Below are 57,671 nucleotides of genomic sequence, written 5' to 3' on the forward strand. Positions count from 1 at the left end.
GATACTTTTGTTAGTTCAAGCCAGCCTACCACAAATTATTATAACAATCAGTATTTAGAAACAGGCTATGGTTCTATAACAGGGAAAACAAGAACTTATATGCAATTTGATCTTCCAGTACTTACAAGTGCAGATATGGTAACAAGTGCACAATTAGGTTTAACTTTAGCAACTAATAATACAAATTTACGACAAGTTAATGCCTATAGGGCATCTGGAAATTGGGATTCAAAAACTTTAACATGGAATAATCAACCGGGATATGATTGGACGGTAATTCAAGATTTTCAGATGGTTCAAAATGTAAACCAAAATGGTTATTTGTGGGATGTAACAGCATCAGTTAAAGATTGGTACAATACAGGGAATAACTATGGTATAGTGCTTCAACATGAAAATGAAGGCCCAGACTGTGGATACAACGAGTTTGTTTCTTCGGATACCGCAGTTGTAGAGGGTAGGCCAAGAATAACTATTCAATATACTAACAATTCGGGAATTGAAGATAACTTGACGTACCATTCACAAAGAGTTGGTAGAGCAGGAACAGGATATGTCAATGATTACAATGGTAACTTAGTATTTAAGCATGATGACTTAAGTATGAACGGAAATAAAATGCCCGTTTCTTTAAATCATGTATTCAATAGTAATGAAAAAGACATCAGCAAAGGCTACGGTTTAGGCTGGAGATTAAATTTAAGTCAAAGAGTCGTGATAGAAACCATAGGAATAGATAAGTATTATGTATATACCGATGAAGATGGAACAAAGAATTATTTCAAAGATGATGGAGCAACTACGTTAAAGGATGAATCGGGAATAGATTTAACGTTAACAGTAAACCCCGATAAATCATATATTATAAAAGATAAAGGTGGTAATGAGTTAGGTTTTGTACCTGGAGGATATTTATACACCATTAAAGATAATAATAAAAATACTCTAACATTAAATTATAATGGTACAACCTTAGCGTATGTTACAGATGGTGCGGGAAGAGTAAGCAAATTAGAATCTACTGCAGAGGGTTACTTAACAGGAATAGTTGATCCAAGTGGTAGAAGAACAAGCTTTTCATATGATGGTATAAAGCTTTCAAGAATTACATATCCAGACGGAAAATATACCTTGTATACATATGATAGCAATAATAATTTAAATAGTGCTATAAACTTCGATGGATATAAGATGCAGTATATATACTATCCTTCAAGTCCATATCGTGTGCAACAAATTCACGAAAGCAATGTAAGTCCAGCCACTGATGGACAAGGTATAAATATAGTATATGGGCTAAATACAACAATATATAATGATTTTAGAGGAAAGAAGAATATATACCAATTTAATAATACAGGTAATACAATTAGTGTAAGAGATGATGAAGGAAATGCTAAGTATTATAACTATAATGAAGGACCAACGAATAAAAACAAGCTTCAATTAGAATCTAAGCTTCAAAAGTCAATAATGAATTTATTAAAGAACCATAATGCAGAGGGAAGTAGTGATTGGACTTCAACTTATTGGACTACATCTACTGGCCTAGGAAGTTATGATACCACTAATAAGTATTTAGGAAATCAATCTTTAAAAATATCAAAAACTAACTCAGATAGCAGACAATTTTACAATCAACAGTTAACGCTTGAAAAAGGAAAAATCTATACCTTATCGGGGTACGTAAAAGCGGATAATATTTCTAATAGTAATGGAAAAGGTGCTTCAATCTTCGTTAACTACTATAATGAGAGTGGAGTGCTTCAAACAGTAGATTCATCTTTTGTACGTGGTACAAAGGATTGGGACCGAAATGAAGTAACCTTTACGCTGCCAGCTAATGCATCATCTACTACAGTATATGCAAGAGCAGGGATAGCAGAAGAAACAGGAACAGCATATTTTGACTGCATGCAACTTGAGGATGGAAGCGCAGCAAATAGATATAATCTTATAGAAAATCCTAACTTAATTTACGGTTCAGACACACCAGACTTTTGGACTAAAAATAATGAATGTACTACTAGTGATACTTTAATAGCATCAACAGATACTACTTATCCAACAAAACTCGATAATACTAAAAAAGTGTTTAGACTTACAGGATCGGCTGATAAAAATAAAAGTCTATATCAAAAAATTAACGTATCGTCCGACACTGAAGATACCTTTGTTGTTTCAGGTTGGGCAAATGGAAATTCTGTAGCATTAAGTGGTACTAGATACTTTGCATTAGATGTGGCTATAGAAAAAATGGATGGTAGTTATAGTTATCAAGTAGTGCCTTTTAATGAAGACTCTACAGACTGGCAGTATGTATCAGCACAAGTTAAAACAGGAGGTGCATATAAAAGCATAAATGTATATGCTTTATATTATGGCAATGAGAACTCAGCTGAATTTGATGGTGTTCAGCTTTTTAAGGAACAATTCGGTACAAGCTATCAATATGATGGGAATGGAAATCCTACTACAACCACTGACGTTAATGGTGTAAACTCAGCAGCGGAATATGATGCAAATAATGACCTTGTAAAAACAACAAGTGCAAACGGTAATATATCTACTAATGCGTATGACGCCGATCACAATATAGATGATGCAACATCGCCAGAGAATGTTACTGATACATTTACTTATGATGGGTCTGGAAATCCACTCACTACTACCACAAAAGGTAGTAATGCTACTGATCCAGTTATAAAATCAAGCTCTACATATACACCAAGTGGAAATTATTTAAAATCTGAGACGGATCCATCAGGAAACACTGTGAATTCTAATTACAATGAAACAAAAGGAACCTTAGACAGTGTAACGGATAGTAAAAGCAATACTGTTTTTAACTCCTATGATGAAATGGATAAATTAACAGGAACAAATTCTATAGCTTCATCAAGTAGTTCAGAAATATTTCCACTAAGCGGTACTACAAATGGAACAAAAGGCACGAAACCAATATCAGATAGCGCGGTTTATGCAAAGGATGAAAATGGAAAAACTGTACTTTCAGCAAATGGTGGAACAAAAACCTTATATAATCTAGGTTTAAGTAAAACTGCCGGAACTATGAGTGCATGGACAAAATCTACAGGAAGTAGTACTACAAGATATTTATTTACATCCCAGGGAAGTAACAGTGAACTACTCTGTGCATATATAGATACTAGCAACAAGGTAAATGTGGCTGTTAGAGACACTTTAGGAGCTTGGGAAACAGTAGTAACATCAACAGCAGCAATTAACACAACTGATTGGAACTTTATTGCTCTTGAGTGGAAGGTAATTGCAGGAGGATTACAATGTACTCTATACTTAAATGGGGCAAGTTATGTAAACACTGCTGCAAGCTATAAAGATTTCACAGGAGTACAGACATCTGTAGGAAGTTATATAGATGGAAATTATGCAGTAAATGGATTAGTTGATGAATATATTTATTCAAATATAGCTTTAGGGTCTACATCAATATTAAACATTTATAACACTCAAAGGGGAAAATATTTAGATGCAAGTACTGTAAACAATAAATACAGTTACGAGAATGATAGAATAAAATCCGTATCTAACAATGGTTCCAATTATACTTTTAATTATGATGGGTTAGGAAATAACACAAAAGTAAATGTAGGAACCCAAAATCTAATAACAAATAACTATGAAGCAAGAACAGGAAAGCTTTTAGACTCAACCTATGGAAATGGCCAAATAGTAGGATCAAGCTATGACAGTGCTGATAGAGTAATCAGTAGTACATATAATGGGTTAGATAGGTTTAAATACGGCTATGATGCTAGTGGGAATGTAGCTAGCAATGATGACCTAGTTAATGGGGTAAACTACAAATATATTTATGATATGTCTAATAGGCTAGTGAAAATAGTGGATTCAAAGGGTAACACTGTTAAAAATATTTATGATGTGGAAGATAATTTAAGCAGTGTTGCAGAGAATTTAAATGGAGTAGACTACACTACAAGTTATACTTATGATAAAGAAAACAAGCCTAAAACTACAACTTATAAAGGTAATGTAATAACTAATAATTACGATTCATTAGGAAGATTACAGGGTAAGGTAACAAACACAGGAACTGCTCAGATTAATACAAGTTATGAATTTGAAGCGGGAAAAGACGCAAATACTACCACCAATAGAGTAAGCAAAATAACTAATAACGGAAATGGAATAGTTTATAGTTATGATAAGAATGGAAATATCGAAACTATAACTGAAAATGGAAAATTAATAAAATACTACTATAATGAGCTAAATGAGCTTATACGTGAAGATAACCAAGTATTAAATAAAACTATAAGTTACTCCTACGATAATGGAGGAAATATACTAAACAAAGTAGAGTATGCATATACCACAGGAACTCCGGGCATTGCAACGAAAACTTCTACCTATACTTATGGTGATGCAAACTGGAAGGATAAATTAACCTCCTTCAATGATGGAACAGCAAAACCAATAACCTATGATGCCATAGGAAATCCACTAACTTATAATGGATATATCTATACTTGGGAAGAGGGACGTCAGCTTGCTGCTTTATCAGGAAATGGGGACACTATAGCTTACAAATACAATGATTCAGGCATCAGAACCCAGAAAATAGTAAACGGAGTTACAACAACTTTTCATTTAGCAGGAGATAAAGTAACCTATGAAACAAATGGAACAGATAATATTTACTATACTTATGACAGTTCAGAACAACTTGTTTCTATGAGCTTAAATGGAGGAGAATACTACTATATAAGAAATACTCAAGGTGACATAATTGGCTTACATGATAGTAAAGGAGCAGAAATAGTAAGCTATAGCTACGATTCATGGGGCAAGTTAATATCAACTACAGGAACGCTTGCATCAACTGTTGGCGTTAAGAATCCTTATAGATACCGTGGTTACCGTTATGATACTGAAACGTCTTTATATTATCTGCAATCAAGATATTATAATGCGGAGTGGGGAAGGTTTGTTAATGGGGATGCTACTGCTGCATTGCAGTTAGCACAAGGAAAACTGTTAGGAGCTAACTTATTTTCTTATTGTATTAATAATCCTGTGATGAATAGTGATCCAACGGGGCATTGGAGTTGGAACTATCTTAGATCAAAAGATTTTTTAGTGCCTTTATTTAATCTTATAATTTTTTCAGCACTTGGAATAGGAACGGTGAAAATCGCCTCGCTTTATAGAAATCAAATAAATAAAATTGGTAAACAGTTAGCAGAAAAAACTCTTAAACGTGCGGTGAGATCAGCTTTAAAACAAGCATCATTTAAGGCTAGTGCCATTACCAAAATAACAGGACTTCTAAGTGGTGTATTCTCAATTGCATCTTACTTTACAAATCCTGGAGGTGTAATTTTTAATCTCTTAAATTCAAAAGATAAAATACCAAATAACAAATATCTCGACTTCTAAAATATTGTTAAAAAATAAGTTAGTAACACTTAATATACATTGACTAAAAATATTTTATAATAAAATATACTTAGATGTTGTTACTATATACATTTCATTTTAAAACTACATTTAAATTGCTGATAAAGATTTTTTAAAAAAGTAAAATAATTATTGTAATATATATAATATAAAAGTTAATATTAAAAAACAACCATAACTTTAATGTATAAAGGAGATATTATGAAAAAATCAGATAATCAATTATTAAATTTCATTTTAGAATCTGTGGTTTATTCAGTAATAATTTTATTAATAGCCATTGTTATCTCTATTTGCTCACATAAACCTATAATAAGTTTAATACCAGCTTTAATGGCTTGTTTTGTAAGTACATTAATAGGGAAACTTTTATATAATAAATCAAATAAAAAAAATTAGCAAACAGAAATAATCTGCTAATGTACCCGATTTCTGTTAGGTTCTCGGGTATGTTGGATCAAAAAACAACAAATAGGTCTCTTCGCACCCAACTAAAGCAACTGCTACTTAGAAAAAACAGTGAATTAATTAGAATTTAGAATGAGCATCAGTGGCTGGAGTAGCAGCTATTGCTGCTTATTGGGTTGTAGCAAACAATAAGTAGAAGACAATATTACATCAACGACTACAATTAACACAGCGTATGGAACTTCATTGCTCTTGAGTGGAAGGGGGTAGCAGGAGGATTACAATATACTCTATATCTAAATGGATTAGTTGATGAATATATCTATTCAAATACGGATTTAGGGTCTACAGCAATATTAAATATCTATAACACTCAAAGGGGAAAATATTTAGATTCAAATACTGTAAACAATAAATACAGTTACGAGAATGATAGAATAAAATCCGTATCTAACAATGGTTCCAATTATACTTTTAATTATGATGGGTTAGGAAATAACACAAAAGTAAATGTAGGAACCCAAAATCTAATAACAAATAACTATGAAGCAAGAACAGGAAAGCTTTTAGACTCAACCTATGGAAATGGCCAAATAGTAGGATCAAGCTATGACAGTGCTGATAGACTAGTGAAAATAGTAGATTCAAAAGGTAACATTGTAAAGAATGTTTATGATGCAGATAGTAATTTAAGCAGTGTTTCAGAAAATCTAAATGGTGTAGATTACACTACAAGTTATACTTACGATAGTGAAAATAAGCCCAAAACTACAACTTATAAAGGTAATGTAATAACTAATAATTATGACTCATTAGGAAGACTACAAGGTAAGGTAACAAACACAGGAACTGCTCAGATTAATACAAGTTATGAATTTGAAGCAGGAAAAGAAGCGAATACTACCACTAATAGAGTAAGCAAACTAATTAACAATGGAAATGGAATAGTTTATACTTATGACACTAATGGAAATATTGAAACTATAACTCAAAATGGGAAAGTAATAAAATACTACTATAATGAGCTAAATGAGCTTATACGTGAAGATAACCAAGTATTAAACAAAACTATAACTAATTCCTACGATAATGGAGGAAATATATTAAACAAAGTTGAATATGCATATACCACAGCAACACCTGGTACTGCAACGAAAACATCTACTTATACTTATGGTGATGCAAACTGGAAGGATAAATTAACCTCCTTTAATGATGGAACAGAAAAACCAGTAACCTATGATGCCATAGGAAATCCATTAACTTATAATGGATATACCTATACGTGGGAAGAAGGACGTCAGCTTGCAACAATGTCTGGGAATGGAAACACTATAGCATACAAGTACAATGACTCAGGTATAAGAACTCAGAAAACAGTAAACGGAGTTACAACAACTTACCATTTAGTAGGCGATAAAGTAACATTTGAAACAAACGGTACAGATAATATTTACTATACTTATGACAGTAATGATAAACTTGTAAGTATGAACCTAAATGGCGTAGAATACTACTACGTAAGAAATGCTCAAGAGGATATAATAGGTTTAAATAATAGTACTGGGGCAGAGGTGGTAGGTTATAGCTACGATTCATGGGGTAAATTAATTTCAACTACAGGAACCCTTGCATCAACTGTTGGAGTTAAGAATCCTTATAGATATCGTGGTTATCGCTATGACACTGAAACGTCTTTGTATTATCTGCAATCAAGATATTATAATGCGGATTGGGGAAGGTTTATTAATGGAGATAATATTGCTGTATTGCAGTTAATACAAGGACAACTGTTAGGAGCTAACTTATTTGCTTATTGCGTTAGTAATCCTATTATGAATAGTGATCTGAGTGGATATTGGTCAGTAAATATTATTTCAGTAAGATTGGCAGCAGCTCTATTTAATTATGCAATTAGCTATGCTATAGGTGGAGTTGGGTTAGGAGCTATAAAGATGTATATAAGAAGAGCTGGTGTAGAAGCAGCTAAAAGATTATTTACTCGTACTCTTGTAAGCGAATTAGTTAAATGGGGAGCTAGAAGACTTGCATGGGGGGGAGGAGCTGCTGTAGATATTTTTATTAACTATCTTGATATAGGTACAGCAGTTGCTAAGTGGTTAGATTCAAAAGATCCAAGGCCTAATAATAAATGGTTAACTATTTAGATATTTATAATTTATTAATTGTAGGTAAAAATGCTCTAGAGAGCGAGCCTAGTGTGGGTGTAGAGTTTTCATCGCATCCATATTTATTGGTAAATGATTTTTATGATACCTTATAAAACAAAAAAATATTAGTGCACTTAGTGCAACAATTAATAATGAAAGGCTAGGCTAGTAATGGAGAAAAAATTAAAATTCATACGGATATTAAAGTTTATAACTATTTCTATATATATTATTTCAGTAAATTATTACGCTAGTGATATGATAGACCATGGAATTATAAAAAAGAATTATATTTATATAATTGGGTTTTCAATTGTAATAATGGGGGGGGTAATATTTTTAATAAGGTTTTTTGATAAATTACTAAGAAAAAATACTTAAAAGATGTAATTACATTTAGTGTGATTTTTTCATATTACCAATAGATTTATAAATGAAGATTCTAATAGCTTTATGAATTTAGAAACTAAAGGAAAGGAGAAAGTCTGAATAAGAGGACTTTCTTCTTTCTTTCATTTACATGGGAAGAAGGACGTCAGCTTGCAACAATGTCTGGAAATGGAAACACTATAGCATACAAGTACAATGACTCAGGTATAAGAACTCAGAAAACAGTAAACGGAGTTACAACAAATTATAATTTAGTAGGAGATAAAGTAACCTTTGAAACAAATGGAACAGACAATATTTACTGTACTTATGATAGTAATGATACACTTGCAAGTATGAACCTAAATGGCGTAGAATACTACTATGTGAGAGATGCCGAAGGGGATATAATAGCATTGAATAATAGTGATGGAGCAGAGGTGGTAAGTTACAGCTACGACTCATGGGGCAAATTAATATCAACTACAGGAACCGATTCATCAACTGTTGGAGTTAAAAATCCTTATAGATACCGTGGTTATAGATATGACACTGAAACGGCATTATATTATCTGCAATCAAGATATTATAATGCGGATTGGGGAAGGTTTGTTAATGGGGATCAAGCATCACTATTACAAGATATGGTAGGTGTATTATTAGGGAGCAATTTATTTGCTTATTGCTATAATAACCCCGTAAACAATAGCGATCCTACAGGCAAATGGGCTCAAAATTATTCGGGTTTTGGATGGACAAAAGATAGATATGGTCATATTAATGGATTTCATGTTAAGAATAACCCAGCTTTCTTATCAAGATCTTTTTGCCTCGCTTATGCATGGGATATTATACATATAGCAGGAAAGTGGAGCTGGAGATTTGGATATAATTTTATTGGTTTGCCTCCTGTAAATATGGCAGCTGAGTTTTTCACACATGCTGTATTTTTTATTATTCTACCAATGTGACCATAAAATATCTTAAAAGAGGATACAACTGGAATAGAAGCGGCAAAACAATTGATATTGCATATGGAGATCCCAGAGAATATCAATTTTTAGCAGTTTGGTACTTGTTGTAATATATACTAAAAATATACAATTTAGAGGGTAGGTGTTTAAAATTAAAAAAATAATTATGTTAATACTTATAAGCTTTATATTAGTTGGCCTTACAGGTTGTAATAGCCTTATACTTAATGAATATGATCATATTAAATATAATGGGGCTGATTATATCCATAATGAAACAGAAGTCTGGCAACCGAATGGGGCAAAGTTAAATGAAAAAATTTCCGTATATTTGGTTGATTATACTTCTCATACGAATTACAAAAATGTCTATAATGCATATGGTTTTAAGGGGGATAAAGAACATATATTTTTGTTCTTTAACGGAGTACTTTATACAAAAAAGGGCTATTCTTTTCCTGATGCAACGAATGAAAGTCTAATAGTTGATAGAATTAAGTTGACGACTAGCGATGATAATTCGCGTTCGTATATTTTTGAAAACAAGGATTTTATAGATTTGTTTATGAAAGAATTCAGACACAGAAGCAGTGAAACAGGCGAACTTAAAAGAATACCTTATGAGGGCTATAATATATCCTTATATGTCAAAAATTATTTTGCATTTTCAAACGGTGGATTCATCGCATTTAGCAAAAAAGGACAGCTTGGGTTTGAAAATGATTTAATAAGTGACACAAATGACGTTAATGAGGTTGTAGAATTATTATCACCGGATTTAAACAAACAAATTTTAGCAAAACTTCATCGTTGAAATAAAGCGAGTATTATCCCTTTGAGCTTAGATCTTAATAATAGTTTGAGGTCATATAAGTAAAGGTAGCCAGCACCATAGTATTAGCAATACTATATTCCATTGAACGGTACTGGCTATCATTATATGTAAAGTACATAGTGTGATTCGAAAACAGGCGAATGGGTTATTCCGTTCCGGTGGTTCGAACCCCCCTCTCTCCGCTAAAATAAAGAACTCGCTGGAAGGCGAGTTCTCAGATTGTTTACAAAACCAGTATAATTTTTTATTATACTGGTTTTTTTACATGCAATTATGCGATAGCGTTCTGAAATATGTATAAATTTAAAAAAGCCACTAAATGTTTTGTTATAAGATTAAAAAGCAGTGAAGATAGTAGTCTAGCTATCTTCTTCATATTTTGCATTAAGTGGGACTAGATACTTTGCATTAGATGTGGCTATAGAAAAAACGGATGGTAGTTATAGTTACCAAGTGGTGCCGTTTAATTAAGATTCTACAGATTGGCAGTATGTATCAGCACAAGTTAATACAGGAGGTGCATATAAAAGCATAAATGTATATGCTTTATATTATGGCAATGAGAACTCAGCCGAATTTGATGGGCTTCAGCTTTATAAGGAACAATTTGGTACAAGCTATCAATATGATGGGAATGGAAATCCTACAACAACCACTGACGTTAATGGAGTAACCTCAGCAGCGGAATATGATGCAAATAATGACCTTGTAAAAACAACAAGTGCAAACGGTAATATATCTACTAGTACGTATGATAACGATCATAATATGGATGACGCAACATCGCCAGAAAATGTTACGGATACATTTACTTATGATAGTTCTGGAAATCCACTCACTAATACCACAAAAAGTAGTAATGCTACTGATCCAGTTATAAAATCAAGCTCGACATATACATCAAGTGGAAATTATTTAAAATCTGAGACGGATCCATCTGGAAACACTGTGAATGCTAATTACAATGAAACAAAAGGAACCTTAGACAGTGTAACGGATAGTAAGAGCAATACTGTTTTTAACTCTTATGATGAAATGGATAAATTAACAGGAATAAATTCCATAGCTTCATCAAGCAGCTTAGAAATATTCCCACTAAGTGGTACTACAAATGGTACAAAAGGTACGAAACCAATATCAGATAGCGCAGTTTATGCAAAAGATGAAAATGGAAAAACTGTACTTTCTTCAAATGGTGGAACAAAAACCTTATATGATCTTGGCCTAAGTAAAAATGCAGGAACTATGAGTGCATGGACAAAATCTACAGGCAGCAGTACTACAAGATATTTATTTACATCCCAGGGAAGTAACAGTGAACTACTCTGTGCATATATAGATACTAGCAACAAGGTAAATGTGGCTGTTAGAGACACTTTAGGAGCTTGGAAAACAGTAGTAACATCAACAGCAGCAATTAACACAACTGATTGGAACTTTATTGCTCTTGAGTGGAAGGTAATTGCAGGAGGATTACAATGTACTCTATACTTAAATGGGGCAAGATATGTAAACACTGCTGCAAGCTATAAAGATTTCACAGGAGTACAGACATCTGTAGGAAGTTATATAGATGGAAATTATGCAGTAAATGGATTAGTTGAGGCCAAATAGTAGGATCAAGCTATGACAGTGCTGATAGAGTAATCAGTAGTACATATAATGGGTTAGATAGGTTTAAATACGGCTATGATGCTAGTGGGAATGTAGCTAGCAATGATGACCTAGTTAATGGGGTAAACTACAAATATATTTATGATATGTCTGATAGGCTGGTGAAAACAGTAGATTCGAAGGGTAACACTGAAAAGAATATTTATGATGTGGAAGGTAATTTAAACAGTGCTTCAGAGAATTTAAATGGCGTAGACTACACTACAAGTTATACTTATGATAAAGAAAATAAGCCCAAAACTACAACTTATAAAGGTAATGTAGTAACTAATAATTATGACTCACTAGGAAGACTTCAAGGGAAAGTAACGAACACAGGAAGTGCTCAGCTTAACACAAGTTATGAATTTGAAGCAGGAAAAGACGTAAATACTACCACCAACAGAGTAAGTAAACTAACTAACAATGGAAAAGAAATAGTTTATGGTTATGATAAGAATGGAAATATCGTAACTATAACTGAAAATGGAAAAGTAACAAAATACTACTATAATGAGCTAAATGAGCTTACACGTGAAGATAACCAAGTATTAAACAAAACTATAACCTACACCTATGATAATGGAGGAAATATACTAAATAAAGCGGAATGTGATTATACTACAGGAACTCCGGGCATTGCAACGAAAACTTCTACCTATACTTATGGTGATGCAAACTGGAAGGATAAATTAACCTCCTTCAATGATGGAACAGCAAAACCAATAACCTATGATGCCATAGGAAATCCACTAACTTATAATGGATATACCTATACGTGGGAAGAAGGATGTCAGCTTGCAACAATGTCTGGAAATGGAAACACCATAGCATACAAGTACAATGATTCAGGTATAAGAACTCAGAAAACAGTAAATGGAGTTACAAAAACTTATAATTTAGTAGGGGGTAAAGTAACTTTTGAAACAAATGGAACAGACAATATTTACTATACTTATGACAGTAAGGATAGACTTTTAAGTATGAACTTAAATGGAGTAGAATATTACTATGTAAGAAATGCTCAAGGGGATATAATAAGTTTAGATAATAGTACGGGATCAGAAGTAGTAAGCTACAGCTACGATTTATGGGGTAAATTAATTTCAACTACAGGAACCCTTGCATCAACCGTTGGAGTTAAGAATCCTTATAGATACCGTGGTTATCGCTATGATACTGAAACGTCATTATATTATTTGCAATCAAGATATTATAATGCGGAATTGGGAAGGTTTATTAATGGGGATGATGCTAGTATATTACAAACGGCACAAGGACAACTACTTGGAGTTTTTATTTGCATATTGTAGCAATGATTGCGTAAATACAAGTGATCCAACAGGGTTTATCTCAGTTAGAAAAGCAACCTTGCTTATTGATGGTTTAATAATGGCTCTCAATTTCGGATTAGCAATCATAGGTGTAAGAGGCACATATATGGCATGGAAGTATTTATGGAAAGAAGCGGCTAAAAATACAAAAAAGAAATTGATTACAATGTTAAAGGGCTGTATTGGATCATTATCTATGATGGTAGTGGGTTTTTCTATTCCTGGAATTACTTCTATAGTTGGGTATGCCTGTGAGTGGTTTTTAAATGGAGCAAGTATTGGATCAGCAATAGCAGTCGCTCTTGATCATGCTGATGGAAATCCTAATGGGGATATACACTTCGTCAGACACCAAAAAGCTAAAAGTTAATAGTAGTTAATTAAGAAAGGATTTCAATATAGGAGGTAAAAAGTTCTTATTACAAAGTAAGAAATATCAGTTATTTCATACTAAATAGATAGACACTTTAGTGAGGTACCTTTTGAAAATATTGTTGATTACCTTTTCTACTTGTGCTTTTATTATATTTTGAATTAAGCCAGGCGAGGAATGTGCTTGTTTATTTCTTAAGATCTGGCTTAATTTCATAAATAACTAATTTTTCTTATAACAGTGACAAAACTTACTATCAAAATTTAGAAGGAGGAATTTATAATGAATACATTAAAAAGTATTTCGTTCATTTCATCAATATTCTTACTTGCTATATCGTCATTTTTGCTTGTAGTATTAATGTTAATAAAAAAAAAATCAAAAAATGAAGAGGAAGATGAATTTACTACGGAAGAAGGTAAAAGGGGAACAAAGTTATCTATATATTTATTAATAATGGTACTTATAGTAGCTGCATTTATAGTAATATTCTGTGTTATTGTAAGTTTGATATCCTTTATTAAGGAGCTATATTGAAGGTGAGGAACGGATTCAAGATTTACCGCAATAAGGTAGAAATATAAATGGGACACTAAAGGATTCTTTGTAGCAAACATAAATTTAGGACCTTCGAGGTAATAGTAAAAACTAGAAGTTTTACTTTCTACTTACTACTACTTACTACTACTACTACTACTACTACTACTACCACAAAAGCCACATACACTTCAAATGAAAATTATTTAAAACCAGAGGAAGACCCATCACGAAACATTGTGAATTTTAATTATAATGAAACAAAAGGGACATTAGACAGTGAAATTGATCCAAAAGGATAAACAATCTCTTATTTATATGATGTTATAGATTGTTTGTAGAGTGTATCTAAAGCGGCAGATGCTCAAACAATAACTAATAGCTGTAGTTATAAAAATTATAGAATAAACTCCATAATTAGGATAATTATTGGAATGGTTGTGTCTGCAGCTTTATATTTCGCTCAATTACTTGGAAGATATGGGTATAGAGGTTTTAGGGGTGCTATGAGAATGTTTAATACGAGAGATTTTGCGCTTGCAGTGATATTTGGAGCAATTATTGCAGCATTAGAACCTTACAATGCTTATTTTGGATGTATATTAGGGGTACGGCAACCATTCATGTATTAACTATACTAGAAAAATCCATAGTACTGATAGTACACATAGAAGATAAAAATCAAAGTTTTGTACGTTGTATAATAAAGAACTATACCTTGTGTTTGTCAATATAAAAGTTTAGCAATTGGTCTCAAAAAGTTGTGCACTTGCCAACACTAATTTTGCTCTTTTGCAAAGGCTTTCACCCAATCTTAATTAAAATTGAAGCCTATATGCACAACTTTTGGAGAACCAACAACAAAATAGGCACCCTATCAGTATGCTCTCTACAATGATATTTGGTCAACTAGAAGAAGCTAAAAATCAGTATGAAAATCGTTTGCAAACACAGCCTAAACCATATCTTTTGAATGATGAAGAAATCTTAACACCTAAAATTGGAGTAGACCTTAATAGATCTCAATTACAGCTCCAAGAGCTCAGTAAAGTTATAACTAATATCTTATCTCTAGCATATGAATTAAAAAGTGGAACTATAGAAAAAGCAATGAAAAAAAAGTGATTTCGAACTTGGAATGGAATTCTTAAAAAAATAACGCCAGTGGTGTGCAAATCTTAAGAAAAGCCACCAGTGGGGCTTTTCCAGTGTGTACGCTGAGCTCACTAGTAACCTTTCTTACCCTAACTAAAATAATCTTACCCAAATCTAAAAAACTCTCTCCTCCTCCATATATATAAGTTAAAACCCCAAAGGAGGAATCACCAATGAACAAAACCCAAATAATAAAAGACCTTATCCCAGGAGCCTTACTATCCTATGAAAAATACAACATCCTTCCCTCATTAACCATAGCCCAAGCCATATTAGAAACAGGCTGGCTGCAACATGTTAAAGGTAATAACATATTCGGTATCAAATGGACAAATGGTTGCGGATATGAAGCTCAAGAGCTTAACACCCACGATTGGATTAATGCAGTCAAAACTTCCATGGTGTGCAAATTTAGAAAGTATGACTTTCTAGAGGCCAGCATCCTCGACCATGGAAAGCTTTTAAGCTTCAATAGGTACAAATCTGTACTGATAATGAGTACCCTAAAAAACTAATGGCCATAATTGAAGAAAATACGCTTTATATTTATGATGCTGCTCCTAGATCTGAAATCTCTAAAAACAATTCTTCAGGAGATATTAAGTATTTGCAGCAGTGCTTAAACCTTATGAAAATAAGAGATGCAAATAATAATGCTTTAGTTATAGATGGCACCAGTGGACCACTAACCATAAGCGCAATTAAAAAGCTTCAGGACATACTAGGCCTTTCTATGTATGGCATATGTGGAACGGAAGTATTATCTGAAGTAAAAAGTATTATGGGAAAGCCCCTATGTAGCCTTATGTCTACGGTCTATAAAACAGCTATAAGATACATCCAATGGAGAGCTGGAGCAGCTATCGATGGTATTTATGGAAATGAAACTATAAGACTTGTTAATGCCTATCAGGGGTAGTGCTCGCAAAACGGGGAAAATATACGTTAAGACAGTTATTACCAAAAAGGTCTTGATATTTTAATAAATGTTCAAAGTACAGAGAAAAAAACTAAATTATCCTGGCTTCGTGAGATATCAGGAAAGTCCCCATCAAAAGCTTTCAATGCAGTTGCGGATAGAATTGAATATATTCGCAATTTAAAGCTTGAAAATATTGATTTAAACAGTATACATAACAATAGAATTGACGAATTATATAAATTAGGATCAAATTATGAAGCATTTAGGTCAGTATAACTTTGATGATAGTTCTGATTACACTTTAATAGATAATATGGACCTTTGAGGGAGATATTGCAATAATTTATAAAAATTAGAATTATATTTACTATAATGATATACTAATAAATAGGTAGTAGTTTTATAATATAACGGAGTAAATATTATTTAATAAATAAAGATATGATGGACACTTTGATATCTTTATTAATTCGAAAGGAAGATGAAGATTTGAACTATAAAAAATTATTTAGTAATTGGGTAATTCCTATTGTCGCAGCAATAATTATAGCAACTTTAATAAATAAATTACTATTTTTCCAAGTTACAGTTCCAACGACATCAATGTACCCTACTATAAAGACAGGAGATAAAATTACTGTTACAAGGGTATATAAAAAAGAGAATCTAAAAAGAGGGGATATAATAGTTTTCAAATCTGATGAATTAAAAGAGACTTTGATAAAGAGACTGATAGGTCTACCAGGAGATGAAATTGTTATAAAAGATAAGGGACAAGTTTTTATTAATGGGGTCAAAACTGAAGAGCCATATGTAGTATATCCGGATGATTTAGATAAAAAATTTAAAATTCCAGAAAACAAATATTTGTTTTTTGGAGATAATAGAGCAGACTCAAATGATGCCAGAAGATGGAAAGATCCGTATATAGATAGTAAAAATATAAAAGGGAAAGCACAGTTTGTTGTATATCCGTTTAAAAGATTAGGAATATTTGTGATTGGAAAGGATGCTCTTAATCATTAGAAAGCTACACTATATTCAAATACTATTAGGTCATAGCATTCTTTTAGTGTGACTCAAATCCTATCTTTTTCATTTTTAAGGAATATATTTAAAATATATTTTAGAGTAATTAAAACACCGATATATTCAAAGAACTTTTTGAATATATCGGTGTTTTGGTAATATATATCTTAACGTATAAAATCCGTGTTTTGCGGTTACTACCCTTAATAGACAAAAGTTCTGGAACAACTGCACTATATCAAATAAATGATACAACACATTCAGATTTTTTCAGGGTGTATATGGACTCTCCATTAACAAAGTATATAAATATAACAGGAAAACTAGATGGAAAAGTTTCTTCTTCCATTCAAAAGGACTTTATTAAAAGTTTTTTTGATAAAAACTAAAAAATAATACTTCTATAAACATTACTACTGTGGCAGAGAGATGGAGTGAAGTAAAAAGGATAAAGTAAGTAATCAATCAACAAAGGAGAAAATAATGATAAAAACAAATGCAATGCGAATTTTAGATAAAATGAAGGTAGAATATGAGGTTATAACTTATGATGTCAAAGATAATAAAATAGATGGAATAGCTGTGTCAAAAAAGATAGGTAGAGAAGAAAAATATGTATATAAAACTCTAGTTACCAAGGGAATTTCTAAAAGTATTTATATTTTCCTGATTCCAGTTACAGAGGAAATAGACTTTAAGAAAGTAGCTAAAATAACCAATGAGAAGACAATAGAAATGTTAGATCTGAGTGAACTTCAAAAGTATACAGGATATATTAGAGGTGGCTGTTCTCCTTTAGGCATGAAGAAACAGTATAAAACATTTATACATAATAGTGCTCTTGAACTACAAACCATAATTGTAAGTGCTGGGAAAATAGGATTTCAAATTGAAATTAATCCGAATTTATTAGTGGATATTGTAGAGGGCTCATTCAATGATTTAATAAAATGAACTAACAATTAATAAAAAACATTAACAAAAACTTCCTAAAATTGTAAATTTCGAATTAAAATGATATAACTAGAATAGGGGAAGCATAGTAAAATAGGCAGTTTAGGTAGGTTATAACTGCAGTGTTGAAAATACTGAAATATATTTAAATAGGTATCAGAAATAGCAATATATAGTTTTAAATAACTATATATTGCTACTTTTTTATTTATTCACAAGGTTATAGATTTAAATATTTTATTATTCTACAAGGATTTCCAGCAGCCACCACATTGTCTGGAATATTTGTAACCACGCTACCAGAAGCTATTACGCTATTATCACCAATACTTACACCAGGATTTATTATAGATCCTCCACCAACCCATACATTGTTTCCTATTGTTACAGCTTTTGTATAATCAGCATTTTTGGGTCTTAACTTAGGATCAACTATATGCATTGCAGTAAGTATACTCACATTAGGAGCAAATAATACATCATCTCCAATTGTCACAAGTCCATCATCTAAAACTAGAAAATTAAAATTGGCATATAAACATCTACTAAAACGACACTACTAACACCTATTCAGAAACATGATATAATAATTACTTTTTATTGACAATGCTTGTCCGTGCAAATATAATAAAAATATAACAAAAATACCATTTAATTTATATTTTACAAGTACAGCAAGAAATGTATTTTAAGGAAAGGCAACAGGTGAAAAATGAATTTTATTTTAGAGATTTTTAAATTATATAGTGAAAGGTTTGATTTTTTTCTTGAATTATTTATTCAGCATATTTTCCTCTCAGGAACAGCAATAATTTTTATTACGGTAATTGGTTTACTTCTTGGGGTATATATAACAAGAAATAAGAAGGCTGCGGGTATAGTGCTTGGAATATCAAACTTTTTATATACTATACCTTCCATTGCTTTGTTTGGGTTCTTAGTTGCAATATCTGGTATAGGAAATAAAAGTGCTTTAATTGCACTGACGGTTTACGGAGTGCTTCCTATTATAAGAAATACTTATGTTGGAATAAGTGAAGTGAATTCACAAATAATAGAATCTGCAGTAGCTATGGGTAGTACAAATAGTCAATTACTTTTCAAGGTACAACTTCCCTTAGCATTACCAGTAATAATCGCAGGCTTTAGAACTATGGTGGTAATGACTATTGCTCTTGGTGGAATAGCCTCATTTATAGGGGCAGGTGGCCTTGGAGTGGCAATATGGAGAGGTATAACCACAAATTTTCCTGAAATGACAGCTGCAGGAAGCATACTTGTGGCAGCTCTCGCAGTAGTATCAGATTTGTCCTTAGGTATTATTGAAAAAAAAATAAGAAAAAGGGTTTTTGGAACGGTGAAAATTGGAGGGATATAAATGAATAAAAAAATACTTGCAAGTGCTTTAGCTTTGATTATGGTTGTATCATTAGTCGGGTGTGGAAGCAAAACAAAAAAAGTTGTGGTGGCATCAAAACCAATGACAGAGCAATATATATTAGCAGAAATGATAACGGCTTTAATTGAAGCTAATACGGATATAAAGGTGGAAAAGAAATTAGGCATAGGCGGAGGAACTTCAAATATTCAACCAGCAATGCTTAAGGGTGAAATAGATATATATCCAGAATATACAGGTACAGGTTGGCTTTTTGTACTTAAAAAAGATTTAATTAGGGACCCTGTTAAATTATATGAAGAAGTGAAAAAAGAGTACTCATCTAAATATGGTATAAAATGGCTTGGGTTATATGGGTTTAATGACACCTATGCTCTTGCAATCAAAAAATCTGTTGCGGATAAGTTAAACATAAATACTTATTCTGATTTAGCTAGTAAGAGTGATAGCTTAAAACTTGGTTCAGAGCCTGATTTCTACGAGAGAGAAGATGGATATAAAGGTCTTGCAATGGAATATGGTTTTAAATTTAAAGAGAAGAGAGAAATTGACATAGGACTTAAATATGAAGCAATAAATTCTGACAATGTAGATGTAATAAACGCTTTTTCAACAGATGCACTCCTAAAAAAATATGATTTAAAAGTTATTGTGGATGATAAGAATTTCTTTCCTTCATATTTTGCTACAACTTTAATAAGAGAAGAGACACTTAAAAAATATCCAGAACTTGAATCTGTACTTAATGTGCTCCAAGGAAGAATAAGTGATGAAGAAATGACTAAGATGAATTATTTAGTGGAAGGTGAAAAGAAAGATCCCAAAAATGTAGCAGTGGAATTTTTAAAGGGTAAAGGATTATTAAAATAGAAATAGTCTAAGCTTGACTTTTGTTCATGCTATATTAGAGCCAAAAGGTTTGTAAAGAAAGGACTAATACAAATGGAACTTATTAAATTTGAAAATGTATCAAAATGTTATGAAAATGGAGTAAAAATAATAGATGATTTGAATTTTACTATACATAGTGAGGAGTTTATTACCTTAATTGGTAAATCTGGCTGTGGGAAAACTACTATGCTTAAACTTATAAATGGCTTAATTAAGCCAGATTCAGGGAATATATTTATAAGTGGTAAAGAGATAAATCAGTGGGATATTATTGAACTACGACGAAGTATAGGGTATGTAATTCAACAGATAGGTCTATTTCCTCATATGAGTATAGAGGATAATATAGGTTATGTGTTAAATATTAAAAAGGTACCAAGAGAAGAGAGAGTGAAGAAAGCTAAAGAATTAATAGAGCTTGTTGGTCTTAGCTCAGAATATTTAAAAAAATATCCTAGAGAATTAAGTGGTGGTCAAAATCAGAGAGTTGGAGTTGCAAGAGCCCTAGCATCAAATCCGGATATAATTCTTATGGATGAACCCTTTGGAGCAGTGGATGATATAACAAGAAGAGTGCTTCAAGAAGAGATGCTAAAACTTAACGAGAGGGTAAAGAAAACTGTTGTATTTGTTACTCATGATATAGATGAGGCCTTTAGACTCGGAAGTAGAATAGTACTTTTTGATAATGGAAAAATAGTTCAACAAGGAAGTAGAAAAGAAATGATATTTAATCCGAGTAATAAGTTTGTAGAGGATTTTTTTGGTACTAAAAATTTTACTGCCTATTTGAATGTAACCCTTGTTCGGGACGTTATGATTCCCGGCTTTGAAGAAAAGAGCAGTCCTAGGGTTAAAGAGAACTCTTCACTTATGGAAGGAATTAAAATATTATTTAATTATGGATTAGACCACATATCAGTGGAAGATAAAACAGGGAAAATTGTTGGAATGTTTTCACTAAAGTATATAAAAGATAGGATTTAAGGAAAAGGGGATGAGATAGATTATATCTTATTTCCTTTATTTTCTTTGTTGCATATCTTGTTATTTTAGGTTAAATTATGTGATGAGAATGAATTTTGAAACTCAAAATATATGTGAGGGATGTGTATTATGGATAAAAAGAGAAGTTTTATTGTGGTTGAAGGAATAGTTCAGGGTGTAGGCTTCCGTCCATTTGTATATAATCTAGCAAAAGATTTTGGGTTAAAAGGTTGGGTGAATAATAACTCTCAGGGAGTCTGATAACCTATTGAATTATTCCAGTTTTGAAATTAATGAAAGTGAAGTAAGTGTAGATAAAATCACTTTTATACCACCTGATATAGCTACTTGTAGTGAATGCACAGAAGAGATATTAAATTTAAATAATAGATGGCGAGGCTATGGCTTTACTAATTGTACGAATTGTGGTCCTAGGTTTTCTATAATAAAAGAATTGCCTTATGATAGAGAAAAAACTACAATGAGTAAATTTAAGATGTGTAAAAAATGTAATAGTGAATATTTAGATACTACAAATAGGAGATTTCATGCACAACCAAATGCTTGCGAAGAGTGTGGTCCGGAGCTTTGGACAGAAGATTTTAAAGGTAACAAATTATATATAGAAGATCCTATAATTTTTACTCAAAACCAGCTTAGTTAAGGTAAAATATTTGCTATAAAAGGGCTAGGCGGGTTTCATCTTGCCTGTGATGGATTAAATGAAACTGCAGTGAGTATTTTAAGGGAGAGGAAAAAAAGACCATTTAATCCTCTTGCGGTTATGATAAATAATATAGAAACAGTAAAAAAATATTGCACCTAATCAAAAAAACTTGGGAGTAATGCTCCCATATACACCTATTCATATTTTATTGTTTTCAGAAAAACTTAAGGTGCTTATTATGACTAGTGCAAATGTTAATGGCTTACCTATAGAATATAAAGATAGTTCTGCCCGATCTGGCCTTGCAGGTATTGTAGATTATTTTCTCTTGCATAACCGTGAGATACATGTGCCAGTTGATGATTCTGTATTAAAGGTTGTAGATAAACAGCAAACAATAATAAGGCGAGCTCGAGGCTTTGTACCTGAGCCTTTTAAATGGAATAATACTAGAAATATCTTAGCTTGCGGCTATGGAAGCAATACTCGAGATGAGCATGTTAACTAATGCGAAAAAATGAAAGTCTTGCAATAGCTATTTATGAAAATAACAGAAATATGAATGGCAGTTTTATAATACCATGGCAGGATCTCAGTGAAGAGCTTAAAAATTCCAACCGTGATCAAGCTAAAAATATTCCTAATGTCTTACTTAAAATTAATTATGATATTGTTTCTGTTAAAGAAAAACCAGCATTTATAGAATTTACAATTAAAGAATTGGGTGTCTTAGCTGAAAAGGAGCATATGCGTTGGTATCATCATAGAAAAAAGGTTGGCTTCAAGTATGGTGAAGTAGAAGATAATAAGAAAAAAATTAATCATGCGCTTGTACCTTGGGACAAGCTGACAGAAGAGAAGAAAAACAAGGTATACCAAATGATTAAGATTTGGCCAGAAATATTGGCAAAATCAAATTTTAAGATAGAACCACTAAAGGTTTTATGTCATTGTGAGTCAAAACTTTACTAAAAATTTTTTATATAAATCCCCTTGATGTTAGTAAATTAGTCGGAAGTCATTACGGTTTACCTATTACACCAAATTGTTCTAAGTTATTATTAATTTTTATTGCTTCTAATCTATTATTTGATGGTACACTAATTATCAATTTATCATTTACACTGGCTTCCTTAGTTAAATCATAATATAATTGTTCATTGCTAATTTCAAATGACATTTGATCTAAGTTAGCATTTGTAAAAACTGTCCCCATGAGGTATCTTTTATTTTCAATATAACATATCCACATAGTTGCTGAAGATAAAGTACATTGAGGATATTCTTTGTCATTTATAATTAAGTTACCTTTAAATACTTTAGTTTTTTTATTATATTGGCCATCTAATTTAATAATGACGTTTTTAGAAAACTTACTATCATTTAATTTATATGCAATTCCTTTATACACATTATTTATTGTTTTTGGTGTAGTAATAAAATAACTGTATCCGACAAATATAAATAAAAGAATGATGATTATTGCAATATAAAACCTTTTCATAAAATACTCCTTTATGACGTTTATTTTGATGGAGCCATAATAATATATTATAATAACATAGCATTAATTTTATATAGTATTATAAATTAATGCTATGTTATTGAAGTATTAAAAATTACTCATAAATTAATATTTAATAAAGAGTTATTTTGGTAATTATAAGATGCTCCTGTAGAATAGGCATAATAAAGTGGAGAAAGTGTATTTTTTGCTAATGATATTAATTTTGTTTCATCAAGATAATAACTGCCGTCGCAAGGAAAGTTGCAGCCTTCATAGGGCTTCCATTATCAGAGCGAAGTATAAGAGGGCATACCAGATATTTTCTGCGCAAGTAGAGCACGTTTAACAAGGATCTTACCATATTCTGCATTCTCTGTTTCCCAAACTTCATAACCCACAATCATACGGTTGAACATATCTAGTATTAGATATAACTTAAAGTATAGACCTTTCACAGAGCCATCAAGCCACGTTATGTCCCACGTCCAAACTTGGTTTTGTGCGGTTGCTATGTGGGTAGGAGGCACTCTTTTCACAGGTGCCTTCGCTTTAGACCTATAAGTGTTTTGTTTTTCTTCTTTAATTATTCTGTGAATCGTAGATTCTGAAGCAATATAAACCCCCTGTTCAGCCAGTTTTGGCACTATTTGTGCAGGAACTAGATTGGCGTACTCATGACATTTACAACCTGGAGAATCTCAGATCTTTCTTCATCACTAAGTTTATTTTTAGGAGGCTTCCTATGTGCTAGGGGCCGTTTATCTTCCGTGGATTCAGGAGTTAGTGACCATCGTTCATAAGTCCTAGTCGATATTCCAACTTCGGTGCAGCATGGACTTAAGCGAGCGCCACCTTGTACTGCTTCATCAATCAGTTCTAAAGCTTTAATGCGATCTGTAGCACTGATTAGTCTTCCTCTTGGTCCCCCAAATCGCATGGAAATTTTTTCTTAGCACTAAAAGTGTCGCAGTATATCTCATGATATGAACATGTATCATAAGACTAATAGTATATTAAATAAATCCAAGATATCAGTAAAGATAGAACGAAAAAAACTTGTATTGCTAGATTCTATAAAGGCATTTGGAAACGTAATAAAATTGCTAGGAGAAATAATCCTAGCAATTTTTATATTTTAAACAGCATAAGTTAAAATTCTCCTGGTTTTATTTAAATTTCAATTAAAATATTCTATATTTTTTGCAATAAATATTCATCCTGCTACCTCGTGCAAAACCTATTATGGTTATATTTGCAGCTTTAGCAATACTTAGTGCTAAAGATGTTGGTGCCGAATGAGAAACTATAATTGGTATACCTGCTTTTGATACTTTAACAACTATATCTGAAGAAATCCTACCTGTGGTCATTATAAGCTTATCTTTAAGGTCCATATTACTTAAGAGAGCTTTTCCTAACACCTTATCTAGGGCATTATGTCGTCCAATATCCTCCGAAAAAAGAAGTATATTGTTATAACTACAAATGCAACAACTATGGACACCTCCAGTTTGTTTGAAAAGCTCTGATTTACTGTTGAATTCACCCATTAATTCTAAGATATTTACAATAGCATATTTGCAATTGCTCTCTATAAAATTAATACTACACTCCTCAAGGGAAATCACATGGATACTACCCTTACCGCAGCCTGAGGTTATAGCGCGCGCACTACTCGGATCTACGGTTATTTCATGATCTAAAATGATACATACCCTATTTTCATACTTTTCTTCTATACTTTCAATGGAACCCGTAGATGTAATTACTCCTTCCGAAAAAAGAAATCCTACAGCTAATTCCTTTACTTCAATGGGGGTGCACATAAGGGTTGCATAAAATTCATGATTCACAAATATCTCTAAGGATACTTCTTCTATTATAATATCCAAGGTATCCTCTTGAAGCTCCTTATTTATCTTTTTAATATTTACTTCTTTTGTTATGTTCATTTTAGTTCTGAGTCCTCCATAAATATATTTTTTAATGCTGTAAGATCAGATTCATAATTCAAATTAGTGAAAACATCCATACCACTACAATATTCTCTCCATTTATTTTCTTCTATATAATACATTCTACTGCTTTTAATTACATCAAGAAGCTTAAAGTTATTTTTCTTTAGCTCTCGTTCAAAGGTATCGATCATGTCTATAGAATAAAAAGCGTAAAGTGGTTCTATATATTTAGAATTATAAGATACAACTCCATCTACATTTTCGCTTTTTATAAGTTCCATCATATATTTTATATAATTTAAATTTATTATGGGCATATCACAAGCAGTGATAAAAACATATTTAGAAGTAGCCCCTTTTAGTGCTGTATAAATAGCTCCTATAGGGCCTGAATTTGCTATTATATCTTGTACCACCATATATTTAGTATCTCTAAACTTTTCTAGGTCATTTGATACTAAAATTATACTTTCAAAAATCTGCGTAAGTTCCTCGGCAATGATATCTATTAAATACTTATTATTAACTTTAATTGTGCACTTATCAAAGCCCATTCTACTACTTTTTCCACCACATAAAATAATTGCAGAGCCAAAGTCTTTCAATAGTTTCACTCCTCTAAAATTCTGGCGGCAATGTCAGCATTTCTTCATAATTAAATACTGGTCCATCTATGCACATGTATTTATTTCCTACCTTGCAATGTCCACATTTACCTATACCACAGCGCATATGCGTTTCTAGAGAGGTATATATATCAGTGCCCTTCATTCCAAGTTTTATTAAATCTTTTGCAAGGGCCTTTATACGCCTTGGAGAAGCACAGATAATTGCCGAAGTATTTTCAAAGTCTAGTCCTAAATCAGGTAACAAATCATTTATATAACCCACATGGGCATTAACAATATCTGTGGGACTACTAAGGGCATACAAAACCTTTACACCAGGTATATTACTCCATGCTATTAAATCATCCTTGTATATTAGGCCCTCGTAGGACATTGCACTACCTACAATAACAATACTGCCAAACTCCCCAATGTTTTCAAGGATTCTAGTTATGGTGGTTCTTACTGGTGCAATACCAACACCACTTCCAATAATAATAATATCTCTACCCTTAAGTTCTTCATAAGGAAATCCTTTGCCGAAAGGTCCTCTTAATGCTAATCTATCCCCAATAACCATTTCATGCATAGCATTAGTTACCGTACCAGCCTTTTTTATACAAAAATCAAAAATATACTTTTGACTCGGTGAAAAAGGAATGGATACAGCTATTTCTCCCACACCAAATACGGTTATTTCGAAAAATTGCCCGGAAAATATAAAATTGTCATGAAGTGATTTATCTTCATATTGAAGGAAAAATCTCTTGATATTCTTTGTTTCCTGAATAATATCTGTAATTATAGCAACTTGAGGAGTATAACTACTCTCACAATTCTCAATATGGTCACCATTAATAATATTTATAGGGTGGTGATTTATTTGAATAGGTGCTTGGACTGTGTTACTGGCATCTTTTGTGTTACTCACTTCACCTAATTTATTGATTACATTAACCACATTAATTGAAGCCGGACAAACATTTATACATCTTCCGCACCCACTGCAGCCCTTCATATCAAATTTTTCTTCAATATATTTAAATTTATCATATAATCTATATCTAACCCTTGAGATATGGTTTCTTGGATTATGTTCTCCTGCATTTCTAGTAAAGGAATCACTTTGACAGGAATCATAGCACCTAACTCTACAGCCACTGTCACAACTCTTATTTTCTTCTACCACGTTGAAGCAAGTGCAGGTAGGGCAAAGATTTGTACAGCCAGTACATAAAACACATTCTTTTGAAAGTGTGTCCCATAGTGGATGGTTAAAATTATCTTCCAGAACCTGGGCAATATTATTTACTTTAATTACCGTTTTGAATTTATCTATAAGACCATCTACAATTACGTTTTTCTCGTTTAATAAAGTATTATCAGTTGCAGTAAATAATTTACCTCCAAGGCGAATTAGCTCATCCCCTTTTGCAGTTGCTACTTCTACTAAATATTTATCTTCTAGGGGAGTAAAAAGAATATCATATCCTACACTAGCAAAGGGGCCAGTACTCATTGAATTGCAAAAGCAATCTTGCCCTATCTCTAGGCAGTTTACTGCAACAATAGTGGTTGCTTCTCTATTTTTCTGGTATATTTCATCAACGTAACCCTCTAGAAAAAATTTATCCATATATGCGAGACCGTATGCATCACAGGATCTAATTCCAAAAAGTATACTTTCTTTTGGGCAAATTTCAGAAGGTTGAACATTTATTAACCCATTCTTTTTAGTCCAGTGGAAAAGCTCCTCCTTTTGCTTAAAAAGAAATTCCTTTACAGGAAAGGGAAAGTTAATATAGTCTAGGCACAATTCATTACTAGCATAAGGAAGGAGCATAACCTGCCCTTCATTTTTCACTGGTGCATAAACTTCAAATGATGCCTTAGACCAAGTATCTAGAAGTTCTGTTAGATCACACACTTTAAGAATATACAATTATTTCACCCCTTCGATTTTTACAGCACAAACTTTAAATTCTGGTATTTGAACTACGGGATCTAAATTTCTACCAATAAGCTTATTTACTAATTCTTCACCAAAGTGAAAAGTCATAAATACAACTCCTAAATTTATTTTGTCTGTGATATGAACCTCAGTTATTACCTCTCCTGTTTTAGAGGTTACCTTTACCTTGCTGCGCTCTTTTAATCCCAATTTTTCAGCATCCCTTGGATTAATCTCCATAAAACCATGAGGAAACTCTCTGTCTAGTGCCCAAGATCTTCTAGTCATAGTACCAGTATGATAGTGATGATTTATTCGTCCCGTTGTTAAAATAAATGGGTATTCGCTAGTAGCTATTTCACTGGACTCAGTATATTCATTTACACTAAACTTCCCAAGACCGCCAGCGAATTTTTCCTTGTGCAAGAATTTTGTTCCAGGATGGTTAATATCCGTACAAGGCCATTGAAGGCCATCATTATCTAGTCTTTCATAAGTTATTCCTCCGTAACTAGGGACTAATGTTCTTATCTCTTCCATTATTTCCAAGGGGGAAGAATAATCTGCGCAGGAACCCAGGGAGCTTATTAGATCACATATTATCTGCCAATCTGCTTTACTATTTGTAACAGGTTCTATAGCTTTTCTTACCCTTTGAACTCTTCTTTCTGTATTTGTAAAGGTTCCATCTTTTTCAATAAAACTAGATCCTGGTAATATTACATGAGCAAGCTTTGCAGTTTCTGTCATGAAAATGTCCTGCACCACAAGAAGCTCTAAATGCTCCAAGGCCTCTTTTACATGATTGTGATTTGGGTCTGAAAGCATTGGATTTTCAGCCATGATAAAAAGTGATTTAACACTACCGTTAAAGGCACCATCCATCATTTCCCCTAAGGTCATCCCAACTTCACTTGCATATCCTTCCCCAAAAACTTTGGAAAACTTCTTCTTTACAATATCGTCTTTTAAGCTCTGATATCCAGGAAGTACATCAGGTAGTGCTCCCATATCACAGGCGCCTTGGACATTGTTTTGTCCTCTAAGCGGATTTACGCCTGTGGATTCTCGTCCTATTTGACCTGTTAATAGTGCCAGATTTGCAAGGGCTGCTACGTTTTTTGTGCCGCTAATATGCTGGGTTATGCCCATAGCGTATACAATTGAGGCTGTTTTTGCCTTGGCATATAGTCTTGCTATTTCCCTTATAGTATCTTCTGGTATCCCAGTAATAACTGAAACTAACTCTGGTGTATATTTTTGGATGGAAGCTTTAAATTCGGCGTAACCTTCGGTCCTATTTTCTATAAAATCACTGTTCATTAGATTTTCACTTACAATTACATTTAATAATCCATTTATAAACGCTAAATTAGTTCCAGGGGCAATAGGAGCATAAATAGCTGCATTATCAGCTATTGGTATCCTCCTTGGATCTGCTACAATTAATTTTGCTCCATTATTTTTAACAGCGTTTACTATTCTCATACCTATTAGAGGATGTTGCTGGGTGGTATTAGACCCAATAACAAAGATAACCTCTGCATTCTCTAGCTCATCAATTGAGTTAGTCATGGCTCCACTTCCAAATGCTATGGCTAAACTAGCCACGGTAGGGCTATGTCAGAGGCGAGCACAGTGATCTACATTGTTTGTATGGAGTACTGACCTTGCTAGTTTTACCATAAGATAATTTTCCTCATTAGTACACCTGGCAGAGGATAGTATCCCAATAGCTTCTGAGCCATTCTTTTTAATAATGCTTTTAAATGATTTACTTATAAACTCAAATGCAGCTTCCCAAGTAACTTCTTCAAAGTTTCCATCTTTATTTTTAATTAAAGGCGCCTTTAGCCTATCATTATGATTAACAAAACTATATCCTTGCCAACCTTTAACGCATAGTTTTCCTTTGCTAACAATATCATTATTTTTAGGAGTAACTCCTACTATTTCATTGTCTTCAACATTTAAGTAATAATTACATCCACATCCACAATAACCACAGGTAGTAAGTATTTTCTTCATAAATTCACCCCTTAGTGACAACTATTTATTTTAAAAACCACGATTTTACATTAACACTAATTTGCAATTAAATATATTTTAATTATTCCCCATTTTTATCTATATTCCTGCTTAAAATTATAACATGATTTAAATTAGATAAGTAATAATTAGATAAGTAATTAACATAGTTGACAAGTCAACTATATTTTATTATAATAAGGTTGACTTGTCAATTAAAATAACATGAATATCATTAAGATAAATAAGTATAAGGGGTGACAATTTTGCAGGATGACATAATGCATTTAATCAAACTCAATAATAAGATTTTTAGAACAACCCAAGTCTATTTGGATAGGGTGTTAAAAGAGTATGAATTAAGCAGCGGTTCTTACCCATATTTACTTATATTAAGGGAACATGAAGGTATTAGTCAAAGTAGAATAAGTAGTGAATTAGGTTATGATAAGGCTATGTCAGCTAGGACCATAACAAAACTTATAAAGCTGGGATACTTAGATAGGAAAGAAGATGAGGCTGACTCTAGAGCCTATAAGTTATATTTAACAGAGAAAGCTAAGGTTATAATTCCAAAAGTTCTAGGCGAAATTCATAAATTGGTCCATTTAATAACAGTGGATTTAAATGATGAAGCGAAGGTTATTACTATAGATTCCTTGAATGTGATTCTAAACAATATAAAGAAAATCAAACTATAAGGTTAAAAGGAGAATTGAAATGGATTTGAAAAATAATAATAGTAGTAATAAAAATAGATGGGTAATTTTATTTATAGTAGTAATGGTAACTTTTATGGCTACCCTGGATAGTAGTATTGTAAATGTAGCGCTACCTGTCATGGCTAAATCCTTAAATGTAACATCAGCAAGTATTCAATTGGTGGTAACAAGTTATTTAATTATAATATCAGCAACTATATTAGTTTTTGGAAGATTGGGAGATATACTTGGTAAAACAAAGGTATTTAAGTTTGGAATAGCGTTATTTACAATAGGTTCTTTACTTTGTGGAATAACAAGTTCACTTCCGATTTTAGTATTAGCTAGAGTAATACAGGCGATAGGATCCGCAGGTACTATGGCCAATAGCCAAGGGATTATTACTGAAGTATTTCCAGCAAATGAAAGAGGAAAAGCACTCGGAATCACTGGAACCTTCGTGGCACTTGGATCATTGGTAGGTCCACCACTGGGAGGATTTATAGTAGATGCCTCTAGTTGGGAATATATATTTTTAATAAATGTACCAATAGGTATAATAACACTTTTCTATAGTTTTAAGATACTTCCTAAAGGGCACAAATTAGCAAAGGGAAAATTGGATGGGGTTGGAGCGTTATTATTTATGTTTGCTATAGTTCCTCTATTTGTAGCCCTAGGAAAGGGGCAAGTAGTTGGATTTACTGAGCCAATAATTTTGTTGGGATTTTTAATAGCAACTATTTCTTTCATAGCATTTATTAAAGTGGAAAAGATGCGTGAAAATCCATTATTACAATTACAGATTTTTCAAAATAAATTATTTTCCCTAAGTATCTTTTGTGGATTTATATCATTTGTAGCCATCTTTTGTTCAATTATTATTCAACCTTTTTATCTTCAGGATGTGCTTAACTTTTCACCCGCATCCACGGGACTAATACTTATGATTTTCCCATTAGTTTTGTCAGTAGTGTCACCGATTAGTGGTCATTTGTCAGATAAAATAGGGTCTGAAATTCTGACTTTTATAGGGCTTGTGGTTACAAGTTTGGGCTTACTATTAATGTCAACTTTAAATGAGCAGTCTTCAATAATTAGCATGGTGTTTTTTATAGGAGTTATGTCTATAGGGAATGGATTATTTCAATCGCCTAATAATTCCTTGATAATGTCCACAGTACCAAAAGATAAGCTAGGTATTGCAGGAAGTGTAAACGCACTTGTGAGAAATTTAGGTATGGTGTGCGGAATAGCTTTATCTACTACACTTTTGTATAATCGGATGAGTTACAAAATTGGTCATCGTGTAACTGATTATGTGATCGGGCGGAATGATGCCTTCATTTATGGTATGAGAACTGTATATATAACCGCCGCTGTTATTTGTATGATTGGAGCGATTTTAACCTTTTTAAGATTATATAGAAGTAAAACTAAATAATTATAAAAATAGAGAAAATATCAGAAAAAATAGTATATAGTGAAATACTGGGAATGCAGATATGTCATGTTTTGTAATACTTGCTCCAAATCCATCACCCATTTATTCAAAGGAAGTATAGTAACAACTAAAAAGGATAGCCCCCAAATATACTAGTATATTTGGGGGCTAATTAAAATGAAATTATTTCATCATTTAGTTTTATAATATTCTGCTTCATTACATATGCGACATTTTGGCAGTGTATTAGTTTCATCATCTAAAACTATTTTGCCTTCACAAATTTCGCAAATATAAGTATCTTTTTCAAATTCAATTTCTTGTTCAAGTTTTTCATCAACTGGGTGTAACACAAATAAGCCTCCTTTTCCGATTATTCTATTAAGATAATGTTAACACAATAGGATTATTTTAACAATCAATAAATATAATTAGCAGGTAACTTAATTTGAATTATTTTATTGAAGCAATTTTGACTTATATCGTGGTATAATTGTTTAATTATTAATGTTTCATTATTAAAATTTTTATGATAGGGGTGAAAAACTGCTAAAAAAATAATTTTTATAGCAGTGAATGTTTATGAAGTATCTTAGATATTTATTAATTCTAATACCAGTTAGTATAGTGTTTAAACTTATGCATTTAAGTCCAACTTTAGTTTTTGTTACGTCGTCTCTTGCAATTATACCTTTGGCGGGACTCATGGGGGAAGCTACAGAAGAAATATCAGTGTATTCAGGGCCTAGAATAGGAGGATTTTTAAATGCCACCTTTGGAAATGCTACTGAATTAATAATAGCTTTTTTCGCTCTTAAAGAAGGGTTATTTGAAGTGGTTAAAGCATCAATTGTTGGTTCCGTAATAGGAAATATATTACTTGTGCTAGGTGCAAGTATGATTTTTGGTGGTTGTAAATTTAAGACACAAAGTTTTAATAAAAAGGCTGTGGAAGTTTCTTCAAGTATGCTTTTATTTTCAGTAATAGGTCTTAGTATACCAGCCATATTTACTCATACAATTAAGGGTGATTTATTGACTTCAAAATATGAGAGTTTAAGTATAGCTGTAGCGTTAATTATGTTTATTATATATAATTTAGGCTTATATTTTTCATTTTTCACTCACAAAGATGTATATGGAGCTGAGCATAAAGAAGAAGTTCAATCAAAATGGAGCTTAAAAAAATCTATTTTGATTCTTACAATTGCAACGGTATGTATAGCAGTTGAAAGTGAATTTTTAGTTGGGTCCGTAGAAGCAATGACCCAGGCTATTGGTCTTAGTAGTTTTTTTGTAGGGATAATTGTTATACCTATTATAGGAAATGCTGCAGAACATAGTACGGCAGTTACAATGGCACTAAAAAACAAAATGGATGTAGCAGTAGAAATTGCAATAGGATCAAGTCTGCAAATAATTTTATTTGTTGCTCCAATATTAATTTTTTTAAGTTTACTATTTAAGCCTATGAGCATTATTTTTAATGAATTTGAGTTAGTAGCATTAATAGTGGCAGTGATCATAGCAAATAGAGTTTCTAGCGATGGGGAATCAAATTGGCTTGAAGGAGTTCAACTTATAGCAGTTTATATTATTATAGCTATATGCTTTTTAATACTTTAGTAAGTACAGTTAGACATTGATGGCAAGAACTTTAGTAGTGTGAAATTAGAAGGAAACACAGTTAAAATCCTTATAAAATAAGGGTATTAACTGTGTTTTTTTCTGTGGTTTTAATCATAACTATAGAATAATAACTGTAAAGTGGTTCTATAGTTATAATAATATTCAGAATCAATATGAACAGATAATTCACACATAAATTTTGCAAATTAGCCATATGATTTAAATATGGTGAAGTTAGAATAGATTCAACATTCTAAAGTGAAAATATTTATAGTATTCTCTTAGTCCAGTGACTTATCATCTACCATGGAGGAGAAAAAGAATGAGTAAAATCAATGGTAATACTGAATCAAAGCTTCTAAAAGAGCATAATAATTTAATTACAAAAACAAAGATACTAACATACTCCATATTTACACTTATATTTATTGGCACTTCCTATTTATCTGTAGTATTTATAGAAAAGCATTTTAGTGGCAATATATCATTTTATGCATTTAAATCATTGTCTCCTATTATATTATTAGCACTTGTCATTTTGCTATTTTTATATTTTCTTTTAGATGCACTGAGATTTTTATACGTTTTGAGATCCTTACAAATTGAGGTCACTCTCGGATATCTTGTTAAATTGGCATTCATTAACATGTTTTTATCGAACATAACTCCCTTTGCAACTGGAGGTGCTTTTGCTCAAATATATTTTTTAAGTAAAAAAGATATTTCAATTGGTGATGCTACTGCGGCAACTACAATAAAGACTGTGCTCCCTATTATTTTTTTCTTTATAACAACGCCAATAATTTTAATAAAAGATAAAAATCTTTTTAAAATACTTCCAAGCACTAATAATATGATTTATATTTTATCATTAGTTGTTATATATATTTTAGCTACTTTCGGATTTTATAAAGTACTGAAAAATACAAACGTAATTAAAAGAAATCTGTCTAAAATATTGAATTTATTGGAACGTAAAAAAATAATTTCAAAAACTGTAGTTAAAAAATTTAGAAATAACAGCTTTTTAGAAATTGACATATTTGCTCTAAACATTAAAAGATTTTTAAAGGGTAAGAAAAAGAATATTTTATTATCAGTAATTTTTATGAGTTTATATCTTTTTGTTTTATTTATGTTTCCAGTTGTCCTTATTAAAGGGCTTAACTCTAATATTTCCACAAGTCAAATTATTTCGCTTCAAGTTTTATTGACTTTTTTAACGTATTTTGCTCCAACTCCTGGTGCTACAGGTGTTGCCGAGGGCGGGTTTACACTTATGTTTTCTAATTTTGTTGAAAAAACTGATATAGTTTCATTAACCTTTTCATGGCGATTTTTTACCATGTATTTAGGTATGGTAATAGGTCTCACAATTTTTTATTTAGAAATAGTCAAAAATAAACTTGAAGCCAAAAGCATTTAAACACATTTTAGCTTTAGGTAATGATTTAATATTCAGGAGGGTAGAATTGACTTTATGAGGGGGAAAAAAAGGTTAAAGATTCTATTGTGTATAGATATTGCGTTATTATTAATTTTTATATTTTATAAGGGCTATCTATTTATTTTTGAAACTGACTTTGTATCAACTAATATTAAAAATATACAAAAGCTAGATTATATTGCGGAGAATGAGGATATTTCTTTTGCAATACTTGGAAATATAAAAAGTTCTATCGATATATTCGATAAAAAAATAGTTCAGGAAATAAATACTGATAAGGATCTTGATTTTGTTATTTCTACGGGAAATGCAGTAATAGCAGGAGATGAAGATAAATATAGAATACTAAATAAAAGTTTAAATAAAATAAAAATTCCAAGCATTATTGGAGTAGGTGATAAAGAGACTTCAAATGGGGGTTATTCAAAATTTTATTACCATTATGGTCCTTATTATTTTTCATATAGCGTAAATGATGTTTTTTTTATTTTTCTAGATACCACAGGAATTACCTCGCAGCAATGGCAGAAAGCATGGATAGAAGAGCAGCTAAGTGCTAGTGATAAATATAAATATAAATTTGTAATTATGAATAATCCCCCATTTGAAATTCAAAACACTAAATCACTTAATAGTGCATATTGTGACTTTTTAACAGACACCTTTACAAAATATAAAATAACAGCTGTTTTCACCTCTGGAATGGAGGTTTTTGATAGTAAAAAAATAAAAGATGTTCAATACTTTATAAGTGGTGGTGCTGGTGGAGCCTTACTTCTTAATAATGAAAATAGCTTTTACCACTATATTAAAGTAAATATAAAAAATGATGAGGTAGCTTATAGTGTTATAAAACAGGAGATGACCTCAAACACAGCTATTTATCGTATTTTTGAAAATCTTTGGTTTTATATTCATTCAATTTTTTATTTGAACTTTTTTAATTTCATTCTAATACTGTGTATATTTATATTTTTGGGATTAGTGATTAGCTATAAAGTAAGCAAAAGTGTAAATTATTATAATGAATATGATGAAGTACCGGAAAATATTAAAAATAGCGAAAAATTAAATATTGCTATGTTCACCAATAACTATGCTCCCTTTATTGGTGGGGTACCTATTTCTATTAATAGGCTCACAAAGGGTCTTAGGCGGCAGGGGCATAATGTGGTAATATTCGCTCCGAAATATCCCCTTAAAACCTTTGAAGATGTTAATGTTATTAGGTGTAATTTATTAATTTATTATAGGACCAAGCCCTTTGATTTCGCTATTGTTAATATTTTTTCCTCGAGGATAGAAAAAATATTTTCAAATCAAAACTTTGATGCCATTCATGTACATCACCCATTTTGGATGGGAACAAAAGGACTTGAGCTTGGGAAAAAATATGGACTACCTGTTATTTTGACTTATCATACTAGACTTGAAAAATACGCCCATAATTTGCCGCTATTCAAGCAGACTTTTGAAAATATAGCTTCTCATAAATTAATTCGAATATTTTCTCAAAAATGTGATGCTATAATAGCACCAACTAATTCAGCAAGTGAATACTTAGCAAACATTGGTGTAAGTAGAGATAAAACTGTGTTGCCCACAGGCATTGACTTTGATTTTTATGACAATATGGATATTGATTCAGTAAAACTTATAACTGAAAAATATAAGCTGCAAAATGAAGTGATTTTATGTTCCGTTTCCCGTTTAACAAAAGAAAAAAATATATATTTTTTATTAAAGGGAATTAAACGTATAAAAGATAATTCCAAGGTAAACTTTAAATGCATTATTATAGGAGATGGACCTGAAAAAGAAAATATATTGAAAACTATAGAAGAACAAGGATTAAAGGATACAGTAATTCTTATGGGACTCGTAAGTCCTGTGGATGTTTGCAAGTACTATATGGCTTCAGATATTTTTGTATTTAGCTCACAATCTGAAACTCAGGGCATGGTAATATTAGAAGCAATGGCTGGAAAATGTGCTGTGGTAGCTATTCGTTCTAGTGGAATAGATGACGTAATTCATAATGAATATAATGGATTTATGACTAAAGCTGATATAGACTTGTGGTCTGAAAAAGTTATTTATTTAATGGAGCATCCTAAAATATTAAGTGAAATGTGTCAAAACGCCTATGATTTTTCTAAAAAGTTTTCCTTAGATACAATGGCAGAAAACACTGTGGAAGTATACCGCAAAGCTATAATTCATAAAAAGAGGGGCGAATTTAGATGAATAAAATATCTGATTTTCTCGGCAAAATCACCACATTTATTTCTATTTATTATATTAAATTTGTGTACAAAACTAGCAAAATAGTATCTACTGGCCAATATACACTTTTGCAATCTGCTCATGATGAAAAATTTATTATTGTATTTTGGCATGGGGATAGCTACTGCTTATATCCTTACCTTAGCGGACAAGGGCTCTACGTAATTACTACTAATAATGGACGTGGAGATTACATTAATTTAATATGTGATCATTTTGGATACAAGACAATTCGAATACCTGATGAAAGTGAAGGTGGAAACTTTTTATTTAAAATTCGACGTGAAATAAGTGGACCCGGCTGTGCTAATTTAACAATTACTCTTGATGGTCCCTTAGGTCCTTATCATCAGCCAAAGCGGTTTCCATTTATCACAGCAGTGCTTACAAAGCGTAAGGTGCTACCTCTTACAATCAATTGTAAAAGAAAAATACAATTAAAAGGCAGATGGGACAACTTCACCATTCCTCTACCTTTTAACAAAATTGAACTTCATGTTTATGATCCACTAGAGGTGAGCAAAAAAGACCTAGACAATGAAGCTATAGCTATAAGAAAGCAAGTCCTAAAAACGATGCAATAGTGCCATCCACGTGACAAGTGGCATCTTTGTAAAATAGAACTTTGCAAGCTACCTTTTAGGCGAAAATATCACATTTTTACATTAAGGGTTATAATGCAAAAAATAATTAATAAAAAAATTCATTATTACCCTCCCAAAGTTAAAGTTCAAACGTATATAATATAGAGTAAATACTAAATAATTATATATATGGTATTTATATCAATAAAGTTGGAGGGATTTATAATGATTACAAACTTAAAGTGGAGAATACTAATTTTTAGTACAACAGTATTTTTTACAATTGCCTGTTTAACTCAAGTATTGACCGGGAATGTATACGCAAATACTAATGTTCAAGAAATATTAATTACTGAAGTAGTGCCTATGTCTCAAAGTAGTAATGATGCATACGAGTACATCGAATTATACAATAACAGTGATAGAAATATAGACTTAAAGGATTATAAACTGCCATTACAGAACATTGATATTACCACTTCAAAGGTTATATCACCAAAAGGCATATTAGTAGTTTGCACAAAAGGTAGTACTACTCTTGGTGAGTTTAACACTTTCTACGGCACAACCCTTGCTCTTGATAAATATATGACACTTCCCTTTGTTGATGAAGTATTAAGCAATAACTTAACCACAAGTATACTGCTAGCTAAGGATGATGCTACTGTAGTTGTAAGAGCACAGTATAACGCTACAGATTTTGAGGCAAAGAAAGGTGTAACTTATAAGTATACTGAAACTGGTTTTGATATGTTGAAATTAGGTCAAAGTCAAAGTCCAACTCCAGGAAGTGTAAGTGCACAGCAAGTTCCACAAAGTGGGATAAAAGTAACGTCAATAACGCTTGATAAAACATCAATTACAATGGATGTTAATCAAACTGCAGTTATACATGCTACTATATCTCCTGATACAGCTACCAATAAGGCTATAGTTTGGACATCAAGCAATCCAAGTATTGTAGAGGTTAGCCAAAAGGGAATATTGACTTCTAAGGCTGAGGGAGTAGCTTACGTATCTGCTACAACAGTTGATGGGGGACTAGTTGCATTTTGCACAGTTGTTGTAAGAAAAATACTTGTTACTGGAATAACCTTGGATAAAACTAGTTCAACAATAGAGATAGGTAAGTCGATAATTTTAAAGGCATCACTATCTCCCGCAAATGCAACTAATAAATCAGTGAATTGGGAATCAAATAATAGTAATATTGCATCAGTAGATTCAACTGGAAAAGTCGTTGGTAAAGCTGCAGGGACAGCAATGATAACTGTTACAACAGTGGATGGCAATTTTAAGGGGATATGTGTTATAACTGTAAAAGATAATAAAAATACAAACAACGAAACTTTTAGTATAAGATTAAATAAAACATCCATACAGATTAAGGAAGGCAAGTTTGAGCAACTTACACCTATAATTACTCCAGGAAACCTAAAAAAGACAGGTTTAATTTGGAAATCAAGTAATGATAAGGTTGCTTATGTAACACAAGATGGAAGGGTTTTCGGCAAAAAAGCAGGCTATGCGGTAATAACAGTTACAAAGGATGGAGTAAAGGCTACCTGTAATGTACAAATAATTAGTGGTAAGGAAAAGGGAAAAGGTAAAGGACATTCCAAATAGAATGATTAATCCTAGAAATAAGTTATCACCCACATAGCAAGTGGCCTTCTATGTTAGCCCCTATGATTTTATTAAAATCATAGGGGCTTTTTAAATAGCAAGTATAAAAAAGCTTGTTCTTATTATAAAAACAAATAGTTAAAAGGGTACTCATTGTAATTACCTATAGTTGTTGATTTGATTTTTTTATCAAATATAATTATAGTGAATAATTATATGATCGGAGGAGTTTTGATGAACAAAGAACTTTTATTTAAAGAAATTATTACTCAATTAGTCGAAATGGAGGAAGCAAAGGTAGTAGAGTTATGTAAAAAGTCTTTAGAACTGAACATACCTGCTTATGAAACTGTAATATCTGCACTTATACCTGGTATGAATGAGGTAGGAAGGCTTTATGAAGAGGAAGAATATTTTTTACCTGAGGTTTTAATGTGCTCTGATGCATTTAACTCTGGACTTGAGCTTGTAAAACCTTTCATTGATAAAAGTTCAATGGGAAAAGCGATTAAGGTAGTTATCGGTGTAATAGAGGGAGATACTCATGATATTGGTAAAAACCTCGTAAAAATTATGATGGAAGCATCAGGATTTGAGGTTTATGATCTAGGAAGAGATGTCAAACTGGAGAGCTTTATTGAAAAGGCAGAAGAGGTAAATAGCGATATAATCTGTATGTCAACTTTAATGACCACTACTATGGATGGAATGAAAACAGTTATAGATAGATTAAAAGAAAGAAATATTAGGGATAAATATAAAATAATGATAGGTGGAGGACCGATCTCCTCGCGTTATGCAGAAATGATAGGTGCAGATTTATATACAAATGATGCAAACGAAGCAGTTAGAAAAGCAAAAGAATTAGTAGGGGTGGGAGCATAATGAAGTTTAGAGAAGATATATTAACTCCAAAGGAAAGACTAGGAGCATTTCTTACTGGAAAACCATTAGATAGAATGTTATGTATGCCCATAGTGACTGCAAATACAGCGCATCTTATTGGTAAAACAGTTAAGGAGCATCAAGAAGATGGAGAAGTGATGGCAAGATCACATATCGCGGCTTTTAATAGATTTAGGTACGATTTGGTATATTTATTTACAAACTGTTCCTATGTGGCAGAAGCTATGGGAGCGCCACTTCAATATTCAGAAGATGAACCAGCAAATTGTGAAGTGCCAATTATTAATTCAATAGAAGATTTAGAGAAAATTCATGTTGCAGAAAAGAATGATGGAAAATTTCCAGTTTATTATGAAGCACTTGATATTTTAAATAGTGAAATTGGAGATCAAGTGTTTTTATCAGTATGTTTTTCCGGTCCAGTTTCCACAGCGGCAACATTAAGAGGAGTAGAGGACTTTGCAAGAGATACTTATGCAAATCCTGAACTTTGTCACTCGCTACTAAGGATGTCAACGGATAGTTGTAAGAATCTTATGAGAGAAATTATTGCACATGGTGCCATTCCAATTATATTAGAACCAATTGCATCAGGAAGCTTGTTTAGTGCAAAAATGTTTAAAAAATTTGCATTTCCATACATTAAAGAATTGATAGACCTTGCTCATGAACTAGGAAGTGCGGTGCCTCTTCATATATGTGGAAAAACTCATAAAATAGTTGATTTAATGACTGATACTGGGTCGGATATTATTAGTATAGATAAATGTGATTTAGCTATTGCAAGAGAAAAAGTAGCTGGGAGAGCAGTTATACTTGGAAATATTGATCCAGCAGATGAATTATTATTTGGCCCTAAGGAAAGTATTTTTGATATATGTAGACAATCAATCGAGACAATGAAGGGGTATACTCCAGGTTTTATTCTTGCAACAGGCTGTGAAACATCAAATAAGGTTCCTTTTGAAAATATACAATATATGATGGAGGCAGTAAGGACCTATGGTGTATATGAATATAATGAAGGTGTATAATTTTGAATGAAAAAGAAAGATTATTAAGGATACTCAAGGGAAAAGACGTTGATAGAACACCTGTGATTTGTCCTGGTGGAATGATGAGTGCTTGCACCACTGAAATATTAGAGGACATAGAAGGTAACCATAATTTAGATTATAAGACCATGGCAAGAGCTTCTAGAAAAATTTATACTGGTACAGGTTTTGAAAATTATGGAGTTCCATTTGCAATGATAGCTGAAGCAGAGCCAATAGGTGCTAAAGTGCAAATAGGAAATAAACTAGTAGAAGAAAGAGTAATAGAGTACAATAGTAGTTCTTTAGAACAAATAATGAAAGATTACAATGTAATACCTAAAAATGAAAATAGAATGAATGTAGTTCTAAATGCTATTGGTGAACTGAAAAATAGTAGTGTTCCGGTTATAGGAAATATAATGGGTCATATTAGCACTGCTACCTCTGCCGTGGATCCATTAGTGATCTTAAAGATGTTAAGAAAAGACCCGGAAAGAGTCTATAGTTTCTTTAAATTTATTAACAATTATCTTATGGAGTATGCTAAGGAAAGCATTAATGCAGGAGCAGATGTTATAGTTATTTCAGACCCCACTGCCACAGGCGAAATTTTAGGTGGAAAGAATTTTAGTAAGTTTGCTGTACCTCTTTATAAAGAGATGATTGATAGTATTCATAGTTTGAATGTACCTGTTATTGTACATATTTGTGGAAACGCAAATACCATAATAGAGGGGCTTAATTCAATTAATACGGATGGTTATAGTTTTGATTCTGTAGTAAATATGAGGCATGCAAAATCATTGATAAAAGGAAGACTTATGGGAAACGTAAGTACGCAGCTTCTCCATACTGGAGAAAAGGATAAGATAATTTCCATAACTAAAAATTGCATTGATTCAGGTGTAGACATAGTTTCACCAGCATGTGGCCTTAGCATGGCAACGTCCATAGATAATCTAAAAACTATGACAGATTACGTAAAGAGAGGAATATAAGTTCAATGGTTAGTGTAAAATTTAAAAATGAAAATATAACAATAGAAGTGAAGCAAGGTACAAAACTATCAGAGTGTATAAGAATTGCTAACCTTTCCATTGAGACCCCATGCAACTGCATGGGGCTTTGTGGCAAGTGTAAAGTAAGGGTTGTAGGGGAAATGTATCCGCCTTCCTTATTGGAACAAGGTTTTATCTTAAATGAAGAAAATATAAGACTTGCTTGCATGGCAGAAGTATTAGGTGACGTAGAGGTTCAGCTTATTAATACTAATAACAAGCTAAAAACAATAAATAATGGCTACAGTATAGATGTTACTATTAATAACCAAATAAAAAAGATCAAATTACCTGAAGTAGATAACACTAGTCCTATTCCTTATATTGAAACTATAGATATGAATGTAAATTCAATACCTGTATTTGAAAAAATAGCTGCGGGTAGAAGAGAAGATCATAGTGAGATTTATGGAGTTTGTTTTGAAAATAATATCATTGACATAGTTAATAAAACTGATATTATCCTTGGAGTAGCAGTTGATATAGGAACTACGGGTATTTCTGCATATTTAGTTAATTTAGAAACAGGAGAAGTAATAAATAAAAACTCATATTTAAACCCTCAAACAGAGTATGGCGGAGACGTTCTTTCAAGAATTTCTTTTGCAATTAATAATGAAGATGGAACAAGGGTATTAAGAGATTCCATAGTAAATAAAATAAATGAAATGGTTAAAGAACTAATAAATAAGAATTATGAACTAGATAATGTATACAGAATAATGATAGCTGCAAATACCACAATGCTTCATTTCTTTGCTGGTGTTAATCCCTATTCTATAGCTAAAGCACCCTATAGAGCTATCTTCCTAAATAAGATGGATATAAGAGCCAGAGAAATTGGTATTTCTATTAATAGGAAGGGTATAGTGACACTTCTTCCATCAGCCTCAGCATATGTGGGTGCTGATATTCTTGCTGGAATTGCAGCTACAGATTTTCATAAAAAGAAAAACTCCTGTATTTTTATAGACATTGGTACCAATGGAGAAATAGTTGCTATAGCACAGGGGAAAATGGCGGCCACATCAACAGCTGCAGGTCCGGCCCTTGAGGGAATGAATATATCTTGTGGCTTACGAGCAGTGACTGGTGCCATAGATAGTTTTAATATAGATGAGGATTATAATATTTCATTTACCACAATAGATGGCGGTGAGGCTAAAGGAATTTGTGGCAGTGCACTTATAGACATTGCAGCAAATATGGTTGTAAAAGAAATTGTTCACAAAAGTGGAAGATTTAATAAAAACTTAAATGAAAAAATATCAAGCAGAGTTAGGGATAAAAAGTTTTATATAACGGATGATATATATATTTCCCAAAAGGATATCAGACAAATACAATTGGCAAAGGGAGCTATTTCAGCTGGAATATCAATGTTACTTAAGGAAGTTAATATTAGCTTGGAAATGGTGGAGGAGGTTGTGATTGCAGGAGCCTTTGGATATCATATAAATGAAGATAGTATAAAAACAATTGGACTCATACCTAAGGGATTTAAGGGTAGAATTACTTTTGTAGGAAACTCTTCTATTGAAGGTGCAAGACTTGCATTAATAAATAAAGACATATTAGAGACTATCATAGGTTTTAAAAACAAAATAGAAATAGTTGAATTATCTACAAAAGATGAGTTTCAAGATTATTTCGTAGAGGCACTAAGCTTTTAATTGAGGTGAAGAAATGATAAAAATAGATGTAGTTTCAGGATTTCTTGGATCAGGAAAAACAACTTTAATAAAAAGCTTATTAAAAGCCTATGAAAATGAAAAAGTTGTATTGATTGAAAATGAATTTGGTGACATTGGTATAGATGGAGACATAATTGAAAGAGAGGGTTTCCAGGTTTTTGAAATTTCAAGTGGATGTATTTGCTGTATTATGAAAAAAGATTTTTTGATGGTGCTGTCTAGAATAATCAGTGAATTTAATCCGGATAGAATCATAGTGGAACCTACTGGAATAAGTATATTAAGTGAAATTATTGATATACTCAGCACCAAGGAAGTTTCAGAAAAATGTAGCATAAATTCATTAGTTACAGTAATAGATAGCATAAACTATCTACAGCAGTGTGATGTTTTTGGAGAATTTTTTGAAGATCAAATAATAAATGCTGAAACTTTAATATTAAGTAAAAGCCAATTTATAGACCAGGAAAAGGTCGAGGAAATTACAGAAGCTTTAAGGAAATTAAATAAGGAATCAGAAATTATAACTTCAAATTGGAGTAACCTTTCTTCGAGTGAAGTAAAGGAATTGTTAGAGGGAAATATAAAGTTAGATCTTAAAGAATTGTTTTACGCAGAATATAAACCCTGCAAGGAAAATAAATTTAAAGCTGTTGGCATAAAAACTTCAAAAAAATTTACAAAGCGCGAGCTAGAAGAGATTTTAATGGAACTTAAAAATCCTATATATGGTATGGTTTTGAGAGGTAAGGGGTTTTTAAAGGGTGTAAATTCATTTCTTGAATTTAGCTATACAAATGGTGAATATATCATAGATGAAAATAAAGAAAGATGTAGTGGTAGACTCTGTTTAATTGGACAAAACTTAAATGAGGAAGAGTTAAATAAGCTTTTTAAGATTAAAGTCGGGGGGCTATTTCATTGGTTGAAATTCTAATAGATAGCTTTAAAGATACAATAAAGGTAGTTCCATTATTATTTATTATTTTTTTCACAGTTGACTATATAATGCTTAAAGTAAATAAAGATAATAAACTTATTGAAAGGTTATCTAAATATGATTATATTGGTGGAAGCCTACTTGGATTAGTACCACAGTGTGGAATACCTGTGGCAATGGCAAGACTATATAGCAATGGACATATATCTCTTGGCATGCTTGCTGCAGTTTTTATTTCAAGTTCAGATGAAGCATTGATAATAATTGGAGCCCATCCAGAAAAACTTGGTTTTATGTTCAAGTTGATTTTTGTAAAGATATTAATAGGTATGGCGGCAGGATTTATTATTAATTTACTTATAAAAGAAAAAAGAAATAGAATCAAAGGGTGCACCATTAATTGTGACTGCCCCAAATGTAGGCGAAATAAAAACATTTTGACTCATAATTTAATTTACACTGCTAGAGTTACTGCTTTTTTAATAATAACTGTATTCATCATAAATTATGGAGTAAGTGTGCTTGGAGAGGAAAGTCTTCATGCAATACTTGGAAAGAATACATATCTTCAGCCTATTATTGCATCATTAATTGGAATGATTCCAAGTTGCATATCCTCTGTAGTGCTTGCTGAGGCTTTTATTAAAGGAGCCATCGGAGTTGGTCCATTAGTGGCAGGGCTGTGTGCAAATACCGGATATGGTATTCTTATTGTGATGAAGGAGCTACCACTTAAGAAAGCAATGAAAATTATGATACTAATTCAAGGAATTAGTATCACCGTTGGAGAACTAATCTACATTTTTGGAGGTAAATAAATTGGAATACAATATTAAATTTAAATGTGAAGGCGACAATCTAGAGGTAATTCCAGATAACATAGTAAATAATACGGGAATAACCTTTCCAAAGGCCCACACAGAGAATTCATTAATGTGTTATTTGGCCAAGGAATTGAAAAATTATAAGAAGGACAGCATATGTAGAGTTCCATTTTGTGTAACAGTTGAAGCAGAAGCGCTAGGCGGAAACATAAAGCTAGGAGACATGAAAAATGGGCCAAGAGTTGAGAGCTATGCATTTACGACTATAGAAGAATTGGGAAATATAAAAAATATTAATTTTCAAAAGGGTAGAATAAATGAGGTTTTAGAAGCAGTTGAAAAACTTACGAATGAAGGGGAGTGTGTTGCCTTAACTGTGGAAGGTCCCTTCACTATTCTATCTTCCATTATTGATCCAATGATTTTTTATAAGGGAATAAGAAAAAATAAAGAGAAAATAGATGAATTTTTAATGGTTCTTGAAGATAATATTGTGAGTTATATTATAGAAGGCATAAAACGAGGTGCAAAAATAATATCCTATGGTGACCCAGTAGGTTCTTTGGATATTGTTGGGCCAAAGGTATATGAGCAGTATAGCGGTAGGATTTCTCACAATATACTAAAAAGAGTGGAACCTTATTTGGAGAATGCAGTAGTACATCTTTGTGGAAAAACTTCAACTGCATTTGAAAAATATGGCCTTAGTGTATCAAAGGCCATTGAATTTGAGGGTGAATTAACTTATGGTGAGGCCATAAATAAAATATTACAAGATAGAAAGAATGTAAAATTTATTGGAAATGCCTGCATTAAAAGAACACCATTTATAATGAAAAACTCCGTGGCTTGGGAGATAAAGCTTTTATAAGAAGTGCCACCCACGTGGCAAGTGGCATGTTTTAAAGCATAAAATTTGATTTGAAGATACAAAATCCAATTATTTAAAATTAAAAAATCAGTTAACCAAAATCATTGGCTAACTGATTTTTTATTCCATATTATTTTTTCATTTCCTGTTTTCCTGTGACTTTACTTGTAGCATCCATTTTGAATGTGGATTTTGCTTCAGCCGTAGTAAAATAAACATTTCCGTCAACTGTAGCATCTATTAACTGAAAGTTATTTGCTGAAACATAAAGGTCACCTTTAAAAGTCCCATGTTCTATACTGCCCATAGGGCTACTAAAAGTTAACTTTGGAGCAGTCAAAATGAATCTAGCAGTTACTTTACGGTTTTCGTCTTGACTGTATAGAGCTATCTTACGTTTTATAATATCTTTGCCAGCTGTATCTTTTTTACCGTTTTTATACTCACCCTCAACTACAAGATTACTATCAATAGCTAAATCCTTTGTTATTGCAATAATCCATGTGCCCTTGCTGCTTATAGCCTTTTCAAAAGCAGTTGCAGTATTTACTACTGAAGCTGTTGTGACTACATTCGGCGTTGTTTCTGGTGGCGTTGTTTGTGGAGGTGTTACAGCTTTCTTACCACACCCTACTAGCATTAATGTTAATATAGCTGAAGTTAATAATATGGTTTTAATTTTCATTACAAATCCTCCTTGTTAGTTATATAGTTTTTAATTTCAATTTAGTATAACCAAAAGGATGACAATTAATGTTTTTAAATAAATAGATTAAATAATTAGTTTTTTACAGCTTGAATCAAAACTAAAAGAAATAAATGTTTAAATGCATAATAATTGAGCTGAATATGAAAAATGGCTAGAGTTATGTTATTAAACCTATAAAAAAAGAAAGTAATGTTTTAGTAAAATAAAAAATTCCAATATTGATATTTAATAAAATTTATGGTAATGTTAATATAATAAGATTTCAATATAAGGAGGGAAAAGCCATGACTGTGTTCTTTTTAGAAAATACAATTTTAGATAGATTGCCAATGTCATTATCTGGAATTACTCATAATGATTTCAATTTTACGGGAGAAGTCTGTCCAAAATTGAATATATCACTAAAAAGAAGTGAGTTATCTTTGCCTTAAATACATTATAATTATGTTATATTAAACCCAGGTGAGGACTCTCTTGCCTGTTTTTTTTTACTGCGATTATATAATGGATCAGTTTAACTGGTTTTGCTTAAAATCAAAATACAAAAACTCCGGCAAGTGTTTAATGCTGGGGTTTTATTATTTTACAGAGGAAAATCAATATTGCAAATATATAGGAGGAATTAACAATGATAGAATTAGCGTTAAAAGAAGTAGAAAAATATTTTGGAGGTAATAGGATTTTTAGTGATATTACTTTTGAAGTTCAAAATAATGAAAGAGTTGGTTTAATAGGAAAAAATGGTTGTGGTAAAACTACAGTTTTCAAAATTATTGCTGGTATAGAAAACCAAGATAAAGGTAGCATATCCATAAGAAAAAATGCAACTGTAGGATACCTACATCAAATACCAGATTATCCTGAGCAGTTTAAAGTAGTAGATGTTTTGAATACTGCTTTCCAAATTCAATACGAAATAAAAAGAGAACTTAAAATAATAGAAGAGCAGATGGCTAATTTAAAAGGGAGTGAATTAGAATATACATTAAGAAAATATGGTGAAGTTAATGATCTTTATGAAGCAAAAGGCGGTTATGAAATAGAAGAAAAAATGAGTAAGGTTTGCACTGGACTCAAGTTTAATGAAGAATTTTTAAATAGGGAATTTATAAGTCTAAGTGGTGGTGAAAAAACCATTGTAATATTAGGTAAAATACTACTTCAGAATCCAGATATACTTCTTCTTGATGAACCTTCAAATCATTTAGATGTAGTATCAATAGAATGGCTTGAAGCTTATCTTAAAGGGTACAAAGGTACAGTAATAGTTATTTCACATGATAGATATTTTTTAGATAGAGTTGTAACAAAAATAGTGGAAATTGAGGATGGAGAAACATCACTTTATGAAGGTAATTATTCTTATTACGTTAAAGAAAAACAAAAGAGAGTTTGTGAACAATTTGAAGCATTTAAAGATCAACAGAAAAAAATAAAAGCTATGGAAAAAGCAATAAAACAATTAAGGGAATGGGCTATTCAAGCAGATAATGAAAAATTCTTTAAAAGAGCAGCAAGTATGCAAAAGAGATTAGACAAGGTGGAAAGAGTTGATAAGCCCTTATTAAACCAACCTAAAATTAAGTTGGATTTTGCGGGCACCGATAGATCTGGCAAGGATGTAATAAGTATTAAAGGCTTATGTAAAAGCTTTGACCATAAGGATATATTGGTGGATTTATATTTAGACATTAGATATGGGGAGCGGACAGCTTTAATAGGCGATAATGGAAGTGGTAAATCAACTATTATAAAAACACTTTTAGGTGAAGTTGAGGCAAATTATGGTGAGGTGAAGTTAGGGTCTAACACTCAAATAGGATATCTTCCTCAAAATATAACCTTTAATAATGAAGAACTAACAGTGCTTGAAGCTTTTAGGGAGGATATGAGTATTTTAGAAGGTCCTGCTAGAGGAATACTGGCTAGGTTTTTGTTCTATGGAGAAAGTGTTTTCAAAAAGGTTAAAAACCTTTCTGGAGGAGAAAAAAGTAGACTTAAGCTCTGCAAATTAATTCAAAATGATATAAATCTATTGATACTAGATGAACCTACAAATCATTTAGACATAGATTCAAGAGAAAATCTTGAAGAAGCATTACTAGAGTTTAGTGGAACTATATTATTTATATCCCATGATAGATTTTTTATAAATAAGCTTGCCGCAAGAATATGCGAAATAGAAGATAAAAAGATAATAGATTACCCGGGGAATTATGAATATTACAAAGAAAAGAAAAATGAATTTAAGAAAAATAAAATTGAAATTCCTATAATTGAAAAAGAGAAGAAACTACAAAGCAAAGAAAACACAGAAAAACAAACAAGTAATAACAAACTTAAGCAAGCAGAAAGCTTAGAGAATAGAATACAAGAGCTTGAAGTGAAACTTAAAGATATAGATATTGCAATGAATAATAATGGTCGAGAATATGAGAAACTGTTAGAGCTAGGCAAAGAAAAGGAAGAAATCCAGGAAGAATTAGATTTCATCATTGAAAAATGGATGGACATCGAAAACTCATAATAATATCTAATACGGGGGATCGAAATGGAATATAAAAATGAATTGAAAAAAAATATATCTAAAAATTATCTATTTACATTTTTAAAGGAGTTTGATCTTACGCACGGAATCTGGATGATCTATTTAGCATCAAAAGGATTATCATTAACAGAGCTTGGCCTCGTAGAAGCTATCTTTCATATAACTTCATTCACAATGGAAATACCTACTGGAGCAGTGGCGGATATTTGGGGAAGAAAAGCTAGCAGAATATGCGGAAGAATAGGTAAGTTAATATCTGCTTTTATACTAATATATTCAAACAGTTTTTTGTGGTTTGCAATAGGCTTTATAGTGACAGCATTATCCTATAATTTAGAATCAGGCGCAGGAGAAGCATTAGTATACGATTCACTAAAAGAAATAGGGGAAGAAAAAAAATACATGAAAATATCTGGTGTAAATGAAGTGATAATGCAAGCTACTCAGTTCTGTGGACTTTTGCTTGGTGGATTCTTGTCTAAGTTTAGTTATACTTATGCCTACGGTGTAACGATTTTAGTTAGCTTATTTTCTATAATTCAAGCCTTTTCTTTTAAGGAACCGGATATTAAAATGGAAATTGATGAAAAAAGATTTGAAACATTTAAAAATCAAGTGTCTGAAAGTTTTAAGATTATAGCTGGAAATAAAAAACTAGGATTTTTGATTGTGTTCTCACAGGCGATCTTTATGTTTAATACAAGCATATTCTTTTATTTTCAGAACTATTTACTTTCTAAGGGGATTTCAAAAGGAAATATAGGTATAATACTCGCAATTGCATCATTGGTGGCAGCTATAACAGCAACCCAAGCATATAAAATTGATAAAAAAGTAGGAGAGCGTGTAATAATATTATTACTTCCTCTAATAATTGCTATATGTATATGGGGAGTGGCTTTAAGTAAATTTTATTACGTTTTTTTTATATTAATAAACAGTATTGAGTCTATTATTTTTATTGCAGTTAGTGATTATACAAATAAATTAATACCATCCAATAAGAGAGCTACAATACTTTCCATGGGTAGCATGATATTTAGTTTATACATGATAATAATATTCCCTCTTATAGGAAAACTCGGAGATGAATATTCATTGCAGTTTGCATTCCAAGTTTTAGCTATCATAGCAAGTATCATGGCTATGATAAATATTATTGTTCTTGAGTTAAATAAAAAAGTAAAAAAGAAATAATTCTTAAAAATATTATATAAATCTTCAAATCATAATTAAACAATTTTCTACAATAACTTTTTATGGTATAATTTTCTTATAAGATACAAAAGGTATCATAAATAAGTTATATATAAATTGTAGAAGGGGAGTTTTATTGTGAAAAATGAATTATTAGAAAAATATGCTCTTTTATTAGTGAAGACAGGAATTAATATTCAAAAGGATCAAACACTTGTAATCAATGCCCCAATAGAGTGCGCTTCTTTTGTTAGAATCCTGTCTAAAATTGCTTATACTGAAGGTGCCAGGGAAGTAGTTATAAATTGGAGGGATGAATTGTCTTCAAAAATTAAATTCATGCATGCTCCAGAGGAGGTTTTTGAAGAATACCCAGACTGGCAGAGAGATTTTTACTTATCAAATGTACGCAGGGGTGCTGCTTTTTTAAATATTTCAGCCTCTGACCCTGAGCTTATGAAGGAAGTTAATCCTGAGAGAATGGCGAAATCACACAAAGCGGCTAGTAATGCAATAAAGGAATATAGAGATAGACTTATGAGCAATAGAAATGTTTGGTGTGTTGCATCAATTCCAACTATATCTTGGGCAAAAAAAGTTTTCCCTGAATTATCAGAGGACGCGGCAGTGGAAAAACTTTGGGACGCTATATTTAAAACAGTAAGAGTAGATACAATTGACCCTGTTGCTTCCTGGGAAACACACAAAAGCAACCTAAAGAAAAGCATGGACTTTTTAAATGGCAATAACTTTAAATATCTACAATATAAAAATTCATTGGGTACTGATCTTGTCATTGAACTTCCAGAAAATCATTTATGGCTTGGAGGTTCGGAGTATACACCAGAGGGGATAGAGTTTATAGCTAATATGCCTACTGAAGAGGTATTTACACTTCCTAAGAAAACTGGAGTTAATGGAACAGTGGTAAGTTCAAAACCACTAAACTATAATGGAAATCTAATTGAAAAATTCTCACTTACTTTTAAAGATGGGAAAATTATAGACTTCAAAGCTGAAAAGGGTTACGATATTTTAAAGAGTATTATTGAGACTGATGAAGGATCATATTATCTTGGTGAAGTAGCATTAGTACCACATGATTCTCCAATATCAAATTCAAATATATTGTTTTACAATACGCTTTTTGATGAAAATGCCTCTTGTCATCTGGCTATTGGAAAAGCATATCCAGTATGTATAAAAAATGGTGAAAATTTAAGTGACGAGGAACTTTTAAAAGAAGGAGTTAATGATTCCACTGTGCATGAAGATTTCATGGTTGGCTCAGAAGATTTGCAAATAATAGGAATTACTGCAGATGGAAAAGAAGTACCTGTATTTAAAAATGGGAATTTTGCATTTTAACTATATTACTAAAAAAAATAACAAGTCAGTATGAGTTCATACTGATTTGTTATTTTTTTTATTATCTATTTATCTGAATAAAACATAGATACTTGTAAATAATTACAATATAATAAATCAGATAATAAGGAGAAACCAATGGAAATAATTGATTTAAATAAAATATTAGATAAGAATCTAGAACCTGTTTGTAAATTGGAAGGAAAACTGTTTTTAAGGGAGATGGTAAAAATTTATGATGACTTATTTAAGGACTCAGACATTATAAATTATTATATTTATGATATTGAAAATAAAGAAATGACCTCTATTAACATAGGAAAAGAAAAAATATTACTGGATTTTTTTCAGCAGAAGGAGGTAGAAGGGGCGGATGGCTTTTATTATGTTACTGTAAAAAAACAGCTTTTAATTAATGAATATACACTTAATAGTGTTAATATTAGTACTTCTGAGATTACATTAGTATTTAAATTTGAAATGGATAAGAAATTTAATAATTTATTAGTAGAAAAATTAGATGCGGATAAATTTTTAGTGTTTTTCAAAGAGGAGCACCAATTAACCTTTGAAGAATTTGAAAGTTTTGAAACGCCAATTGAAAATTATGGCTATGAAAAGGCTGTACTTTATAATGTAAATAGTTGCGTGAATTTTGAAGTAGAGGATAAAGCATTCTTAAGGGGAATTCGGTCGGTATTTTTTAAGACCGCTTTAAAAAATGAAGAATGCGTAGTGTATGAAGAAAATTATTTAGAACCTTATAATAAAGAACAAATATATAATGAAGTACATAGGGGGAGAAAATCTAAAAAGAATCAATTTTTTTATTGGGATTCCCTTAAATACTTACCAATAAAAAAATTCATTAGTGAAATTGAAGACGGATGTGAAAAGCTATCATTTGTAGATATGGAAATTCAGGGGCTTGATGGTTATGAGTTTTTTTCTGGAGTAGATGGAGATAATATTTATTATGAAGTAAATAAATTTGGGAAAGAAGATAGCAATGCTATGATTATATTAAATAAGGAAAGTCTTGAAAAAAGAACTATTGCATTACTTTCAGAATCTAAAGAGAATACAAATTCCAGCTTTTCTGATTATTCTTGGAGCTTAGATGGGAAGTATAAAGTTATTTTTCAAAAAAAGCTTATTTCCAATAAACAATTAAAATTGAAGGAAATTATAAATGGAAATATTGATTATACTTATGAAAAAAAATTAGGATATCCAAAGGAATGTATAAACAGTCGTTACTTAATTACTTCTACTAGTAGAGAGGGGCCAAATACGTCTATTATTGATATGGAAACAAAAAAAGTACAAACACATAAAAGGGAACATGCAGTTTTTGACGATTATTTAGTTTTATTTTAGTTATAAATAGAGGGAAAAAATGTATTTATGTGTAATTATATAGTGGAGTTATTATTGTATTAAGAGGGGGATAAAATTTGATATGGGGTTATTACATTTTCATATTATTTTGCTAGTTATTGCTCTAACAATTATTATTTTTTTTCTTTTTAGAAATATTTTTAAGCTTACAAGAGTAAAAAAAGAGACGGTAAAAGAAAAGAGAATACTAACATTTTTAATTCAAAATAAAAAGTGCAACATGGGTTTCGAAGTGGTGAAATAAAATTAGGATAACTATACATAATATACAAATATATGTAAAAATATATTGTAAACACATTTTACATATGTTAAAATAAGTATATTATAGTAATTATAAATTACTATTTAGAAGAATCTAATCTGATAAACAACATATCCTCTTTTGTTTAGGAAATTATTGTTAATCAAATTTAGATCTTAATTTTCAAGTATAAGGAGGAATATTTAAAATGGCAGACAAAAACTTAATTTGTAAGGACTGTGGAAAAGAATTCGTTTTTACAGAGGGTGAACAAGCTTTTTACAAAGAAAAAGGATTCGAAAATGAACCACAAAGATGTGTCGAGTGCAGAAAAGCAAGAAAACAACAAAATAACAAACCATCTTTTAAAAGATAGTATAATTAAGTAATCTGTACCCTATAAGAATATAATCTTATAGGGTTTTTTTAATATTAACATAATTTCACATAATATTAAGGCAATTATTCGAAATTTATCTATTATAATTAAGGCATAAATAAAATAAAGCTACTACAAAAATTAATGGTTATAACTATTTCTGATCGTGAGGATGAAATTGGAAGTCTAGCTAAATCTATTGAATACATGAGAAAGAACTTATTAAGAGAGACGAAAGTGAACAATGGATGCTTCAAAACATTTCACACGAATTAAAAACACCTGTCATGGTAATTAGAAGCTATTCAGAAGGACTTGGCATGGCTATAGTAAAATATATAGTTGAGTTTCACAAGGGAGAAATTTATGCAATAAACGAAAATGGTGGCGTTATAAAGATACCTGCTTAATACTGAAAATCATCATAAATAAGAGCACTAGATATAATACTGTTACGCAGTAAAATTTAGTGCTCTTATATTATGTTAAATAGTATGGTGTAGATATAAAATCTATTTTTGGAGGTAGTATAAAGTTAAAATTAACCTAGAAGAAATAAAAGTGGATATTTTAGATGAAATAAGAGAAACTATTTAATATAAAAATCAAAATAGAAGTATCAATTTATAACTCTAATGGTGCTTATCTATATGAAAAGGGCATGGTGATTGCAATGGAAAATGGAGATCTAAATGGGAATATAGATTTAATCAGAGAAGGGCTCGGCAAACAAAGTCCTATGGTGGTAAAGCATTTTTATATTGGTATAGATGAGCCATTAGAAGCTGCTATTATCTACGTCAATGGGATTACAAACAAGGACATTATTGATAGAGATATATTAAATCCGCTTATGCTTCATATACAAGAAAATTTAACTGATAAGTCAAATATAGGAGATTATCTTTGCAAAAGATATATTTCCATGAGCAATACATTGGTAGAAGCAGATATAAATGTAGTGGTTGACTATCTTAAAAGAGGAAAAACAGCAGTGTTAATAAATGGCGCTTTAGAAGTAATAATAGCTGACACTACAGGTGGACAACAGAGGGCCATTATGGAGCCTATGAATGAAACTGCAGCAAAAGGACCAAGAGATGGTTTTGTAGAAAATTTAGAAGTAAATATTAGCCTTATACGAAGAAAAGTCAAAGATAAGAACCTCACCATTGAGTTATTTAAGGTAGGAAGAAGACTTCAGAGTGACGTGGCAATGGTTTATATAGACGATATAGTAGATAAACAGGTATTAGAAGAATTAAAAAAGAGAATAGAAGCCATCGATATAGATGCTGTACTTTCAGCGGGAAAGCTGGAGCAATATATTGAAGACAATGCTTATACGATTTTTCCACAATCCTATGGTACGGAAAGGCCAGATAGAGCTATTGGAAATATGTTAGAAGGAAGAATAATTATTCTTGTAGAAGGAACACCAATGGTGCTTTTATATCCAGCAGTATTCATGCAATTTTTCCAGGCCACTGAGGATTATACCCAAAGAACTGTGATAGCCTCTTTTGCAAGAATTCTTAGGATTTTGGCGGCGGTTATTGTTGTAACCCTACCTTCTATTTACTTAACATTAATAAAGTTTAATGTAGAACTTATACCTATAAAATTTGTAACCCCAATTGTTCAATCGAGGGTAGGAATTGCTCTAACTCCATTTTTAGAGATTGTGGCTATGGAGATAGTTGTGGAGTTTTTAAGAGAGGGTGGCTTAAGGCTACCTACTAAAATAGCTCAAACCTTAAGTTTAGTGGGCGGTATTATTATAGGTGATACCGCAATTAGATCTAGAATGGTGAGTCCTACTACCTTACTTATAGTGGGAATTACTGTAATCACTACTTTCTTAATTCCTAATTATGATATGTCACTTTCTATTCGATTGTTACGGTTTCCAATGCTGGTACTAGCAAATATTATGGGCATATTTGGAATAGCTGTAGGGTGGTTTTTAATTTTAGTTCATCTTTCCTCTTTAGATAGTCTAGGCGTACCATATTTTGAGTTTCATAAAAGCGACATGAAGGATACATTTATTAGAGCACCCTTGTGGAGGATGGATAAGCGGCCAGTTGCTATTCCCAATGGAAATCCAATGAGGCAGACTAAGTTTAGGAATAAGTTTATTAAAAAAAGGTAGTGAATAAAATGCAAGGAGGCTCCAATAAAAAACAAAGTTACTTATCGGTAAATCAGTTTGCACTTATTATATTCGGTAGCATTGTTGGAGTTGGTATTTTATCACTTCCAAATGGTGTGGTAAAAGCTGCTCATCAGGATGGATGGTTTTCTACGTTGATAGGAGGGATATATCCCTTATACGTTGTCATAATAGCTAGATATATAAGCAAAAAGTTTCCTAATGATAGCATATTAATCTTAAGCAAAAAGTATTTTGGTAGAGTCATTGGAAGTATCTTTAATTTGATTTTCGCAACTTATTTTATCTTTATTGCATCAATGATAGCTAGTTATTATACAAACTTAATGCGGAATTTTATAGTGGGATTTTTAACGCCTTTTAAAATCATAGCTATCCTATTTATCTGCATTATTTATGCGGCTTCTAGAGGGTTAAAGGTAATAGGAA

At 31.6% G+C, this 57,671-nt stretch carries 54 protein-coding genes and 1 pseudogene (2 of these 55 only partly in view); 45 read left to right on the forward strand and 10 right to left on the reverse strand.

The features are described 5' to 3' along the window. From G9F72_RS07315 to ybaK, 15 genes are all read left to right on the forward strand, one after another. Positions 1-5,442, forward strand: partial view of a DNRLRE domain-containing protein gene (locus tag G9F72_RS07315; protein ID WP_224676012.1) — the 3' portion only. It extends 1,209 nt beyond the left edge of the window; only the last 5,442 of its 6,651 coding nucleotides appear in the window; its start codon lies beyond the left edge, outside the window; the stop codon is at positions 5,440-5,442. A gap of 222 nt (positions 5,443-5,664) precedes the next feature. Then, on the forward strand, positions 5,665-5,862 hold the full coding sequence (locus G9F72_RS07320; RefSeq protein ID WP_164956669.1) for a hypothetical protein: 198 nt from the start codon (positions 5,665-5,667) through the stop codon (positions 5,860-5,862). Between the two features lie 638 nt (positions 5,863-6,500). Continuing rightward, entirely contained in the window at positions 6,501-8,039 is a 1,539-nt protein-coding gene (locus tag G9F72_RS27355; RefSeq protein WP_224676013.1) for an RHS repeat-associated core domain-containing protein, read from the forward strand. 551 nt (positions 8,040-8,590) lie between these two features. Continuing rightward, entirely contained in the window at positions 8,591-9,382 is a 792-nt protein-coding gene (locus G9F72_RS07330) for an RHS repeat-associated core domain-containing protein (protein ID WP_164956670.1), read from the forward strand. A 169-nt stretch (positions 9,383-9,551) separates the two neighbouring features. Next, a complete protein-coding gene (locus G9F72_RS07335; RefSeq protein ID WP_224676014.1) occupies positions 9,552-10,199 on the forward strand; it encodes a hypothetical protein in 648 nt (215 codons plus the stop codon). A 556-nt stretch (positions 10,200-10,755) separates the two neighbouring features. Further along, positions 10,756-10,893, forward strand: coding sequence for a hypothetical protein (locus G9F72_RS07340; protein ID WP_224676015.1), 138 nt, complete (start codon positions 10,756-10,758; stop codon positions 10,891-10,893). Between the two features lie 95 nt (positions 10,894-10,988). Beyond that, entirely contained in the window at positions 10,989-11,834 is an 846-nt protein-coding gene (locus G9F72_RS07350) for a LamG domain-containing protein (RefSeq protein ID WP_164956672.1), read from the forward strand. Between the two features lie 146 nt (positions 11,835-11,980). Then, complete coding sequence (locus G9F72_RS07355; RefSeq protein WP_224676016.1) at positions 11,981-13,186, forward strand: RHS repeat-associated core domain-containing protein; 1,206 nt, start codon at positions 11,981-11,983, stop codon at positions 13,184-13,186. After that, on the forward strand, positions 13,161-13,577 hold the full coding sequence (locus tag G9F72_RS07360; RefSeq protein WP_164956674.1) for a hypothetical protein: 417 nt from the start codon (positions 13,161-13,163) through the stop codon (positions 13,575-13,577). The genes G9F72_RS07355 and G9F72_RS07360 overlap by 26 nt, the downstream gene beginning before the upstream one ends. 285 nt (positions 13,578-13,862) lie before the next feature. Next, positions 13,863-14,117, forward strand: a complete 255-nt coding sequence (locus tag G9F72_RS07365; RefSeq protein ID WP_164956675.1) for a hypothetical protein — start codon at positions 13,863-13,865, stop codon at positions 14,115-14,117. Positions 14,118-14,999: 882 nt separating this feature from the next. After that, entirely contained in the window at positions 15,000-15,242 is a 243-nt protein-coding gene (locus tag G9F72_RS07370; protein WP_224676017.1) for a hypothetical protein, read from the forward strand. Positions 15,243-15,445: 203 nt separating this feature from the next. Further along, entirely contained in the window at positions 15,446-15,787 is a 342-nt protein-coding gene (locus G9F72_RS07375; RefSeq protein WP_164956677.1) for a glycoside hydrolase family 73 protein, read from the forward strand. After that, positions 15,787-16,191: a peptidoglycan-binding domain-containing protein gene (locus G9F72_RS07380; protein ID WP_164956678.1), complete on the forward strand. Its 405-nt coding sequence runs from the start codon at positions 15,787-15,789 to the stop codon at positions 16,189-16,191. Before G9F72_RS07375 ends, G9F72_RS07380 begins: the two co-directional genes overlap by 1 nt. Before the next feature lie 492 nt (positions 16,192-16,683). Further along, positions 16,684-17,220, forward strand: coding sequence for a signal peptidase I (lepB, locus tag G9F72_RS07385; RefSeq protein WP_224676018.1), 537 nt, complete (start codon positions 16,684-16,686; stop codon positions 17,218-17,220). A gap of 486 nt (positions 17,221-17,706) precedes the next feature. Beyond that, positions 17,707-18,177, forward strand: coding sequence for a Cys-tRNA(Pro) deacylase (gene ybaK, locus G9F72_RS07390; protein ID WP_164956680.1), 471 nt, complete (start codon positions 17,707-17,709; stop codon positions 18,175-18,177). 220 nt (positions 18,178-18,397) lie between these two features. Here the strand turns inward: ybaK and G9F72_RS07395 are convergent, their stop codons facing one another. Then, positions 18,398-18,673 (reverse strand): DapH/DapD/GlmU-related protein, encoded by a 276-nt coding sequence (locus tag G9F72_RS07395; protein ID WP_318010943.1) that lies wholly within the window; start codon positions 18,671-18,673, stop codon positions 18,398-18,400. A gap of 216 nt (positions 18,674-18,889) precedes the next feature. Here G9F72_RS07395 and G9F72_RS07400 point away from each other — a divergent pair, with 216 nt between their 5' ends. The 7 genes and pseudogenes from G9F72_RS07400 to G9F72_RS07435 all read left to right on the forward strand — a co-directional run bounded on the left by G9F72_RS07400 (position 18,890) and on the right by G9F72_RS07435 (position 23,093). Then, positions 18,890-19,555, forward strand: a complete 666-nt coding sequence (locus G9F72_RS07400; RefSeq protein WP_164956681.1) for an ABC transporter permease — start codon at positions 18,890-18,892, stop codon at positions 19,553-19,555. Next, on the forward strand, positions 19,556-20,446 hold the full coding sequence (locus G9F72_RS07405) for a glycine betaine ABC transporter substrate-binding protein (protein WP_164956682.1): 891 nt from the start codon (positions 19,556-19,558) through the stop codon (positions 20,444-20,446). It begins immediately after the preceding gene. 72 nt (positions 20,447-20,518) lie between these two features. Then, a complete protein-coding gene (locus tag G9F72_RS07410; RefSeq protein WP_164956683.1) occupies positions 20,519-21,454 on the forward strand; it encodes an ABC transporter ATP-binding protein in 936 nt (311 codons plus the stop codon). Between the two features lie 129 nt (positions 21,455-21,583). Further along, positions 21,584-21,715, forward strand: coding sequence for an acylphosphatase (locus tag G9F72_RS07415; protein WP_224676019.1), 132 nt, complete (start codon positions 21,584-21,586; stop codon positions 21,713-21,715). Positions 21,716-21,722: 7 nt separating this feature from the next. Continuing rightward, on the forward strand, positions 21,723-22,118 hold the full coding sequence (locus G9F72_RS07420; RefSeq protein ID WP_224676020.1) for a hypothetical protein: 396 nt from the start codon (positions 21,723-21,725) through the stop codon (positions 22,116-22,118). 15 nt (positions 22,119-22,133) lie between these two features. Beyond that, positions 22,134-22,629 (forward strand): annotated as a pseudogene (locus G9F72_RS07430) (Sua5/YciO/YrdC/YwlC family protein). Further along, on the forward strand, positions 22,629-23,093 hold the full coding sequence (locus tag G9F72_RS07435) for a RyR domain-containing protein (protein ID WP_224676022.1): 465 nt from the start codon (positions 22,629-22,631) through the stop codon (positions 23,091-23,093). The pseudogene G9F72_RS07430 and the gene G9F72_RS07435 overlap by 1 nt, the downstream one beginning before the upstream one ends. A gap of 49 nt (positions 23,094-23,142) precedes the next feature. Here G9F72_RS07435 and G9F72_RS07440 read toward each other — a convergent pair whose 3' ends face one another. The 7 genes from G9F72_RS07440 to fdhF all read right to left on the reverse strand — a co-directional run bounded on the left by G9F72_RS07440 (position 23,143) and on the right by fdhF (position 30,173). After that, on the reverse strand, positions 23,143-23,625 hold the full coding sequence (locus tag G9F72_RS07440) for a hypothetical protein (protein ID WP_164956684.1): 483 nt from the start codon (positions 23,623-23,625) through the stop codon (positions 23,143-23,145). Between the two features lie 290 nt (positions 23,626-23,915). Then, entirely contained in the window at positions 23,916-24,272 is a 357-nt protein-coding gene (locus G9F72_RS07445; RefSeq protein ID WP_164956685.1) for a transposase family protein, read from the reverse strand. 14 nt (positions 24,273-24,286) lie between these two features. Beyond that, positions 24,287-24,565, reverse strand: coding sequence for a hypothetical protein (locus G9F72_RS07450; protein WP_164956686.1), 279 nt, complete (start codon positions 24,563-24,565; stop codon positions 24,287-24,289). Positions 24,566-24,809: 244 nt separating this feature from the next. Beyond that, positions 24,810-25,580: a formate dehydrogenase accessory sulfurtransferase FdhD gene (fdhD, locus tag G9F72_RS07455; protein WP_164956687.1), complete on the reverse strand. Its 771-nt coding sequence runs from the start codon at positions 25,578-25,580 to the stop codon at positions 24,810-24,812. Next, positions 25,577-26,191: a molybdenum cofactor guanylyltransferase gene (locus G9F72_RS07460; protein ID WP_164956688.1), complete on the reverse strand. Its 615-nt coding sequence runs from the start codon at positions 26,189-26,191 to the stop codon at positions 25,577-25,579. Before G9F72_RS07460 ends, fdhD begins: the two co-directional genes overlap by 4 nt. Before the next feature lie 13 nt (positions 26,192-26,204). Beyond that, positions 26,205-28,136 carry a 4Fe-4S dicluster domain-containing protein gene (locus G9F72_RS07465; protein WP_202054834.1) on the reverse strand — a complete coding sequence of 644 codons (1,932 nt, stop codon included), beginning with the start codon at positions 28,134-28,136 and terminating at the stop codon, positions 26,205-26,207. Then, the gene (gene fdhF / locus G9F72_RS07470) at positions 28,137-30,173 is read right to left on the reverse strand and encodes a formate dehydrogenase subunit alpha (protein WP_164956689.1); all 2,037 of its coding nucleotides are present in this window, start codon (positions 30,171-30,173) and stop codon (positions 28,137-28,139) included. It lies immediately after the preceding gene. Positions 30,174-30,439: 266 nt separating this feature from the next. Here fdhF and G9F72_RS07475 point away from each other — a divergent pair, with 266 nt between their 5' ends. Both G9F72_RS07475 and G9F72_RS07480 read left to right on the forward strand, forming a co-directional pair. Next, on the forward strand, positions 30,440-30,874 hold the full coding sequence (locus G9F72_RS07475) for a MarR family winged helix-turn-helix transcriptional regulator (protein ID WP_164956690.1): 435 nt from the start codon (positions 30,440-30,442) through the stop codon (positions 30,872-30,874). Positions 30,875-30,893: 19 nt separating this feature from the next. Further along, entirely contained in the window at positions 30,894-32,318 is a 1,425-nt protein-coding gene (locus G9F72_RS07480) for an MFS transporter (protein WP_164956691.1), read from the forward strand. Between the two features lie 191 nt (positions 32,319-32,509). Here the strand turns inward: G9F72_RS07480 and G9F72_RS07485 are convergent, their stop codons facing one another. Further along, positions 32,510-32,671, reverse strand: a complete 162-nt coding sequence (locus G9F72_RS07485; protein WP_164956692.1) for a hypothetical protein — start codon at positions 32,669-32,671, stop codon at positions 32,510-32,512. Positions 32,672-32,900: 229 nt separating this feature from the next. Between G9F72_RS07485 and cax the strand changes: the two genes are divergently transcribed. The 12 genes from cax to G9F72_RS07545 all read left to right on the forward strand — a co-directional run bounded on the left by cax (position 32,901) and on the right by G9F72_RS07545 (position 47,220). Further along, a complete protein-coding gene (cax, locus tag G9F72_RS07490; RefSeq protein WP_164956693.1) occupies positions 32,901-33,944 on the forward strand; it encodes a calcium/proton exchanger in 1,044 nt (347 codons plus the stop codon). Positions 33,945-34,269: 325 nt separating this feature from the next. Continuing rightward, entirely contained in the window at positions 34,270-35,373 is a 1,104-nt protein-coding gene (locus G9F72_RS07495) for a YbhN family protein (protein WP_164956694.1), read from the forward strand. Between the two features lie 54 nt (positions 35,374-35,427). Further along, positions 35,428-37,641 (forward strand): glycosyltransferase, encoded by a 2,214-nt coding sequence (locus G9F72_RS07500; RefSeq protein WP_164956695.1) that lies wholly within the window; start codon positions 35,428-35,430, stop codon positions 37,639-37,641. After that, a complete protein-coding gene (locus G9F72_RS07505; protein WP_164956696.1) occupies positions 37,638-38,264 on the forward strand; it encodes a lysophospholipid acyltransferase family protein in 627 nt (208 codons plus the stop codon). Before G9F72_RS07500 ends, G9F72_RS07505 begins: the two co-directional genes overlap by 4 nt. Positions 38,265-38,489: 225 nt before the next feature. After that, entirely contained in the window at positions 38,490-39,890 is a 1,401-nt protein-coding gene (locus G9F72_RS07510) for an Ig domain-containing protein (protein WP_164956697.1), read from the forward strand. Between the two features lie 234 nt (positions 39,891-40,124). Then, positions 40,125-40,775 carry a corrinoid protein gene (locus tag G9F72_RS07515; protein ID WP_164956698.1) on the forward strand — a complete coding sequence of 217 codons (651 nt, stop codon included), beginning with the start codon at positions 40,125-40,127 and terminating at the stop codon, positions 40,773-40,775. Continuing rightward, entirely contained in the window at positions 40,775-41,830 is a 1,056-nt protein-coding gene (locus G9F72_RS07520; RefSeq protein ID WP_164956699.1) for a uroporphyrinogen decarboxylase family protein, read from the forward strand. Before G9F72_RS07515 ends, G9F72_RS07520 begins: the two co-directional genes overlap by 1 nt. 2 nt (positions 41,831-41,832) lie before the next feature. Further along, positions 41,833-42,831 carry a uroporphyrinogen decarboxylase family protein gene (locus G9F72_RS07525; protein ID WP_164956700.1) on the forward strand — a complete coding sequence of 333 codons (999 nt, stop codon included), beginning with the start codon at positions 41,833-41,835 and terminating at the stop codon, positions 42,829-42,831. A gap of 5 nt (positions 42,832-42,836) precedes the next feature. Then, a complete protein-coding gene (locus tag G9F72_RS07530) occupies positions 42,837-44,564 on the forward strand; it encodes an ASKHA domain-containing protein (RefSeq protein WP_164956701.1) in 1,728 nt (575 codons plus the stop codon). Positions 44,565-44,577: 13 nt separating this feature from the next. Beyond that, complete coding sequence (locus G9F72_RS07535) at positions 44,578-45,522, forward strand: GTP-binding protein (protein ID WP_164956702.1); 945 nt, start codon at positions 44,578-44,580, stop codon at positions 45,520-45,522. After that, the gene (locus G9F72_RS07540; protein ID WP_164956703.1) at positions 45,507-46,343 is read left to right on the forward strand and encodes a putative manganese transporter; all 837 of its coding nucleotides are present in this window, start codon (positions 45,507-45,509) and stop codon (positions 46,341-46,343) included. Before G9F72_RS07535 ends, G9F72_RS07540 begins: the two co-directional genes overlap by 16 nt. A 1-nt stretch (position 46,344) precedes the next feature. Next, positions 46,345-47,220 carry a uroporphyrinogen decarboxylase family protein gene (locus tag G9F72_RS07545; RefSeq protein WP_202054837.1) on the forward strand — a complete coding sequence of 292 codons (876 nt, stop codon included), beginning with the start codon at positions 46,345-46,347 and terminating at the stop codon, positions 47,218-47,220. A gap of 130 nt (positions 47,221-47,350) precedes the next feature. Here the strand turns inward: G9F72_RS07545 and G9F72_RS07550 are convergent, their stop codons facing one another. Continuing rightward, positions 47,351-47,905, reverse strand: a complete 555-nt coding sequence (locus tag G9F72_RS07550; RefSeq protein ID WP_164956704.1) for a hypothetical protein — start codon at positions 47,903-47,905, stop codon at positions 47,351-47,353. Between the two features lie 308 nt (positions 47,906-48,213). Here G9F72_RS07550 and G9F72_RS07555 point away from each other — a divergent pair, with 308 nt between their 5' ends. The 9 genes from G9F72_RS07555 to G9F72_RS07595 all read left to right on the forward strand — a co-directional run. Beyond that, positions 48,214-48,360, forward strand: coding sequence for a hypothetical protein (locus G9F72_RS07555; protein ID WP_164956705.1), 147 nt, complete (start codon positions 48,214-48,216; stop codon positions 48,358-48,360). 197 nt (positions 48,361-48,557) lie between these two features. Further along, entirely contained in the window at positions 48,558-50,456 is a 1,899-nt protein-coding gene (gene abc-f, locus G9F72_RS07560; protein WP_164956706.1) for a ribosomal protection-like ABC-F family protein, read from the forward strand. 24 nt (positions 50,457-50,480) lie between these two features. Next, positions 50,481-51,674, forward strand: coding sequence for an MFS transporter (locus tag G9F72_RS07565; protein ID WP_224676023.1), 1,194 nt, complete (start codon positions 50,481-50,483; stop codon positions 51,672-51,674). Positions 51,675-51,812: 138 nt separating this feature from the next. Then, on the forward strand, positions 51,813-53,042 hold the full coding sequence (locus tag G9F72_RS07570) for an aminopeptidase (RefSeq protein WP_202054838.1): 1,230 nt from the start codon (positions 51,813-51,815) through the stop codon (positions 53,040-53,042). A 138-nt stretch (positions 53,043-53,180) separates the two neighbouring features. Beyond that, positions 53,181-54,422 (forward strand): hypothetical protein, encoded by a 1,242-nt coding sequence (locus G9F72_RS07575; RefSeq protein WP_164956707.1) that lies wholly within the window; start codon positions 53,181-53,183, stop codon positions 54,420-54,422. Positions 54,423-54,895: 473 nt separating this feature from the next. Next, a complete protein-coding gene (locus G9F72_RS07580; RefSeq protein ID WP_164956708.1) occupies positions 54,896-55,063 on the forward strand; it encodes a zinc-ribbon domain-containing protein in 168 nt (55 codons plus the stop codon). Positions 55,064-55,314: 251 nt separating this feature from the next. Further along, positions 55,315-55,476, forward strand: coding sequence for a histidine kinase dimerization/phospho-acceptor domain-containing protein (locus tag G9F72_RS27360; protein WP_164956709.1), 162 nt, complete (start codon positions 55,315-55,317; stop codon positions 55,474-55,476). A 263-nt stretch (positions 55,477-55,739) separates the two neighbouring features. Next, positions 55,740-57,221 (forward strand): spore germination protein, encoded by a 1,482-nt coding sequence (locus G9F72_RS07590; protein WP_164956710.1) that lies wholly within the window; start codon positions 55,740-55,742, stop codon positions 57,219-57,221. Between the two features lie 8 nt (positions 57,222-57,229). Beyond that, positions 57,230-57,671 carry the start of an endospore germination permease gene (locus G9F72_RS07595; RefSeq protein ID WP_164956711.1) on the forward strand. The gene runs 653 nt beyond the window's last position, so 442 of the gene's 1,095 nt are visible here — the first part of the coding sequence; the start codon lies at positions 57,230-57,232; its stop codon lies beyond the right edge, outside the window.

The sequence above is a fragment of the Clostridium estertheticum genome, assembly GCF_011065935.2.
GTDB lineage: Bacteria > Bacillota > Clostridia > Clostridiales > Clostridiaceae > Clostridium_AD > Clostridium_AD estertheticum_A.

What these genes read in the sequence shown, in the direction of transcription:
- G9F72_RS07320 (WP_164956669.1), top strand. Translation starts at nt 5,665, where the DNA reads ATGAAAAAATCAGATAATCAATTATTAAATTTCATTTTAGAATCTGTG.
- G9F72_RS07330 (WP_164956670.1), top strand. Translation starts at nt 8,591, where the DNA reads ATGTCTGGAAATGGAAACACTATAGCATACAAGTACAATGACTCAGGT.
- G9F72_RS07335 (WP_224676014.1), top strand. Translation starts at nt 9,552, where the DNA reads ATGTTAATACTTATAAGCTTTATATTAGTTGGCCTTACAGGTTGTAAT.
- G9F72_RS07340 (WP_224676015.1), top strand. Translation starts at nt 10,756, where the DNA reads ATGTATATGCTTTATATTATGGCAATGAGAACTCAGCCGAATTTGATG.
- G9F72_RS07350 (WP_164956672.1), top strand. Translation starts at nt 10,989, where the DNA reads ATGGATGACGCAACATCGCCAGAAAATGTTACGGATACATTTACTTAT.
- G9F72_RS07355 (WP_224676016.1), top strand. Translation starts at nt 11,981, where the DNA reads ATGTCTGATAGGCTGGTGAAAACAGTAGATTCGAAGGGTAACACTGAA.
- G9F72_RS07365 (WP_164956675.1), top strand. Translation starts at nt 13,863, where the DNA reads ATGAATACATTAAAAAGTATTTCGTTCATTTCATCAATATTCTTACTT.
- G9F72_RS07370 (WP_224676017.1), top strand. Translation starts at nt 15,000, where the DNA reads ATGCTCTCTACAATGATATTTGGTCAACTAGAAGAAGCTAAAAATCAG.
- G9F72_RS07375 (WP_164956677.1), top strand. Translation starts at nt 15,446, where the DNA reads ATGAACAAAACCCAAATAATAAAAGACCTTATCCCAGGAGCCTTACTA.
- G9F72_RS07380 (WP_164956678.1), top strand. Translation starts at nt 15,787, where the DNA reads ATGGCCATAATTGAAGAAAATACGCTTTATATTTATGATGCTGCTCCT.
- ybaK (WP_164956680.1), top strand. Translation starts at nt 17,707, where the DNA reads ATGATAAAAACAAATGCAATGCGAATTTTAGATAAAATGAAGGTAGAA.
- G9F72_RS07400 (WP_164956681.1), top strand. Translation starts at nt 18,890, where the DNA reads ATGAATTTTATTTTAGAGATTTTTAAATTATATAGTGAAAGGTTTGAT.
- G9F72_RS07405 (WP_164956682.1), top strand. Translation starts at nt 19,556, where the DNA reads ATGAATAAAAAAATACTTGCAAGTGCTTTAGCTTTGATTATGGTTGTA.
- G9F72_RS07410 (WP_164956683.1), top strand. Translation starts at nt 20,519, where the DNA reads ATGGAACTTATTAAATTTGAAAATGTATCAAAATGTTATGAAAATGGA.
- G9F72_RS07415 (WP_224676019.1), top strand. Translation starts at nt 21,584, where the DNA reads ATGGATAAAAAGAGAAGTTTTATTGTGGTTGAAGGAATAGTTCAGGGT.
- G9F72_RS07435 (WP_224676022.1), top strand. Translation starts at nt 22,629, where the DNA reads ATGCGAAAAAATGAAAGTCTTGCAATAGCTATTTATGAAAATAACAGA.
- G9F72_RS07440 (WP_164956684.1), bottom strand. Translation starts at nt 23,625, where the DNA reads ATGAAAAGGTTTTATATTGCAATAATCATCATTCTTTTATTTATATTT.
- G9F72_RS07450 (WP_164956686.1), bottom strand. Translation starts at nt 24,565, where the DNA reads ATGCGATTTGGGGGACCAAGAGGAAGACTAATCAGTGCTACAGATCGC.
- fdhD (WP_164956687.1), bottom strand. Translation starts at nt 25,580, where the DNA reads ATGAACATAACAAAAGAAGTAAATATTAAAAAGATAAATAAGGAGCTT.
- G9F72_RS07480 (WP_164956691.1), top strand. Translation starts at nt 30,894, where the DNA reads ATGGATTTGAAAAATAATAATAGTAGTAATAAAAATAGATGGGTAATT.
- cax (WP_164956693.1), top strand. Translation starts at nt 32,901, where the DNA reads ATGAAGTATCTTAGATATTTATTAATTCTAATACCAGTTAGTATAGTG.
- G9F72_RS07495 (WP_164956694.1), top strand. Translation starts at nt 34,270, where the DNA reads ATGAGTAAAATCAATGGTAATACTGAATCAAAGCTTCTAAAAGAGCAT.
- G9F72_RS07500 (WP_164956695.1), top strand. Translation starts at nt 35,428, where the DNA reads ATGAGGGGGAAAAAAAGGTTAAAGATTCTATTGTGTATAGATATTGCG.
- G9F72_RS07505 (WP_164956696.1), top strand. Translation starts at nt 37,638, where the DNA reads ATGAATAAAATATCTGATTTTCTCGGCAAAATCACCACATTTATTTCT.
- G9F72_RS07510 (WP_164956697.1), top strand. Translation starts at nt 38,490, where the DNA reads ATGATTACAAACTTAAAGTGGAGAATACTAATTTTTAGTACAACAGTA.
- G9F72_RS07515 (WP_164956698.1), top strand. Translation starts at nt 40,125, where the DNA reads ATGAACAAAGAACTTTTATTTAAAGAAATTATTACTCAATTAGTCGAA.
- G9F72_RS07520 (WP_164956699.1), top strand. Translation starts at nt 40,775, where the DNA reads ATGAAGTTTAGAGAAGATATATTAACTCCAAAGGAAAGACTAGGAGCA.
- G9F72_RS07530 (WP_164956701.1), top strand. Translation starts at nt 42,837, where the DNA reads ATGGTTAGTGTAAAATTTAAAAATGAAAATATAACAATAGAAGTGAAG.
- G9F72_RS07535 (WP_164956702.1), top strand. Translation starts at nt 44,578, where the DNA reads ATGATAAAAATAGATGTAGTTTCAGGATTTCTTGGATCAGGAAAAACA.
- G9F72_RS07550 (WP_164956704.1), bottom strand. Translation starts at nt 47,905, where the DNA reads ATGAAAATTAAAACCATATTATTAACTTCAGCTATATTAACATTAATG.
- G9F72_RS07555 (WP_164956705.1), top strand. Translation starts at nt 48,214, where the DNA reads ATGACTGTGTTCTTTTTAGAAAATACAATTTTAGATAGATTGCCAATG.
- abc-f (WP_164956706.1), top strand. Translation starts at nt 48,558, where the DNA reads ATGATAGAATTAGCGTTAAAAGAAGTAGAAAAATATTTTGGAGGTAAT.
- G9F72_RS07565 (WP_224676023.1), top strand. Translation starts at nt 50,481, where the DNA reads ATGGAATATAAAAATGAATTGAAAAAAAATATATCTAAAAATTATCTA.
- G9F72_RS07575 (WP_164956707.1), top strand. Translation starts at nt 53,181, where the DNA reads ATGGAAATAATTGATTTAAATAAAATATTAGATAAGAATCTAGAACCT.
- G9F72_RS07580 (WP_164956708.1), top strand. Translation starts at nt 54,896, where the DNA reads ATGGCAGACAAAAACTTAATTTGTAAGGACTGTGGAAAAGAATTCGTT.
- G9F72_RS27360 (WP_164956709.1), top strand. Translation starts at nt 55,315, where the DNA reads ATGCTTCAAAACATTTCACACGAATTAAAAACACCTGTCATGGTAATT.
- G9F72_RS07590 (WP_164956710.1), top strand. Translation starts at nt 55,740, where the DNA reads ATGGAAAATGGAGATCTAAATGGGAATATAGATTTAATCAGAGAAGGG.